General features: G+C 32.8%; 59 protein-coding genes (1 of these 59 running past the window's edge). 15 read left to right on the top strand and 44 right to left on the bottom strand.

The features are described 5' to 3' along the window. On the top strand, positions 1-114 hold the final stretch of the coding sequence (locus tag BTJ66_RS07955; RefSeq protein ID WP_099090437.1) for a YihY/virulence factor BrkB family protein. It extends 1,050 nt beyond the left edge of the window; 114 of the gene's 1,164 nt are visible here — the last part of the coding sequence; its start codon lies beyond the left edge, outside the window; its stop codon occupies positions 112-114. A gap of 138 nt (positions 115-252) precedes the next feature. Here the strand turns inward: BTJ66_RS07955 and vraR are convergent, their stop codons facing one another. The 5 genes from vraR to map all read right to left on the bottom strand — a co-directional run bounded on the left by vraR (position 253) and on the right by map (position 3,872). Further along, entirely contained in the window at positions 253-882 is a 630-nt protein-coding gene (gene vraR, locus BTJ66_RS07950) for a response regulator transcription factor VraR (protein ID WP_099090436.1), read from the bottom strand. After that, complete coding sequence (gene vraS / locus BTJ66_RS07945) at positions 872-1,915, bottom strand: sensor histidine kinase VraS (protein WP_099090435.1); 1,044 nt, start codon at positions 1,913-1,915, stop codon at positions 872-874. Before vraS ends, vraR begins: the two co-directional genes overlap by 11 nt. Then, the gene (vraT, locus tag BTJ66_RS07940) at positions 1,912-2,613 is read right to left on the bottom strand and encodes a cell wall-active antibiotics response protein VraT (protein WP_099090434.1); all 702 of its coding nucleotides are present in this window, start codon (positions 2,611-2,613) and stop codon (positions 1,912-1,914) included. The genes vraS and vraT overlap by 4 nt, the downstream gene beginning before the upstream one ends. A 16-nt stretch (positions 2,614-2,629) precedes the next feature. Continuing rightward, complete coding sequence (locus tag BTJ66_RS07935; protein ID WP_099090433.1) at positions 2,630-3,016, bottom strand: hypothetical protein; 387 nt, start codon at positions 3,014-3,016, stop codon at positions 2,630-2,632. Between the two features lie 103 nt (positions 3,017-3,119). Beyond that, entirely contained in the window at positions 3,120-3,872 is a 753-nt protein-coding gene (map, locus tag BTJ66_RS07930; protein WP_099090432.1) for a type I methionyl aminopeptidase, read from the bottom strand. 176 nt (positions 3,873-4,048) lie between these two features. On the opposite strand from map, the gene BTJ66_RS07925 reads away from it, so the two are divergent. Next, positions 4,049-5,035, top strand: a complete 987-nt coding sequence (locus tag BTJ66_RS07925; protein WP_099090431.1) for an FUSC family protein — start codon at positions 4,049-4,051, stop codon at positions 5,033-5,035. An 89-nt stretch (positions 5,036-5,124) separates the two neighbouring features. On the opposite strand, the gene gatD is transcribed toward BTJ66_RS07925, so the two are convergent. Together gatD and murT are read right to left on the bottom strand one after the other, a co-directional pair. Next, complete coding sequence (gene gatD, locus BTJ66_RS07920) at positions 5,125-5,844, bottom strand: lipid II isoglutaminyl synthase subunit GatD (RefSeq protein WP_099090430.1); 720 nt, start codon at positions 5,842-5,844, stop codon at positions 5,125-5,127. Next, positions 5,841-7,160: a lipid II isoglutaminyl synthase subunit MurT gene (gene murT, locus BTJ66_RS07915; RefSeq protein ID WP_099090429.1), complete on the bottom strand. Its 1,320-nt coding sequence runs from the start codon at positions 7,158-7,160 to the stop codon at positions 5,841-5,843. The genes gatD and murT overlap by 4 nt, the downstream gene beginning before the upstream one ends. A gap of 169 nt (positions 7,161-7,329) precedes the next feature. On the opposite strand from murT, the gene ftnA reads away from it, so the two are divergent. Beyond that, positions 7,330-7,833 (top strand): H-type ferritin FtnA, encoded by a 504-nt coding sequence (gene ftnA, locus BTJ66_RS07910; protein ID WP_099090428.1) that lies wholly within the window; start codon positions 7,330-7,332, stop codon positions 7,831-7,833. Positions 7,834-8,018: 185 nt separating this feature from the next. Then, entirely contained in the window at positions 8,019-8,573 is a 555-nt protein-coding gene (locus BTJ66_RS07905; RefSeq protein ID WP_099090427.1) for a 3'-5' exonuclease, read from the top strand. 67 nt (positions 8,574-8,640) lie between these two features. Here the strand turns inward: BTJ66_RS07905 and dinB are convergent, their stop codons facing one another. The 7 genes from dinB to gatC form a co-directional block, all read right to left on the bottom strand. Further along, on the bottom strand, positions 8,641-9,711 hold the full coding sequence (dinB, locus tag BTJ66_RS07900) for a DNA polymerase IV (RefSeq protein WP_099090426.1): 1,071 nt from the start codon (positions 9,709-9,711) through the stop codon (positions 8,641-8,643). A gap of 194 nt (positions 9,712-9,905) precedes the next feature. Then, complete coding sequence (locus tag BTJ66_RS07895) at positions 9,906-10,466, bottom strand: DUF3267 domain-containing protein (RefSeq protein WP_099090425.1); 561 nt, start codon at positions 10,464-10,466, stop codon at positions 9,906-9,908. Between the two features lie 223 nt (positions 10,467-10,689). Continuing rightward, positions 10,690-12,051, bottom strand: a complete 1,362-nt coding sequence (gene rlmD / locus BTJ66_RS07890; RefSeq protein ID WP_099090424.1) for a 23S rRNA (uracil(1939)-C(5))-methyltransferase RlmD — start codon at positions 12,049-12,051, stop codon at positions 10,690-10,692. Positions 12,052-12,138: 87 nt separating this feature from the next. Further along, positions 12,139-13,056: a diacylglycerol kinase gene (locus BTJ66_RS07885; RefSeq protein WP_099090423.1), complete on the bottom strand. Its 918-nt coding sequence runs from the start codon at positions 13,054-13,056 to the stop codon at positions 12,139-12,141. 159 nt (positions 13,057-13,215) lie between these two features. Then, positions 13,216-14,643: an Asp-tRNA(Asn)/Glu-tRNA(Gln) amidotransferase subunit GatB gene (gatB, locus tag BTJ66_RS07880; RefSeq protein ID WP_099090422.1), complete on the bottom strand. Its 1,428-nt coding sequence runs from the start codon at positions 14,641-14,643 to the stop codon at positions 13,216-13,218. Positions 14,644-14,655: 12 nt separating this feature from the next. Then, positions 14,656-16,113: an Asp-tRNA(Asn)/Glu-tRNA(Gln) amidotransferase subunit GatA gene (gene gatA, locus BTJ66_RS07875; protein ID WP_099090421.1), complete on the bottom strand. Its 1,458-nt coding sequence runs from the start codon at positions 16,111-16,113 to the stop codon at positions 14,656-14,658. A 1-nt stretch (position 16,114) separates the two neighbouring features. After that, positions 16,115-16,417, bottom strand: coding sequence for an Asp-tRNA(Asn)/Glu-tRNA(Gln) amidotransferase subunit GatC (gatC, locus tag BTJ66_RS07870; RefSeq protein WP_002482828.1), 303 nt, complete (start codon positions 16,415-16,417; stop codon positions 16,115-16,117). Between the two features lie 378 nt (positions 16,418-16,795). On the opposite strand from gatC, the gene putP reads away from it, so the two are divergent. After that, entirely contained in the window at positions 16,796-18,331 is a 1,536-nt protein-coding gene (putP, locus tag BTJ66_RS07865; protein ID WP_099090420.1) for a sodium/proline symporter PutP, read from the top strand. A 113-nt stretch (positions 18,332-18,444) separates the two neighbouring features. On the opposite strand, the gene BTJ66_RS07860 is transcribed toward putP, so the two are convergent. The 11 genes from BTJ66_RS07860 to BTJ66_RS07810 all read right to left on the bottom strand — a co-directional run bounded on the left by BTJ66_RS07860 (position 18,445) and on the right by BTJ66_RS07810 (position 30,751). Next, on the bottom strand, positions 18,445-19,653 hold the full coding sequence (locus BTJ66_RS07860) for a CamS family sex pheromone protein (protein ID WP_099090419.1): 1,209 nt from the start codon (positions 19,651-19,653) through the stop codon (positions 18,445-18,447). 12 nt (positions 19,654-19,665) lie between these two features. Further along, positions 19,666-21,669, bottom strand: a complete 2,004-nt coding sequence (ligA, locus tag BTJ66_RS07855) for an NAD-dependent DNA ligase LigA (protein ID WP_099090418.1) — start codon at positions 21,667-21,669, stop codon at positions 19,666-19,668. Positions 21,670-21,672: 3 nt separating this feature from the next. Then, entirely contained in the window at positions 21,673-23,889 is a 2,217-nt protein-coding gene (gene pcrA / locus BTJ66_RS07850; RefSeq protein WP_099090417.1) for a DNA helicase PcrA, read from the bottom strand. Continuing rightward, a complete protein-coding gene (gene pcrB / locus BTJ66_RS07845) occupies positions 23,889-24,578 on the bottom strand; it encodes a heptaprenylglyceryl phosphate synthase (RefSeq protein ID WP_099090416.1) in 690 nt (229 codons plus the stop codon). Before pcrB ends, pcrA begins: the two co-directional genes overlap by 1 nt. Positions 24,579-24,797: 219 nt before the next feature. Beyond that, positions 24,798-25,475 (bottom strand): M15 family metallopeptidase, encoded by a 678-nt coding sequence (locus tag BTJ66_RS07840; RefSeq protein ID WP_099090415.1) that lies wholly within the window; start codon positions 25,473-25,475, stop codon positions 24,798-24,800. A gap of 244 nt (positions 25,476-25,719) precedes the next feature. Further along, on the bottom strand, positions 25,720-26,022 hold the full coding sequence (locus BTJ66_RS07835; protein ID WP_099090414.1) for a YerC/YecD family TrpR-related protein: 303 nt from the start codon (positions 26,020-26,022) through the stop codon (positions 25,720-25,722). 87 nt (positions 26,023-26,109) lie between these two features. Then, entirely contained in the window at positions 26,110-27,405 is a 1,296-nt protein-coding gene (gene purB, locus BTJ66_RS07830) for an adenylosuccinate lyase (protein ID WP_099090413.1), read from the bottom strand. A 213-nt stretch (positions 27,406-27,618) separates the two neighbouring features. Beyond that, positions 27,619-27,807: an NETI motif-containing protein gene (locus BTJ66_RS07825; protein WP_099090412.1), complete on the bottom strand. Its 189-nt coding sequence runs from the start codon at positions 27,805-27,807 to the stop codon at positions 27,619-27,621. Then, positions 27,804-28,382, bottom strand: a complete 579-nt coding sequence (locus BTJ66_RS07820; protein WP_099090460.1) for a DUF2179 domain-containing protein — start codon at positions 28,380-28,382, stop codon at positions 27,804-27,806. The genes BTJ66_RS07825 and BTJ66_RS07820 overlap by 4 nt, the downstream gene beginning before the upstream one ends. Before the next feature lie 85 nt (positions 28,383-28,467). Next, the gene (nadE, locus tag BTJ66_RS07815; protein ID WP_099090411.1) at positions 28,468-29,289 is read right to left on the bottom strand and encodes an ammonia-dependent NAD(+) synthetase; all 822 of its coding nucleotides are present in this window, start codon (positions 29,287-29,289) and stop codon (positions 28,468-28,470) included. Then, a complete protein-coding gene (locus BTJ66_RS07810) occupies positions 29,282-30,751 on the bottom strand; it encodes a nicotinate phosphoribosyltransferase (protein WP_099090410.1) in 1,470 nt (489 codons plus the stop codon). The genes nadE and BTJ66_RS07810 overlap by 8 nt, the downstream gene beginning before the upstream one ends. 234 nt (positions 30,752-30,985) lie before the next feature. On the opposite strand from BTJ66_RS07810, the gene BTJ66_RS07805 reads away from it, so the two are divergent. Together BTJ66_RS07805 and BTJ66_RS07800 are read left to right on the top strand one after the other, a co-directional pair. Then, complete coding sequence (locus tag BTJ66_RS07805) at positions 30,986-32,050, top strand: nitric oxide synthase oxygenase (protein WP_099090409.1); 1,065 nt, start codon at positions 30,986-30,988, stop codon at positions 32,048-32,050. 40 nt (positions 32,051-32,090) lie between these two features. Further along, positions 32,091-32,894, top strand: coding sequence for a prephenate dehydratase (locus tag BTJ66_RS07800; protein WP_099090408.1), 804 nt, complete (start codon positions 32,091-32,093; stop codon positions 32,892-32,894). A gap of 127 nt (positions 32,895-33,021) precedes the next feature. Here the strand turns inward: BTJ66_RS07800 and BTJ66_RS07795 are convergent, their stop codons facing one another. Together BTJ66_RS07795 and BTJ66_RS07790 are read right to left on the bottom strand one after the other, a co-directional pair. Next, a complete protein-coding gene (locus tag BTJ66_RS07795) occupies positions 33,022-34,581 on the bottom strand; it encodes an SLC13 family permease (protein ID WP_099090407.1) in 1,560 nt (519 codons plus the stop codon). 96 nt (positions 34,582-34,677) lie between these two features. Then, on the bottom strand, positions 34,678-35,760 hold the full coding sequence (locus tag BTJ66_RS07790) for a glycosyl hydrolase family 28-related protein (protein WP_099090406.1): 1,083 nt from the start codon (positions 35,758-35,760) through the stop codon (positions 34,678-34,680). 136 nt (positions 35,761-35,896) lie between these two features. On the opposite strand from BTJ66_RS07790, the gene BTJ66_RS07785 reads away from it, so the two are divergent. The 3 genes from BTJ66_RS07785 to BTJ66_RS07775 all read left to right on the top strand — a co-directional run bounded on the left by BTJ66_RS07785 (position 35,897) and on the right by BTJ66_RS07775 (position 38,963). After that, positions 35,897-36,448, top strand: a complete 552-nt coding sequence (locus BTJ66_RS07785; protein ID WP_099090405.1) for a cysteine hydrolase family protein — start codon at positions 35,897-35,899, stop codon at positions 36,446-36,448. A 56-nt stretch (positions 36,449-36,504) separates the two neighbouring features. Beyond that, the gene (locus tag BTJ66_RS07780) at positions 36,505-37,434 is read left to right on the top strand and encodes a manganese-dependent inorganic pyrophosphatase (RefSeq protein WP_099090404.1); all 930 of its coding nucleotides are present in this window, start codon (positions 36,505-36,507) and stop codon (positions 37,432-37,434) included. Positions 37,435-37,583: 149 nt separating this feature from the next. Further along, positions 37,584-38,963, top strand: a complete 1,380-nt coding sequence (locus BTJ66_RS07775) for an aldehyde dehydrogenase (RefSeq protein WP_099090403.1) — start codon at positions 37,584-37,586, stop codon at positions 38,961-38,963. 363 nt (positions 38,964-39,326) lie between these two features. Here BTJ66_RS07775 and pglS read toward each other — a convergent pair whose 3' ends face one another. After that, positions 39,327-40,364, bottom strand: coding sequence for a 6-phosphogluconolactonase (gene pglS / locus BTJ66_RS07770; protein WP_099090402.1), 1,038 nt, complete (start codon positions 40,362-40,364; stop codon positions 39,327-39,329). Between the two features lie 132 nt (positions 40,365-40,496). Here pglS and BTJ66_RS07765 point away from each other — a divergent pair, with 132 nt between their 5' ends. Then, on the top strand, positions 40,497-40,901 hold the full coding sequence (locus BTJ66_RS07765; protein WP_099090401.1) for a YolD-like family protein: 405 nt from the start codon (positions 40,497-40,499) through the stop codon (positions 40,899-40,901). Between the two features lie 288 nt (positions 40,902-41,189). Here the strand turns inward: BTJ66_RS07765 and BTJ66_RS07760 are convergent, their stop codons facing one another. Then, positions 41,190-41,360, bottom strand: a complete 171-nt coding sequence (locus BTJ66_RS07760; protein WP_099090400.1) for a hypothetical protein — start codon at positions 41,358-41,360, stop codon at positions 41,190-41,192. Between the two features lie 620 nt (positions 41,361-41,980). Here BTJ66_RS07760 and BTJ66_RS07755 point away from each other — a divergent pair. Then, a complete protein-coding gene (locus BTJ66_RS07755; protein ID WP_099090399.1) occupies positions 41,981-43,021 on the top strand; it encodes a C45 family autoproteolytic acyltransferase/hydrolase in 1,041 nt (346 codons plus the stop codon). A 62-nt stretch (positions 43,022-43,083) separates the two neighbouring features. Here the strand turns inward: BTJ66_RS07755 and BTJ66_RS07750 are convergent, their stop codons facing one another. The 3 genes from BTJ66_RS07750 to BTJ66_RS07740 form a co-directional block, all read right to left on the bottom strand. After that, entirely contained in the window at positions 43,084-43,935 is an 852-nt protein-coding gene (locus BTJ66_RS07750; RefSeq protein WP_099090398.1) for a DUF4097 family beta strand repeat-containing protein, read from the bottom strand. Next, the gene (locus BTJ66_RS07745) at positions 43,932-44,507 is read right to left on the bottom strand and encodes an HAAS signaling domain-containing protein (RefSeq protein WP_238597611.1); all 576 of its coding nucleotides are present in this window, start codon (positions 44,505-44,507) and stop codon (positions 43,932-43,934) included. The genes BTJ66_RS07750 and BTJ66_RS07745 overlap by 4 nt, the downstream gene beginning before the upstream one ends. An 80-nt stretch (positions 44,508-44,587) precedes the next feature. Then, a complete protein-coding gene (locus tag BTJ66_RS07740) occupies positions 44,588-45,079 on the bottom strand; it encodes a hypothetical protein (protein ID WP_099090396.1) in 492 nt (163 codons plus the stop codon). Between the two features lie 162 nt (positions 45,080-45,241). Between BTJ66_RS07740 and BTJ66_RS07735 the strand changes: the two genes are divergently transcribed. Beyond that, positions 45,242-45,802 carry a thioredoxin family protein gene (locus tag BTJ66_RS07735; RefSeq protein WP_099090395.1) on the top strand — a complete coding sequence of 187 codons (561 nt, stop codon included), beginning with the start codon at positions 45,242-45,244 and terminating at the stop codon, positions 45,800-45,802. Positions 45,803-45,885: 83 nt separating this feature from the next. Here the strand turns inward: BTJ66_RS07735 and pmtD are convergent, their stop codons facing one another. The 7 genes from pmtD to BTJ66_RS13850 all read right to left on the bottom strand — a co-directional run bounded on the left by pmtD (position 45,886) and on the right by BTJ66_RS13850 (position 50,158). Next, entirely contained in the window at positions 45,886-46,614 is a 729-nt protein-coding gene (gene pmtD, locus BTJ66_RS07730; protein WP_099090394.1) for a phenol-soluble modulin export ABC transporter permease subunit PmtD, read from the bottom strand. Further along, positions 46,614-47,486 (bottom strand): phenol-soluble modulin export ABC transporter ATP-binding protein PmtC, encoded by an 873-nt coding sequence (pmtC, locus tag BTJ66_RS07725; RefSeq protein WP_099090393.1) that lies wholly within the window; start codon positions 47,484-47,486, stop codon positions 46,614-46,616. The genes pmtD and pmtC overlap by 1 nt, the downstream gene beginning before the upstream one ends. Positions 47,487-47,506: 20 nt before the next feature. Then, on the bottom strand, positions 47,507-48,169 hold the full coding sequence (pmtB, locus tag BTJ66_RS07720) for a phenol-soluble modulin export ABC transporter permease subunit PmtB (RefSeq protein WP_099090392.1): 663 nt from the start codon (positions 48,167-48,169) through the stop codon (positions 47,507-47,509). 14 nt (positions 48,170-48,183) lie between these two features. Beyond that, a complete protein-coding gene (gene pmtA, locus BTJ66_RS07715; protein WP_099090391.1) occupies positions 48,184-49,071 on the bottom strand; it encodes a phenol-soluble modulin export ABC transporter ATP-binding protein PmtA in 888 nt (295 codons plus the stop codon). Next, on the bottom strand, positions 49,068-49,448 hold the full coding sequence (pmtR, locus tag BTJ66_RS07710) for a PSM export ABC transporter transcriptional regulator PmtR (RefSeq protein WP_099090390.1): 381 nt from the start codon (positions 49,446-49,448) through the stop codon (positions 49,068-49,070). Before pmtR ends, pmtA begins: the two co-directional genes overlap by 4 nt. A 207-nt stretch (positions 49,449-49,655) precedes the next feature. Next, a complete protein-coding gene (locus tag BTJ66_RS07705) occupies positions 49,656-49,838 on the bottom strand; it encodes an SE1626 family protein (protein ID WP_099090389.1) in 183 nt (60 codons plus the stop codon). 224 nt (positions 49,839-50,062) lie between these two features. Then, the gene (locus BTJ66_RS13850; RefSeq protein ID WP_099090459.1) at positions 50,063-50,158 is read right to left on the bottom strand and encodes a Trp-rich small protein; all 96 of its coding nucleotides are present in this window, start codon (positions 50,156-50,158) and stop codon (positions 50,063-50,065) included. A 203-nt stretch (positions 50,159-50,361) separates the two neighbouring features. On the opposite strand from BTJ66_RS13850, the gene BTJ66_RS07695 reads away from it, so the two are divergent. Further along, a complete protein-coding gene (locus BTJ66_RS07695; RefSeq protein ID WP_099090388.1) occupies positions 50,362-51,651 on the top strand; it encodes an aminotransferase class I/II-fold pyridoxal phosphate-dependent enzyme in 1,290 nt (429 codons plus the stop codon). A 48-nt stretch (positions 51,652-51,699) separates the two neighbouring features. On the opposite strand, the gene BTJ66_RS07690 is transcribed toward BTJ66_RS07695, so the two are convergent. From BTJ66_RS07690 to groES, 4 genes are all read right to left on the bottom strand, one after another. Then, positions 51,700-52,167, bottom strand: coding sequence for a bacillithiol transferase BstA (locus tag BTJ66_RS07690; protein WP_099090387.1), 468 nt, complete (start codon positions 52,165-52,167; stop codon positions 51,700-51,702). Positions 52,168-52,416: 249 nt separating this feature from the next. Then, complete coding sequence (locus tag BTJ66_RS07685; RefSeq protein ID WP_099090386.1) at positions 52,417-53,160, bottom strand: HAD-IIB family hydrolase; 744 nt, start codon at positions 53,158-53,160, stop codon at positions 52,417-52,419. Between the two features lie 253 nt (positions 53,161-53,413). After that, positions 53,414-55,036: a chaperonin GroEL gene (gene groL / locus BTJ66_RS07680; protein ID WP_099090385.1), complete on the bottom strand. Its 1,623-nt coding sequence runs from the start codon at positions 55,034-55,036 to the stop codon at positions 53,414-53,416. A 66-nt stretch (positions 55,037-55,102) separates the two neighbouring features. Beyond that, on the bottom strand, positions 55,103-55,390 hold the full coding sequence (gene groES, locus BTJ66_RS07675; protein ID WP_099090384.1) for a co-chaperone GroES: 288 nt from the start codon (positions 55,388-55,390) through the stop codon (positions 55,103-55,105). Between the two features lie 178 nt (positions 55,391-55,568). Here groES and mroQ point away from each other — a divergent pair, with 178 nt between their 5' ends. Then, a complete protein-coding gene (mroQ, locus tag BTJ66_RS07670; RefSeq protein ID WP_099090383.1) occupies positions 55,569-56,321 on the top strand; it encodes an intramembrane glutamic endopeptidase MroQ in 753 nt (250 codons plus the stop codon). A gap of 51 nt (positions 56,322-56,372) precedes the next feature. On the opposite strand, the gene BTJ66_RS13565 is transcribed toward mroQ, so the two are convergent. Next, positions 56,373-57,671, bottom strand: a 1,299-nt coding sequence (locus tag BTJ66_RS13565; RefSeq protein WP_099090382.1) for an SdrH family protein, incomplete at its 5' end; no start/stop codon positions are given.

The following is a 57,671-nucleotide window of genomic DNA, read 5'->3' as shown; positions in this document are numbered from 1 at the left end:
GATATTGAACATAATAAAAATACATCTATTGCTGATAATGATTATTCTAAAGACGAAGATGATTCCTTAAACAATGCAAAGCAAACTCATGATACATCTATTAATAAAGGTTAATTGCATTCAAACATCCCATAAACAATTTGTTTATGGGATGTTTGTAATTTGATTCGTTTTATACAGTATGATAAAAAGCTAAAGCAACCACACGTATTAACTTACGTAATTGTTTTAGCTTTTTCTTATTGTTCAACTTTATTGAATTAAATTATGTTGGAATGCATATATAACGGCTTGGGTTCTGTCTTGAACTTCTAGTTTACTTAAGATGTTACTCACATGCGTTTTAACTGTCTTAATCGTTATATGAGAAGCACTTGCTATCTCTTGGTTTGAGTAACCTTTAGCAATCAACAGCAATATTTCCATTTCTCGCTCTGTTAACATTTCATAAAGTTCCGCACGTTGTTTCATTCTGTTTCTCATTTTAACTAATACTTCTGCTTCAAATACAGACTCATTATTATAGGTCTTACGAATCGCTTCTGCAATATCACTTGCACTTGTTGTTTTTAATATATAGCTATCTACACCCGAATCTAGTGCACGATACACTTCATTATCTTCAATGTAACTAGTCAGCATGACGACTTTAATATGTGGTAAGTCTTTTTTTACTTGTTCTGTAGCTTCGACACCATCCATATCATCCATAAGTAGGTCCATTAAGATTAAGTCTGGTTTTAGTTCATGTGCTTTTTCAATTGCATCTTTGCCGGACTTACCTTCCCCTACAACATCGATATCTGCTTGCGTAGATAAATAACTAGAAATACCTATTCGAACCATTTCATGATCATCAACAAATAATACTTTAATTGGCATATGAATCCTCCTTATTTAATGGTGCCTTAACTTCTATTCTTGTACCTGCATCAGGTAAAGAAACAATATGAAACGTTGCGCCTATTTCGAGTGCACGTTCACGCATATTTTTTAATCCATAACTTTGTTCTACCTTATCATCTACATTAAAACCTTTACCATTATCCTGTATCCGTAATAGCAAATACGCTTCTCTATTAAATAATTCAACAGTGACTTTCGTCCCTTTAGAATGTCGTAAAGTATTCGAAATCGCTTCTTGAGTAATACGAAATAAATGATCTTCTATACCCTTTGGCACTTTAAATTCTTCAATATCATGAACAACTTTCATTGGTACTTTTTTCTGTAAATCAACAACCAAGTCTTTAATACCCTCACCTAATGATTTATCTTTCAAGCCAATAGGTCTTAAGTGTAACAGCAACGCCCTCATCTCTAGTTGTGAATCCTGAATCATTTTTTCTAATACCGGTATTTGTTGGTCTAAGGGAGCTTTTAATTCAGTCTCTTTAATTGCAGATAACATCATACTAGCTGCGAATAGTTGTTGACTAACTGAGTCATGTAATTCACGTGCTAAACGTTGTCGTTCATCTTCTATGATTTTCTTAACTTTAACATCATTGATATTATATGATTCATTTGTTAAGTTTTGCGTCTTCATTCTCAACTTATGTACTTCTTGATTTAAAGGCACTAATGTTTGATATAATTCGATTGTTTCATTATACAATTCAATATTTTGATCATTGATACCTACCGTTTGACCTTCTATTGAACGCTCAATTTGATCTTTTAACCAATGATTTTGCTGATTAATTTTATAAGCTAATACAGAACCTACAATAATACAAAGCAATATCACCATTAAATTTAAAAATAGTAACACCGGTATGCCAAATATTTGAGTATAAAACATACCTTGAAAATACATTATATTTACAAACACTTTATCAATAAAGAATATGGCAAAAAATGTGCTATAAACTAATATCAACATAGACCCTATTGCTCTAAAATAGTGATTCATTTATAAATCACCTCAACATCACCTAAAAATGATGAAACATAAATATTTACAGCATAGTTTTCTTCTTTTGTTTCTTCAACAACTTTTATATTGTTATTTTCGACTTTATAAGATGTTTCATTTACATAAGCATTTCCATATAACGTTGCAAAATGTAATATGATATTGTAGTTCAGTGGGACGATGATCTGTACTTTACCAATGATATGACGGATAACTATGGTGTTGTTTTCTTTAATATTAGCTGCTTTAGACATATCAATATGGATGTCGCCGATTCCATGTTGTATTTGTAAATCTTCCCATTTATAAACATAGATCGGTGAACGTTGTTCGCCAAACCATTTCTGTTTAATAAAGTCTGGTGTTTCTACTACTTCTTCTGTGGCAGTAACTTTTAGTGGTTTGAATTTATAAATAATGTATCTAGCAATCAGTACAATTAAAAATATAAATAATATAATAATGGTGTATTTATTAGATAATAATGTAAAAGCAATTAATAGTGCTCCTATCCAAAACGCTAAGAGACCACGTACTTTATGAAAATAGATATAACCCACATACACTAAAATACAACCAAGTAAAAACACAAGTAAAAAGCCAATTTTTTCAAAGAAAATATAATAAAAATTGGCAATAATCATCAATGCTGTAAATACGATAAGCATCTCTGTGGATATATATTTATGAGTCATGTTTCGCCACCTTTCCTTAAGCGACTAAACTGATACGTTCGATTAAATCACATTCAGTTTCGACATTGGCACGTTCAACTGCTTGATGAGATAAATCGGATTCAATTCTCGCATAGTCTGCTTCCATTTCATTTAATTCACTTTTAATTTTTTCTATTTCAGAATCCTCTATTTCTTGAGCACAATAAATATATGCTTCATCTATCATATCAATATATTTATTTTCAAGTGCAATAGTTAAGTTGTCTATGAGCGTTTCAACATACATTTTTCTTTCAATCAAGTATTTTATATACATTTCAATGCTTCTTAATTTTTTATCTAAATACTGTCTATATTCTATCAAACTTGTATAAAAAGTATTTTTCGTCATTCTGTCTAAATAAGTCGTAATATAATTCATAGAATCACCTCATGATCGATTAGCTTCTATTATAAAAAATTTCCGGAACCATGGGTATAGGCTCCGGAACCATATTATATTAGGACTTTAGACCGAAACACGATTAATCTATTTTAGTCGTTAATACTGGCCCATCTTTAGTCACAATGACTGTATGTTCAATTTGAGCAACAAAACTCTTGTCTTTTGTTTCAAATGCCCATTCATTTTTACCTTCTGTTACAAAAGTAGCTTTTGTAGAAATAAATGGTTCAACCGCAATGACTGTACCTTCTTTTAAAAGTGTTTTATCCTTAGGTTCATAATAATTCATTACGTGGCTTGGTGCTTCATGTAATGATTGACCCACACCGTGTCCAGTTAAATTTTTAATAACTGTAAGGTTATTTTTACGGGCTGTAGCATGGACCGCCTTACCAATTTGGCTTAATTTAGCCCCTGGTTTCACACGTGTCATAGCAGCATCAAATGCTTCTAATGCTACATCACAAACTTTTTGTTTCAACGGATTGTCCGCTTCGCCAACTACAAATGAAATCCCTGTGTCTGCATAATAACCATTTTTCAGGGCAGATACATCAATGTTTACTAAATCACCGTCACGGATGATGCGTTTACCTGGAATACCATGTGCAACTTCTTCATTTACACTGATACATGTTTGACCAGGAAAGTTCTCATCATGAATCGGTGCTGATATCGCACCATGTGCTTCAAATAAATCCTTAGCGATATCATCTAATTCTTTTGTTGTAACACCTGGTTTAGTTGCTGCTTGCATCTTGTCTCTTACTAGCGCACATATATAACCAATGTCTTTTAATGCTGTTAATTCTTCTTCTGTTTTTACAATCATATTATCCCGTTCCTTTTTGTAATTTATATTCCTTCTTATTATAGCAGACTTTTTTTGATATAATAAATTAGAAAATTTTATCAACTATAGTTTAACATTTCAAAGAAATTAATAACACGGCTCTCTATTAATTTGCGCAGGTTATTTCACTATACATATCACTAGGAGTTTTTTAAATGAATGAACATTGGTACAAAAGAATTATCGGTGCACGTACAATCAAAACAGGATTAGCCACATTTCTGACAGCGTTGTTTTGCTTAGCTTTAAACTTGAATCCAATATTCGCAATATTAACAGCAATCGTGACCATTGAACCTACAGCTAAAGCTTCATTAAAAAAGGGCTATAGACGTCTTCCAGCTACAATTATCGGTGCGTTATTTGCAGTTATATTCACTTTCATCTTTGGAGATCAGTCTCCTTTTGCATATGCATTTAGTGCAACGTTTACAATTATTTTATGCACAAAACTTAATTTGCAAGTTGGTACAACAGTCGCAACGTTAACCGCTATGGCAATGATACCTGGTATCCATGAAGCTTATTTCTTTAATTTCTTTTCAAGATTATTGACTGCTATCATCGGTCTCGTAACAGCTGGTTTAGTCAACTTTATTATTTTGCCACCCAAATACTATGACCAAGTCGAGCATACAATCAATATGACTGAATCAAAAATGTATGAACTGTTTGAGTTACGTATGCGTCAACTATTACTTGGAAAATTTACAAAGGGTGCACCTTATCGTCAATTAAACCATTTAATCGATTTAAATCAAAAAGTTGAAACATTATTGTCATATCAAAAAGACGAACTAAGTTATCATAAACATCATGATTCAGAATGGATTCAACTTAAAGCACTCACAACACGCGCACACACGAACCGATTATTTATTACACATTTATCTAACCTAGTATATTTACCAAGGGATACGAATATTATATTTACAAATAATGAAAAACTGGCAATCTTAAGCATTGCACTAAGCATCAACCATATTTATTCTACGGGTCACTTTGAACGTAAACAACAACATGCATCATTATTGAAAATGTCTGTGAAAGGATTAGATGAATTTGATGAGAATCAATTAAAAAGTCATATCATTTATGAAATCCTCTTAATTTATCGTATATTGGATCATCGTTTTGCGTAAATCCAACTATTATTACAGATAAAAAAGCACTCTCGTAAAAGTAAGTTACTTAAGTGACTATTTACGAGAGTGCTTTTTTGTATCGTATTTTACTTTTTAGTTACTCGGTTAACGATGACTTGTTTTGCTGCTTCTTCTTCAGTATTATCCACTTGTTTAGGTTCAAATATAATTCCCTTACGTTCACATGCTTTTTCTAACAAATAATCAGTAATTTCATGATTTTTAGGTAGTATTGGACCATGTAAATACGTTCCAAGTAAGTTTTTATAATGAATACCTTCCTTTGCATCATCATCATTATTACCAAAACCGTGGGTAACATGTCCTAAAGTCCCGAAATTATGATACGTACGCCCACCATGATTTTCAAAACCTACAATAGTTCCAAACGTGTCACTTTCAATCACAATATCTCCAGTTAAACGATCTGTTTGTGATTTAGTATAAAAGTCTAAAATATTTAAACCTGCTAATTCCGTACCATCAGGTGTAATATATTGACTACCTAAGAATTGATATCCGCCACATATTGTTAATCCAGGCATACCATCCTCTATTGCCTCTTTCAAAGTTGTTTTTATCTTACTTAATTCTTTAGTGGCTAAAGCTTGTTCTCTATCACTACCACCACCAATAAAAAAGATATCACAATGATCTAACGTAACATTTTCAGTTTCGTTGACATCTATGACATTCAATTTAATATTTCTTAGTTTAGCGCGCTGCCTCAATGCAATGATATTACCAATATCGCTATAGAGATTTAATTTATCCGGCATAAAATGATAAACAGTTAATTCGTTCATTTCGCTTTGGCCTCCTCAAAAGAGTGGTTTAATTGTTCTAACATAGGAGCGAGCGAAGTATAATTTGGAATTGCTACAGTAAAGCTTTCTTTATACTCCATGGATTTAGCTGTTGCTTTATATATATCACGCTCTAACAAAACCGGCACGGTAATACCTGCCAATTTCAACCTTAACTGAAGTTCTTCTGCTCTTGTTCCTGTGACAATGATTGCCTCAATCTGCTGTCTAGTTAATTTTTCAAAATCCGCATCATATATCCATGACGTATCTCTACCATCTGCTGCATTATCATTTAAACTCATAAGATAAACTTTGCTGCCACTTAATTGTTCACCCACTGAGAGGCTTGCATTCATACCTGCAGGATTTTTTGCTAAATTTATCATGGCTTCCTTACTATCTTTTTTAAAGTATTGCATACGTCCATTATCAGATGTATAGGTTTCAAATCCTTTTCTAATTTTCTCATCATTCAAACCCAATTCTTTTAATACAGAATATGCAGCAATCGCATTATATGCATTAAAGTCACCAGCAATTTTCATATTAAAAGTAGTTGAGCCAATATCTAGATTAATAAATGGCGTTAACGTAAATGAAGTTACTTCATATCTTGTATTCTCACGTTTAAACCCACATTCACAATGATAATGACCTATTTGGTTATATTGAATATAATCATAATGGAGCAGACGACCACAATTTGGACAATAACGGCTTTCATTCATAGTACTTTGCTCAAACTCATGTGCATGTGCTTTCATCCCATAATAAACGACTGAATCGCTAGCAATTTTCAGTCTACTCACAAAAGGATCATCTGCATTCAATAATAACTTAATCCCCTTATTATTTATCGCATTAGCAATGTTATTAACCATAATATCTATCTCACCAAAACGGTCCATTTGGTCTCGGAAGAAATTCGTAACTACCATCATGGTTGGTGTTACTTCATTAAGTACTCTCGGAATAGATCCCTCATCGATTTCAATGACTGCGATTTTTGTATTGTTATTGTTTTGCAAAATGAAAGCAGATGTAATACCTGCAGCCATATTTGCACCTTCATTATTATGTATGATTTCTATATCATTTACTTTTAATGTATGACCAACTAGATTTGAAGTAGTTGTTTTCCCATTTGTACCACTTATAAATACAATCTCATCTACTTGCGATGCTAATTTTCTCAATATATTTTTATCCACTTTTCTAGCTACTTGGCCTGGTAAGTCTGTACCTTTCTTACCAGCAGCTTTACTTGCTTGTCTTGCCAATTTTGCTAAGTGGGTTGCAGTCCAATGTCTCATTTAGATCCTCCTCTACTATATCACTCAAATATTATAACATGATTATGTTGTATTCCAAACAATTCTCAATTCGAATTTAACAAGTCTTTTTCAATGTAAATAGCCTATAATTTACTACTAAGTTTAGTTTTGATATAATAAACAAAAAGATACAGGAGGCTATTTTCTTATGTTAAACAAAGAATTACTAAATGCTTTAAATGAACAAATGAATCATGAATATTATGCTGCTCACGCATACATGGCGATGGCTGCTTATTGTGATGACAATTCTTACGAAGGATTTGCTAACTTTTATATTCAACAAGCAAAAGAAGAAAGATTTCACGGCAAAAAAATATATGATTATATTAATGATCGCGGTGAGCATGCTTTATTCAAAACAATCCCTGCTCCTAAAACAGAATTCAATAGCATTTTAGAAACTTTTAAAGACGGTTTAGCACAAGAACAAGACGTTACACGTAGATTCTATAATCTATCAGATTTAGCTAATAAAGATAAAGATTACGCAACTATTTCATTTTTAAATTGGTTCTTAGATGAACAAGTTGAGGAAGAAGCTATGTTTGATACGCATATTGATTACTTAAATCGCATTGGTGACGATAGCAATACACTGTATCTGTACGAAAAAGAATTAGCTGCGCGTTCATTTGATGAAACTGAATAATTAATCTGTATCCTACTAGAATTTTATAGTTGAACAGCTTGTATGAAAAAACTCACACCATCAATGATGATGGTGTGAGTTTTTTGCTATATTTTATTACCTAAATTTAATTTTATAAACTTGACTCGTTTTGATTTATTCTATAAAGTCATTACATATTCAATTATAGAAAGGAACCTTGCTTCATGAATCACGATGCATTTATAGCTTTAGATTTTGAAACTGCAAATGGTAAACGGACAAGCATATGTTCTGTCGGTATGGTTAAAGTGGTGAATCATCAAATTACAGAATCTTTCTATACACTCGTTAATCCCAATGATTATTTCTCTCAACAAAATATCGCTGTCCACGGTATTCATCCTGATGAAGTAGCAGAAGCCCCTACATTTCAAACAGTTTTCCCTTACATGATGCAATTTATAGGTAACTTACCTGTTGTTGCACATAATGCAGCATTTGATATGAGCGTGTTGCACGAGAGTATCAAAGCCTTTGGTTTTGATACTCCAGATATGACTTATTTTTGCTCATTACAACTTGCAAAAAGGACAGTAAATCATCACCGATATGGTTTAAATTATATGATGCAATATTATAATTTAGATTTCCATGGACATCACGACGCACTAAATGATGCAAAAGCATGTGCTATGATAACATTCCGTCTTTTAAAGCATTATAATGATTTAACTAGTATGCTGAATATTTATGGCAAAGCTTTAAAAGATAAAGACTAAGTACAGTGAACTTAATTAAAATATAAATAAAATATGTTCAGGAATGATAAACAATCATTTATCAAAATTAAATATAATCATATATCGTCATATTTTCATACGTAGATTTTTCGAGGTTCCCCACTGTCACACCTACAAGTCGAATAGGTATTTCTGGATCTTTTAATTCTGTATATAAACTATAAGCATTATTGTATATATCAGTTTCTGAACGAATCGGGTCTCTTAAGCTGCGTTGCTTTGATAATGATTCAAATTTAAATGTCTTAATTTTAACCGTTACGGTTTTACCTGACTTTTGTAACTTTGCCAGCCTCTCTGCAGTTTTATTACTTAATTCCCAAATTTTTTGTAATATTGCTTCGTCATCATTCATATCTGTAGCAAATGTACGTTCTGTACCAACAGACTTTCTAATTCTAGTTGGCTTTACCGGATTATAATCTATTCCTCGTGCCTTATTGTATAGACCATGCCCACGTTTTCCAAACAATCTAATAAGTTCTCGTTCACTTTGATTATATAAATCCTGACCATTAAATATACCTTCTTGATGCATTTTTTGTTTTGATGCTTTACCTATGCCAGGAAAATCTCCAATATCTAATTCCATTAAAATATTGTGCACATTTTTATAATCAATGACAGTTAGGCCATTTGGCTTATTCATGCCACTTGCTAATTTAGCTAAAAATTTGTTATAAGAAACACCTGCTGATGAGGTTAGCATCGTTGCTTCATAAATGTCTCTTCTGATATATTGTGCAATTCGAGAGGCAGGTAAATCTGATCTAACAAGATGCGTAATATCCAAGTATGCTTCATCCAATGATAGTGGTTCTACCACATCTGTATAGCTCTTAAATATTTTCATTATCTTTTCTGATGCAGCTTTATAAGCTTCGAATCTTGGCGTAACGTAGTAACCGTTAGGACATAGTTTATGCGCTTGAGCTGTGGGCATCGCAGAATGCACACCATATTTTCTCGCCTCATACGATGCAGTGGATACAACACCTCTGCCACTTGCTTTTCCACCAACAATGACCGGCTTTCCTTTTAATTTAGGATTATCTCTCATTTCTACTTGTGCGAAAAAGTAGTCCATATCTATATGAACAATTCTTCTTTCTGACAATGCCCTCACCTCCTTTAAAAAACAACTTTTATTTTTAATTGCGTTGCTCTTATCTTACATTTTAGATAGTTATTTTTCTTATAATTTGCTCAATAAAAAAGACCAGTACCTATGCGCATAGAATAATTTGAATGTATTGTCCAAATTATCTCTTGCTCAAAAGTAGCTGATCCTTACCAAGGTTATAGTTGTACTTATGATTTAATTTCTGCTTGAAATTCGTGAACAGGGGCTGGCGCTTTCGTGTAATATTTGATACCTTCATCCGTATCTTCAATGAGTTGGACGTGCTTATTAAACACACCTGTAAGAAAATACATATCCATTACACAATATCCTAGGTGAAAACATGCAATAAAAATAATAGATGAATAAGCAAAAAATGAAAATACAATTAATAATACACTTGTGATGATCACTAACGGGGCTAACATAATGGTGATGTATTGCCATTTTTTAAAATAAACATTTGGCATATGAGTCGTAATTAAACCTCTTTTAATACGATACTCAGGCTTATTACCTTTCGCCATTACTCGGAACATAATATTATGAATAAATTCGTGTAAGAAATACACAACGGCAAAACCAATTAGACCAAATATCATATTAAAAACGATGTTCTGTTCTATAATATGAGTCAATGAATATGCTAATTTGTAAGCTATCAAGATGCTAATCATCACAATTGTAAATTGAAATAAAATAAATCCCTCAACTGCTTTCTTATGAGAAAACAAATCAATTTTAAACATTAGTCGCCCTCCACGTCAGTTGTTATTACCTAGAGTATACAACGATTATCTACACTATTAAAGGGGTTTAAACGAAAGTTAGTTGCTTGTAACTGAATTTTAACAAACTTACTCATTTTGCAATAATCTGCAATAATTAACAAACAAATTTTTAAATCATTTTACACAAGCTACATATTGTAAGACATATGCCTTTAAAAGTTGCAGTCACTCCTAAAATGAATTACAAGCGTTCAAATTGTGCTACTGTTTCAACATGTGTGGTATGTGGAAACATATCTACAGGTGTAATTTGAGTTAATTGATATTGTTGTGCTAATAACTGTGCATCACGCTGTTGCGTTGATGGATTACATGATATGTACACAATTCTCTGAGGATTCAATTCTAGTAACGTCTTCAAAAATGTTTCGTCACAGCCCTTTCTAGGCGGATCAACCATTACAACATCTGGTCTTATTCCTTCTGCTTTCCATTTTAAGATAACTTCTTCAGCCTTACCACAGACAAAAGTAGTATTTTTGAATTGGTTTATAGTCGCATTCTGTTGTGCATCAGTAATAGCTTCTGGCACAACTTCTACACCATAGACATGTTTTGCTTTGGGCGCCATATATAGGCCAATTGTGCCAATACCACAATACGTATCCAACACAGTTTCTTCTCCTTGTAATTCTGCATAGTCAATCGCACGTTGATATAATTTTTCAGTTTGAATCGAATTAATTTGGTAAAATGATTGATCATTAATTTTAAAAGTTACATCAGATAACATATCAATGATCTCGTCTTTACCATATAGTGTGTAAGATTTCTGCCCCATAATGACATTCGAATGTGTGTCATTGATATTCTGTTTAATACTTACAATATCAGGAAAATGTTGGCGTAATCGCTCTGTTAAGATATCAGCTTGTTTAAATTTCGTACCATTTGTTACAAGAATAACCATCAGCTCTCTAGAATGGTGACCTGTTCTTATGACGACGTGACGCATCATACCTTGTTTCTTACGTTCATTGTAAACACTAATATTTAATTCATTAAACCACGCTTTTAATTTATTTATTACTTCTTGATGTATCTGATCTTGTATCAAACATTCATCCATATCAATAATGTCATGGCTACGTTGACGATAGAAACCAGTTATAACTTTATTTTCATTATTTTTTCCAACTGGAATTTGAGATTTATTTCTGTAATACCAAGGATCATCCATGCCTATCGTGTCATGAATGAGTGTATCTTTAAATCCTGCTTTACGTTTAAATAAGTTAACAACTTGCTCTTTTTTCATATTTAGTTGCGCTTGGTATGTCATGTGCTGCAACTGACATCCCCCACATTTATAATAATATACACATGGCGGTTCGATACGGTCATTACTCTTTTCTTTTATTTCAATAAGTTTGCCAATAGCAAAATTCTTTTTAACCTTGATTACTTTAAATGTTATTAGTTCATCAATTAACGCATTGGGTACAAAAATTGGATATCGATCAAATTTCACCACACCATGACCTTCATGAGTTAAGTCTATAACTTTTCCTTCAATTAATTCGTTTTTTTGAATTGCATTCATTTTTTCACCCCATATTAAAAGAGGTTAGGATTTATGTTGACTGACCTAACCTCTCGTAGTTTAATCTGTTTCAAAAATTCTTCTCTATTATTGTTCTATAATTTCTTCATTTTTAACATCACTTGGTGTGAAAACTTCGATATGTTGTTTCAAGTTCAAGAAATTACCTGGTAGTTTACCACCGTATTCACCATCTACATTTAATTGCATGTCTGTAAACGATGAGATACTGATCGATTGAGCTTTTTTATAATGAACTTTCGGATGCTTTGTATGTTCACCTCTGGATGCTAAAGTCATAATGTGTCCTAATTCAGCTAGATTAGCTTTTTCAACGATAATTAAGGTGAAATAACCATCATCTAATTTAGCATCAGGCACTAACTTTTCAAAACCTGCCATCGAGTTCGTAAGTCCGAGTAGGAATAACATCGCTTCTCCCTGAAATACTTCATCATCGTATTCAATACGAATATCTACTGCTTTCATCTGAGGTAGCATTTCAAAGCCTTTGATATAATATGCAAATGGTCCAACGATGGACTTTAATTTACTCGGCGTTTCGTATGACACTTGCGTCAGCTGTCCACCCGCAGCTAAATTAATAAAATAACGACTGTTCATCTTGCCGATATCTACGCGAGTTAAATGACCTTCTACAATGACATCTATCGCACTCATAATATCTGAAGGTAAATGTAGTGCACGGCCAAAATCATTCACAGTGCCCATTGGTATAATACCTATACTCGGTCTATTGGGCTTTTCAGCAATACCATTAATGACTTCATTAAGTGTACCATCCCCACCAGCAGCAATGAGCACATCGTAATTTTGCTCTAAACTACGTGTGGCTTCGGTAGTTGCGTCTCCAACTTTTTCTGTGGCATATGCACTTGTTTCAAATCCAGCTTTTTCTAATTTTATTAAAACATCTGGTAATGTACGTTTAAATAATTCCTTACCAGATGTTGGATTATAAATGATTCTTGCTCTTTTTCTCATAATTTATCCCTCGACTTCTTATACTCATTACCTATATTATATGATTTGCATAGATGTTAAAAGTATTTTAGATTAAATTACAAAGAAAATATTTATTGTTCATAGCAATTAAAAGACCCCGTAGAATGATTTTATCTACAGGGTCTTTCGCATTTTAATTTATCGCTTATCTAGTTCTTGTTTCAATAGTTGATTGACTAATTGTGGATTAGCTTGACCTTTTGAAGCTTTCATAATTTGTCCAACTAAGAAGCCCATCGCTTTGCCTTTACCATTTTTATAATCTTCAATAGATTGTTCATTATTATCTAATGCTTCATTTACAAATTTAAGGAGCGTTGCTTCGTCAGATATCTGTACTAAGCCTTTATCTTCCATAATTTGTTTGGCATCCCCACCATTTTCAGCAAGTTCTGGGAATACCTTTTTAGCTATTTTACTACTCATTGTACCGTCTTCTATTAATTTAATCATACCCGCTAAATTTTCTGGTGTTAACTTAGTATCTAATAAATCAACTTGATTTTTATTTAAATATTCATTCACACCACCCATTAACCAGTTTGATGTCAACTTAACATCTGCACCTTCAGCAACAGCGCCTTCAAAGAAATCAGACATTTCTTTTGTAAGTGTCAATACATGTGCATCATAAGCAGGTAAACCATATTTATTCACATATTTTTCTTTTCTTTCATCAGGTAATTCTGGAATTGTTTGACGAACGCGTTCTTTCCATGCTTCGTCTACATATAAAGGAACGATATCTGGTTCTGGGAAATAACGGTAATCGTCAGATCCTTCTTTAATACGCATTAATAACGTCTTACCATTTGATTCGTCAAATCTACGCGTTTCTTGTAAGATTTCGCCACCATTTAATAACTCTTCTTCTTGGCGTTTTTCCTCATATTCAAGCCCTTTACGAACATACGTAAATGAGTTTAAGTTTTTAAGTTCTGCTTTAGTGCCAAATGCTTCTTGGCCATATGGGCGTAATGAAATATTGGCATCACAACGTAATGAACCCTCTTCCATCTTACAATCAGAAACACCTGTATATTGAATAATTGAACGTAGTTTTTCTAAATATGCATACGCTTCTTGAGGAGAACGAATATCTGGCTCAGACACAATTTCAATTAATGGTGTACCTTGTCTATTTAAATCAACTAAAGAATAACCATCTTTATGTGTAGATTTACCAGCATCTTCTTCCATGTGTAAACGCGTAATACCGATACGTTTTGTTTCACCATCAACTTCTATATCTATATAACCATTCTCACCAATAGGTTGATCAAATTGAGAGATTTGGTAAGCTTTCGGATTATCTGGATAAAAATAGTTTTTACGATCAAATTTAGATTCCGTAGCAATGTCCATATTTAATGCCATCGATGCTCTCATAGCCCAATCAACAGCACGTCTATTTACAACTGGCAATACACCTGGATATGCCAAATCAATAACGTTTGTGTTTGAGTTTGGTTTTGCTCCAAAATGTGCTGGTGCTGGAGAAAACATTTTAGAATCTGTTTTTAACTCAACGTGGACCTCTAGTCCGATAACTGTTTCAAAATGCATGATTTCCACTCCTTATAGTTTTTCGTATTCATTATGAAAATTAAATTTTGTTTCATATTGGTAAGCGACACGATACAACGTTTTTTCATCGAATGGTTTGCCTATAAATTGTAATCCAATTGGACGCCCATTTGATTGTCCACAAGGAACAGAAATACCTGGTAAACCAGCTAAGTTAACTGGCGTTGTTAATAAGTCATTCGCATACATAGTAAGTGGATCATCTATTTCTTCGCCTAAATTAAATGCTGTTGTAGGTGTTGTTGGACCAACCACAACATCATAATTTTCAAAAATTCGATTGAAATCATCTTTAATTAACGTTCTAACTTTTTGTGATTTTTTATAAAATGCGTCATAATACCCTGAACTTAATGCAAACGTTCCTAAGAAGATACGGCGTTTAACTTCTTCACCAAAGCCTTGACTTCTCGACATTTTATATAATTCTTCCAATGAATTGGCTTCTGGAGAATGATAACCATATCTTATGCCATCAAAACGAGACAAGTTAGATGATGCTTCAGAAGATGCGATGACATAATAAGACGGGATTCCGTACTTAGTATTCGGTAACGATACTTCTTCTACTGTCGCGCCAAGACTTCTCAACGTTTCAACTGCTTCTTTAACAGATGCTTTTACTTCGTCGGAAACACCTTCACCTAAGTATTCAGTTGGTAAGGCAATTTTTAATCCTTGAATATCTTTACCTATTTCTGAAGTATAGTCAGCTTCTTCAACTGGCGCACTAGTTGAATCATTTTCATCTAATCCAGTAATTGCCTCTAACACTAATGCATTATCCTTAACGGTACGTGTTAATGGTCCGATTTGATCCAATGACGACGCAAAGGCAACTAGACCGAAACGTGATACACGACCGTATGTTGGTTTCAGTCCAACGATACCGCAATATGCTGCTGGTTGACGAATTGAGCCACCAGTATCAGAACCTAAACTAAATGGTACCAATCCAGCTGCTACTGCAGCAGCGGAACCACCTGAAGAGCCACCTGGAACAGCAGTATGGTCAAAAGGATTTACTGTCTTTTTGAAATATGAAGTTTCAGTAGAACCACCCATTGCAAATTCATCCATATTTAATTTACCGATAAGTACCGCTTGTTCACTGTGTAATTTATTCATCACAGTAGATTCATAAATTGGCACAAAGCCTTCTAACATTTTACTAGCGCATGTTGTTTCAACGCCTTCAGTAATGATGTTATCTTTTATCCCCATTGGAATACCAAATAATTTCCCTTCCATTTGGTCCTTAGCTTGTAATTCATCTAATGCTTGTGCTTTTTTAATCGCATTTTCTTTATCTAATGCAAGAAATGATTTGATAGTTGGGTCAGTTTCTTCTATAGCATCATAAATATCACTTACAACCTTTGATGGTGTAATTTCCTTATTTTTTATTAAGTTGATCAAATTCTCAACAGATTCATAACGGATGGTCATCTTAAGCGTCCTCCTCATTCATGATAGATGGTACTTTAAATTGCCCATCTTCCGTTTCTTTAGCATTTTTTAATGCAAGCTCTTGAGGAATGCCCTCGATTGCTTTATCTTCACGTAATACATTTTGTAAATCTAATACATGATATGTTGGTTCAATTTCACTCGTATCCGCTGTATCTATTTGATTAGCAAAATTTAAAATACTTTCCAATGTGTTTTGCATTTCAGTCGTTTCATCTTCAGTAATTTGAAGTCTTGCTAAATTTGCTATATGTTCAACTTCTTCTCGTGTAACTTTAGCCATTAAATAAAAGCCTCCTTTTTACTCATTCATTACAAAATTGTACCAAAATTCCGTTGAAAAATCTAAGTTTTTCAACAATAACAGTAAATTAAAGCATTTATTTTTACTTATTATTATATTTAGTTAGTCATATGTCTATGTGGACGAATTTGTTTCTATATGTAAATCATGTGAGATATATTTCACCACTGTATAATAAATCATTATATCTTATATAAAGTGTAATAATAAACTTCGTTATTGTAAGCGTTTAATTAACTGTTACAAAAAGCTATTTTTACCATTTTACTAAAATAATACTATTCTATTTATAAATTTCATTGTATAATAATTCAAGTAGTACAATTTAATTGTTTGAAACAAAGGGAGATGATGACCATGCTGACATTAGGTACTTCGTTAGCCAATCAAGTTCATGCAAGTTGGCAAACATATATTATGATTGTAATATATTTTATTATATTACTAATTATTGGTTACTATGGATACAAGCAGTCCACAGGTAATTTAAGCGAGTTTATGCTTGGAGGCAGAAGTATCGGGCCTTATGTTACTGCGCTTTCAGCAGGCGCATCAGATATGAGTGGTTGGATGATTATGGGATTACCTGGTTCTGTTTACAGTACTGGATTATCTGCAATGTGGATTACAATTGGTTTGTCTTTAGGAGCCTATGTAAACTATTTTGTAGTAGCACCTCGTTTACGCGTGTATACAGAATTGGCAGGTGATGCAATTACATTACCTGACTTCTTTAAAAACAGATTAAATGATCGTAATAATTACATAAAAATTATTTCAGGATTAATTATTGTTGTCTTTTTCACACTATACACACATTCAGGTTTCGTATCTGGTGGTAAATTATTCGAAAGTGCCTTTGGTTTAAATTATCATTGGGGATTAATTATCGTTGCAGCAATTGTCATATTCTACACATTTTTCGGTGGTTATCTCGCGGTTTCTATTACCGACTTTTTCCAGGGTGTTATCATGTTAATTGCAATGGTAATGGTACCAATCGTCGCACTTATTGAATTAAATGGACTTGATACATTTAGACAAGTAGCAGAGATGAAACCTACAAATATGAATTTATTTAAGGGGACAACTGTTTTAGGTATTATCTCGCTATTTGCCTGGGGGTTAGGCTATTTTGGTCAACCACATATTATTGTTAGGTTTATGTCTATAAAGTCACACAAATTATTACCAAAAGCTCGTAGATTGGGTATTAGTTGGATGGTTATTGGTTTATTAGGTGCAGTTGCAGTTGGTTTAACAGGAATTGCATTTATTTCTGAACGCAACATTAAATTGGAAGACCCTGAAACTTTATTTATCGTCATGAGTCAAATTCTGTTTCACCCACTTGTTGGAGGATTTTTATTAGCAGCCATTTTAGCAGCCATCATGAGTACAATTTCTTCACAATTATTAGTAACATCAAGTTCACTAACTGAAGATTTCTATAAACTCGTTCGTGGTGAAGATAAAGCTAAAGAGCATGAAAAAGAATTTGTCATGGTTGGGCGTTTATCTGTATTATTAGTTGCCATTATCGCTATTTGGATTGCTTGGACTCCTAACGATACCATACTTAATTTAGTTGGTAATGCTTGGGCAGGATTCGGTGCAGCGTTTAGTCCATTAGTTATCTTTTCACTTTATTGGAAGGGGCTGTCACGTACTGGCGCATTAGCAGGAATGATGACCGGGGCATTCGTTGTTATTGTTTGGATTGTTTGGGTTAAACCCCTAGCTTCAATAAATGAAGTATTTGGAATGTACGAAATTATCCCTGGTTTCTTGGCTAGTGTGATAGTTACTTATGTTGTTAGTCTATACACTAAGAAACCTGGTTCGTTTGTAACACATGATCTTGAAAAAGTGAAACAGACCGTAAGAGAATAAACTTATTATATAGTAATTGTGATTTATATCCTATTACTTTCGAAATACAAAATAACGCCGTACAACTGTCACATATGATGACGTGGTTGTACGGCGTTATTTTATACTTAATACTAATTATTATTTTTATAGATATGAACTTGTGGTTCCTTATCATCTTTTGTCTTACTTATCAGTGCTTTGGGATTATTACCATCTTTAATGTGAATTTCGTATTCATCGATACCATCAAAATATTTCTCTGCTTGTTCTGTTACATATTGCGTGATACCGATTGTTTCAGCTTTACCATAGTAATCTATAGGTAAATCGACAGATAACTGTTGTGCTTTTTTATTATCAAATTTAACTGTACCTACTGCTTGTGTAAAATTATTAAAATAGGTTTGTAAGTTATCATTAAATTGTTTGAAATCGGAATTTAAGCTTTCATCAAGTTCTCCTGCTTCTTCAGATGGAAGCAATGCCGTTTGTTGATTGATATCTGTCCAATCATTTATACGTGTCTTTCCATCTTCGACTGTTGTACCAGCAATAAACTCACCAGGAACAATTGAATTTTCACCAGTTTGCTTATAAATTGCAAAATGTATCGGAATTTCTTTCAAGTCTTTATTTTCTCGAATTCTTGAAAGTAATTCTTCTGCCATTTGTTTCCCTTGCTTTTCAATTTCTTTATCATCTAAATCTTTACTGTACGTTTCACCATCTTTTTCTTTTTGATAATAATATGTACTATTCATAGCTAAGCCTAACGTCATGCCTTTTATCTTTTTACCTTTTGTATCTCCACTCGCATAAAAATCTTGTTCTAATATATTAGATAAGTATGCAGGTGATTGTTCAGCAATTTTTTCAGGATCTGTTTCTCCTTTATGAGATGGGTTTAGACCTAAATTTTCATTGGCTTTTTTCTCTTTCCGTTCGCTTTCATCCATTTTGTTAACTTCATCTTTTGTATATTTTGGATTTAAAAACGCATTAATTGTATCTTTATCTAAATATTGACCGTCTTGATATAAATAATCATCTGTTGGAAACACACTTTTGCTTAAATCTAATAAGCCATTTTCAAAATCTTCGCCATTGTAACTATTGGCCATATTGTCTTGCAATAGCCCTCGTGCTTGGCTTTCTTTAAATGGTAATATTGTTCTATAGTTATTCCCTTGAACATTTTTGTCCGTTGCAATTTCTTTTACAGAGCCTGATTCGTTTTGTTGTTCTTTTTCATTAGCTTGATCTTTTGATTTTTCATCATTATTTCCACAAGCTGATAATATTAAAATTGCTGAGATGAATAGTATAATCGTTCGTTTCATGCATTATCTCCTCTATCCCTCTATTTCATTTTGTTTCTGCACAAAGTCTTCTTCTGACCAAATGTCTGTTCCAAATTTTTCTGCTTTAGCTAATTTTGATCCAGCATCTTCACCTGCTATGACTAAATCAGTACTTTTAGTTACACTATTGGTTACTTTAGCACCTTGTAACGCTAACCAATTAGATGCTTCGTTTCTTGTCATTTGATTTAGCTTACCTGTTAGAACTATAGTCTTATCTTTAAACTCTGGGTGTCCTTCTAATTCTGATGTCTTCACACCTTTATAAGTCATATTAACATTTTTTTCTTTTAATTTATCAATTAATGCACGTATATCATCATTTTCTAAGTATGTGACTACAGATTGTGCTAATTTATGTCCAATATCATGAATACCCATTAACGTTTCTTCAGTTACATTAAACAATTCATCCATCGTACCATATTTTTCAGCGATAACCTGACTCGCTTTAACGCCGAGATGTCGAATACCTAAACCAAATAATAATTGTTCTAAGGAATTAGATTTTGCGTGTTCGATTGCATTTAATAAATTATCTACTTTTTTCTCACCCATGCGTTCAAGAGGTAAAAGGTCATCTTTAGTTAAATAGAAAATATCCGCAACATCTTTTATTTTATTATTTTCATATAATTGTTGTATTATTTTTGTACCTAAGCCATCAATATTCATCGCCTGTCTTGAAACAAAGTGAATTAATCCTTCTACTAATTGTGCCTGACATTTAGGATTAATACAACGTAGCGCCACTTCGCCTTCTATTCTCACTAATTCATGTTCGCAACTAGGACAATGCGTTGGCATATGATAAGTTGCTGCATCTTTTGATCTTCTATCTAATACGCTTTTAATCACTTCAGGAATAATGTCTCCTGCTTTTTTAATTACTACACTATCTCCAATTCTTATATCTTTATCGTGTATTAAATCTTCATTATGTAGTGAAGCACGTGAAACGGTTGTTCCTGCTACTTTAACTGGTTCTAAAATGGCAGTTGGCGTAACAACACCTGTTCTACCGATACTCAATTCAATATCTAATAACTCAGTAACAACTTCCTCTGCTGGAAATTTATAAGCTATTGCCCATCGAGGTGATTTCTGAGTGAAACCTAGTACTTCTTGTTGATCTAAAGCATTTACTTTAATCACAATACCATCTATATCATAAGCTAAATCTTCACGTTGATCCGTCCACTTTTTTATATAAGCCATTACTTCATCTATCGTTTGAACGCGTTGGCGTTCTTGATTCGTTTTAAATCCTAATTGGTCCAATTCATCCAATGCTTCACTTTGGGTATCGGCGTTAAATTGTGTAAAATCATTCACACTATACAAAAATACACTTAATTTACGCTTTGCTGCCAATTTTGAATCTAATTGTCGTAAGGACCCAGCTGCAGCATTTCTAGGATTAGCAAAAGGTTGTTCATCATTTGCAGCCTTTGCTTCATTTAAACTAAAAAATGACTTTCTAGGCATATACGCCTCTCCACGAACTTCAAATGTTCTACTTTCATTTATTTTTAATGGAATCGCGTGAATTGTTTTTAGATTTTCAGTAATATCCTCACCCGTCGTACCATCTCCACGTGTCAATCCTTGAACAAAGCGTCCATCTTCATATTTTAACGAAACTGCAAGCCCATCAATTTTTAATTCACACATGTATTCTACGTCACCAATACGATCACGTATGCGCTGATCAAATTTTCTTAAATCCTCTTCATTAAATGCATTTCCTAAACTTAACATGGGTGTATCATGATTTACTTTTTCAAATGTTGATTGTGCACTACCACCCACTCTAACAGTAGGTGAATCCTCTGCACGATATTCTGGATATTGCGTTTCTATATCTATTAATTCATGGAGTAATTTATCATACTCATTATCAGGTACAGATGGGTTATCTTTCACATAATATTCGTAGCTATATTGATTTAATAATCGATGTAACTCACCCACACGTGATTGTATATCAGTCACTTGTTACTCCCCCTTTTTTTCAATAGGTGCAAATTGTGCTAGAAGACGTTTTGGTCCTTCTGACTTGAAGATAATGTCTAATTCTACAGAACCATTTTTATCCTTCACATTACTTACCATACCCTCGCCCCAAGATTTATGCATCACTTTATCTCCAATATGCCAATCATTAGCAGTTGGTGCTTTCTTCGTTGCGGTAGCACGTTGGCTATGTGCGCGTTTTGCTGGTTGTTTTGTCGCATTTTGAAAACGATTGCTAGTTGATTGTGCCTGTGACTTAGCTTTACTTTTAGATTCATTTTCTAATAAATCTTCCGGAATTTCTCTTAAAAATCTTGAAGGCATATTAGATTGCGGACGACCGAATAGCATTCTCGAAGTTGCATGTGTTAAGTACAACGTTTCCTCTGCACGTGTTATTGCAACATAACAAATACGTCTCTCTTCTTGCATTTCATGTTCATCATCACTCTTAATCGCTCTGATGTGAGGGAATAAGGATTCTTCCATACCCATTATAAATACAATAGGAAACTCTAGGCCCTTAGCAGAATGCATCGTCATAAGTGTAATACCTTCTTCAATTTGCGCATCATCTATATCAGCTACAAGTGATAAATCCGTTAAAAAATTAATTAACGATTGCTCTTCCAATGGTGTGTTTTCTTCATAATCTTTAGGAACAGACATAAACTCATCAATATTTTCTAATCTACTTCTTGATTCAAGTGTTTGTTCTCGTTCTAACATGTCTCTATATCCAGTTTTAGTCAAAACTTCTTCAACAATTTCTGTAATTTCAAGGAATTCTTGTTGCTTAATTAAGTTTTGCATTACATCATAAAAAGTAATACATTCTTGTGTTACTTTTTTAGAAAGACCTATAAAATCTACTTCTGCTAATGCATCAAACATGCTTAAATCATTTTGAGCTGCATAGGCTTGAATCTTATCTACAGATGACGGACCGATTCCTCGTTTTGGAATATTAATTACGCGACGTAAACTAATGTCATCATTACTATTGGCAATAATACGTAAGTAACTTAGTAAATCTTTAATTTCTTTTCTGTCATAGAATTTCTGCCCACCAACCATCGTATATGGCAGGTTGGATTTCATAAATGTTTCTTCAAGAACACGTGATTGTGCGTTAGTACGATATAAAATCGCCATATCTTGATACTGTTTACCATTTCTCTGATGTTTCATAATTTCACGTACAACATATTCCGCTTCATCTCGCTCAGTTGTAGCTTCATAGTAATGAATCTTATCTCCACTTGTGTTCCCTGTCCACAACCCTTTTGGTTTGTGTTCAGAATTATTTTTTATTACTTCGTTTGCAGCATTTAATATATTTTTAGTAGAACGATAATTTTGTTCTAAGAAAATCGTTTTCGCTTCGGGATAATCTTCCTCAAAAGAAAGAATATTTTGGATGTCTGCACCGCGCCACCCATAAATAGATTGGTCAGAATCCCCAACAACACACAAATTTTTAAATTTCGCAGCAAGTAATTTAACTAGTGTATATTGTGCTTTGTTCGTATCTTGATACTCATCAACATGGATGTACTGAAATTTATTTTGATAATAATCTAATACTTCTGGCACACGTTCAAATAAGCGTATTGTGACCATGATTAAATCATCAAAATCGAGCGCCTCATTTCTCGATAATTGTCTCTGATAGCCTTTATAAACTGTTGCAACCATTTGTTCATGGTAATCGTTCGCTTCTTTTTGTGCATCTTCAGGCGTCTTTAATTCATTTTTAAGGTTACTGATTGCTCCAATAAACATTCTCGGTTCAAACTTTTTACTATCTATATTTTCGTTTTTCAGCACATCTTTAATAACAGATTTTTGGTCTGTCGGATCAATAATAGTAAAATTGCGTTCTATTCCTATACGATCTGCGTCTCTTCTCAAGATTCTCACACACATTGAGTGGAAAGTTGACATCCATAGTACTTGTGCCTGTTCACCTACTAATGATTCAACACGTGCTTTCATTTCTTTTGCAGCTTTATTTGTAAAAGTAATTGCTAAGACGTTATACGGAGACACGTCTTTTTCATCTAGCAAGTATGCGATACGATGTGTTAACACACGGGTCTTCCCTGACCCAGCACCTGCCATAATAAGTAACGGGCCCTCTGTCGTACGAACTGCCTGACTTTGTTCATCATTCATCTTGTTTACTAATGCATTCATTAATGTGTCTCCTTTACTTTAACTGTTTTTAGTGCGTTATTTATATTTTCATAAATGATGTTTCCAACGATAATTGTATCTGCTATAGCTGCCATTTCTTCTGCTTCTTCATAGCTACTAATACCGCCACCATAAAATAATTGCGTTTCTGTTAACATATCTGCTGCTGATTTTACTATATCAGTTTCACCATAAATCCCACTATATTCAATATACATGACTGGTAATTTATACATATCATTAATCATTTGTGCATAAGCTTCAATATCCACATCATCAATTTGCGTGTTTGCATCCGTTAATTCAGCTACTTTACACTCTGGATTTAGAATTACATACCCCTCAAACACCAATTCATTAAAATCTATCAATGCTCCAAATGATTTTAGCGCTTCAAGTAATAAACCGTTATGATATTTAACATCTCTACTATTTAGTACTGTTGGGATAAAATATAAATCAAATCCTGGAACTATACTATCGATGTTAGAAATTTCCAGTACGATCGGTAATGAATAACTTTGAACCTTACGCATTAAGTACAAAACATTTTCCTCAGAGACATTATCCGTTCCTCCAACCATAATTGCGTCTGTACCTGATGTGCAAACTTTCATTAAATCTTCGTCACTGATAGCCTTCGCGGGGTCCAATTTAAACATATGTTTCCAGCTATTCATGTCATTCATGATATGTTTCTCCTTCTTTTAGCATATTTTTGATTATATCATTTTTATGCTATGAGTTCTAAAATACTGAAGAAAAAATCACCTCGAATTTTCGAGGTGATTAAGAGTGTAAACCGTGCTTATCCGAAGAGCAGAGGTTAAACCAAAGGACATGGAATGCACACATTTAAAAAACAGCCAATAAAGTTAGTGTCTTCGTCGACAGTCAGAATAATCATACTATTTATTAAGATGGTAATAACTCTCTAAATTTGTATTTTTCTCTTTGATTACCTTTGCTAATTGTGGGCCAACGTAACGTAAATGCCACGGTTCATATGCATAACCTGTATCTTGTGATTGCCCTTTAGGATATCTAATAATAAATCCATAGTCAGCTGCATGATTTGCTAACCAATGCGCTTCCTTTGTTTTTTCAAAGTCATTATGAAAATCATTCAATGACTGCTTTGTACCAACATCAAATGCTAAACCAGTTTGATGTTCAGAGTGACCTGGTTTAGCTGCGTACTTAGCCGTCTTCTGCTCACCGTCATTTTCGACGAACGCATCCACTACTTTTGATTGACTCTCAAAATTTCTGTATCCACTCGTTATTTTCAAATCTAAATTTCTTTTTTCTGCTTGCTTTAGTAATTTATTCAATTGCTTTTTAGCAATTTTATTTTCTCCCGGCTTATATTTTGCTGGAAGCGCAAGTGTTTTATTTACAATTACATGACCATTTACGTACGTCACACTATTTTTTTCATATTTAATTGGTAACGCATTCTTAGGTTTAACAATATTGTCATTTGTAGGTTGGGATTTAGTATTCGATAGCATTACAATACATATAAAGCTGAATCCTACACATACTAATAATATGACCATGGAAAGCATCACTTTTTTTGACATAGTTATCTCCCTTCGCTCATAACAAATTTCTACCATATTTAATTTAATATGCTTTAGTAATTAATTCACTAATACCTACTAAATTACCATGGTCACATTTTATAAACATTATTTAAGTTACTACTCTATTCAACATCTTTTGTTGGTTTGTTAGCATATATTTAAAACAAAATTGTAATTATAAAAAATGACGACTTGGTATCAATACCTAGTCGCCATTCAATAAAAATTATCATTCAAATTATTAATCGGTCGTTTCTATATTCATACGATCAAGAATCATCGTGTACGCATCATTACCCCATTGTAATGATCTCTTCACTCGTGAGATTGTCGCAGTTGATGCCCCTGATTCTTGTTCGATTGTAGCGTATGTGTAACCTTGTTTAATCATCTTTGCAACTTGTAAGCGTTGAGATAATGATTGTATTTCATTTACGGTACATAAATCATCAAAGAACTCATAACACTCTTCTCTGTTTTCAAGTGTTAAGATTGCATCAAACAATTCATCTAATGCTTTTCCTCTAAGTTTTTCTATTTGCATTTAAAACAACCCCTGTATTTTTCAATATAATCTTATTTTAACGTACTAATGCATTAAAGTGTAACGATTTCACTTGAAAAATTTTTATTATTCTAAACCAGCTCTTTGGAAAATTGTATCTACTTGATTTAAATGGTGTTTTGGATTGAAACATTCATCTAAATCTGTCTTTGAAAGTAATTCTGTTATCGTTTCATCTTGTTCAATTAAAGTTCTAAATGGTGTTTTTGTTTCCCAAGATTCCATAGCCTTTGGTTGTACTTTATCATATGCAGCTTCACGTGCCAAACCTTTGTCGATTAATGCCAATAATACACGTTGAGAGAATATCAAACCAAAAGTTTTGTCAATATTTGTAAGCATATTATTTTCAAATACAGTTAATCTTTCAACAATATTAGTAAATCTATTTAATCCATAATCTAAAGCGATTGTTACATCAGGTAGCATAATACGCTCAGCGGATGAATGTGAAATATCTCTTTCGTGCCATAATGGTACGTTCTCATATGCTGTCGTAATGTAACCTCTGATTACTCGTGCGATACCAGTTATATTTTCAGAACCAATAGGATTGCGTTTGTGTGGCATCGCTGAAGATCCTTTTTGTCCTTTTGCAAACGCTTCTTCTACCTCACGTGTTTCTGTTTTTTGTAAATTTCGTATTTCAACAGCAAATTTTTCCATTGAGGTACTAATTAAAGCTAATGTTGCAATATAATAAGCATGACGGTCTCTTTGTAAAGTTTGTGTAGATACCGGTGCTGCATCTAATCCTAAATGCTCACAAACATATGCTTCAATTTCTGGAGGAATGTTAGCAAATGTACCCACTGCTCCACTCATTTTACCAACTTCTATTTCTTCTCTCACTCGTTTGAAGCGCTCTAAATTACGTTTCATTTCTGTATACCATAATGCCATTTTCACACCAAAAGTCGTCGGTTCAGCATGAACGCCATGTGTACGACCCATCATCAATGTATACTTATAATCTTTGGCTTTTTGAGCTAACACTTCGATAAAGCGTTCCAAGTCTTTTTCAATAATTTCATTTGCTTGTTTAATCACATAACTTAAAGCGGTATCCACGACATCTGTTGACGTTAAACCATAATGCACCCACTTACGTTCCTCACCTAAAGTTTCTGAAATTTGTCGAGTAAATGCAACCACATCATGACGTGTTTCTTGCTCGATTTCTTGAGCGCGAGCGACATCTACCTTAGCATTGTCACGTATTTTCCTAACATCCTCAGCAGGAATATCTCCTAATTTGCTCCATGCTTCACAAGCAAGAATTTCTACTTCTAGCCATGCTTCATAGCGATTTTGATCCGTCCAAATATTAGACATTTCTTCTCTAGAATAACGTTCAATCATTGAAATAAGCTCCTATCCTATGTAAATTTAATTTAAAATCATTAAAACATGTACATTGAAATACAATTTAGTATAAAAGTTCGTGTTTATGTTTTCAATAATAGTTTAACAGAATTATATTAAAAAGTATAAACCTTTTAGGCCTTCTTTATAAATTAATTACACAACTCAAAAATAACCGCTATAGATACGATAATCCATAACGGTTCCTATTTATTGTTCAACTAATTGACCTGTAAACTCAATCTCTTGTTTCAAGACTTCTAATTCACCATTTTTATTTTCCTTATAAACGGGTTTTTCAAATCTTTTAACAGGTGTGTAACCCGCTTCACGCATACGTTGTAAACAATCTTGAATTGTCTCATTGTCTGCGACTTTAAATTTTTGCTGTTTCTTCATATACTTTCAACTTCATCCGTATCATATTGTTTAAGTTTTTTACTTCTAACACCTTTTGCCCAAAAACCACCGTGTATCGTACGTGGTTCATATGCTACGATAAATGCTTTTTCATCAATTTGTTTAATTGTATCAATTAGTTTGAATTCAAAACGTCTTGGCGTTAAAATTTGTAGAATCAAACGATTACCATCTCGACCATATGCAGTGTTATGCGTAACCCCATAACCTAAATCTCTTAATTGTCTTGGTAAATCTAATTCATATTCGGAGGACGTAACATTCACCACGGTATATCCAAGCGCAAGTTTTTCTTCTATCTTCATGCCTACAATAATACCTATAGAAAAACCAAATGCGTATGCAAATACATTTTGAATTTGATCTAAACTAGACATAACCATACCCAGACCAACAACATAAACAAGGACTTCTAAGAAACTAACAACTGCTGCTACATAGCGATATCCTTTAAGTGTTAAGATCGTTCTCATTGTAAGACACGTCACATAAGCAACGTTAATTATAAAAATCGCTAAAACCATTAACCATGGATTAGATGTTATTACTGACATGACCATTTTCCTTTCCCTTACATTAAATTCAAGTAATTTTATCAACTACTATTTCATTTGTCACTAAAAAGTTATTGAAAATAAATTAATTTTTAGGCCATGTATATCTTGTATAAGCTAATTCTCGTTTATGTGCATTTTTTATATAGTGTTTTTCAATGATTTCCTTAGATTCGCTTGAAACTGATCGACCCTCTAAATAATCATCAATGTCCTCATAGCTTACACCAAGTGCTTCTTCATCAGGTAGTTGCGGCTTATCATCTTCTAAGTCTGCTGTGGGTACTTTTTCATAAAGATGCTTAGGTGCTTCTAAATACATTAAGAGCTGTTTTCCTTGTCGCTTATTCAAACCGAATAACGGTGCGATATCAGCTGCACCATCACCATATTTCGTGAAAAATCCTGTGATATTTTCAGCAGAGTGATCCGTGCCAATGACAATACCTTGATTATTAGACGCGATAGCATATTGTACCTTCATTCGTTCACGTGCTTTTTCATTCCCCTTTTGAAAATCAGTTAAATTCACACCCGCTTCTTTCAATGATTGAATACTTTGATCCACCGCTGGCTTAATATTTACAGTTATAATTTCATCGGGTTGAATATAGGCTAATGCATCTTCTACTTCAGAAGCATCTTTTTGTTCTCCATATGGTAATTTTACCGCTATAAATTGACATTCATTACCCTCTTCTTTCAGTTCATCAACTGCCATTTGACACAATTTACCTGCTAATGTCGAATCTTGCCCCCCTGAAATGCCTAATGTTAAAGATTTAATAAATGAATGTGACTGAACATAATTTTTTATAAAATGAATAATGTTTCGCGTCTCTATCTTACTTTCAATCGTTGGATTTACTTTCATTTCTCTTACAACAATGTCTTGTAAATTACTCATGTTCTTCCTCCATCTCTTTAACGTGTTCTGCAACTTCAAAGATACGTTTATGTTTATTTTCCCAACATAACGTACTTAAATCAACAGGATACTCTTGTGGGTTTAAATGGCGTTTATTCTCATCCCATAAATATGCTAAACTGTCTTTCAAATAAGTTTGTGCATCTGTTTCATTTGGTAAATCATATACGAGTTCACCATTGATAAAAATATCATGATGCAAGTCTTTGGCAATAAATGATTTTATGAATTTCATTTTATACGTGTGAACTGGGTGGAATAATTTTAAAGGGGACTCATCATATGGATTTTCATGTTCCAATGTGATGTAATCTCCTTCTGCTTTATTCGTTTTTTTATTGATAATGCGATAAACCTTTTTTTTACCAGGTGTAGTTACTTTTTCTGCATTATTTGAAAGTTTTATACGGTCAACATATGATCCTTCACTATTTTCTACTGCGACTAATTTATAAACAGCACCCAAAGCAGGTTGGTCGTAACCCGTAATTAATTTAGTTCCAACACCCCAAGAATCAACTCTGGCACCTTGTGATTTTAAACTTGTAATTGTCTGTTCGTCTAAATCATTCGATGCAATGATTTTTGCATCAGTGAATCCTGCTTCATCTAACATTCGACGTGCCTCTTTTGATAGATAGGCAATGTCACCTGAATCAAGTCTAATACCAACAAAATTAATCTTATCTCCTAATTCTTTAGCAACTTTAATAGCAGTCGGCACACCAGATTTCAGTGTATGGAATGTATCTACTAAAAACACACAATCTTTGTGTCTTTCTGCATACTTTTTAAATGCAATATATTCATCGCCATATGTTTGTACCATCGCATGGGCATGTGTTCCTGAAACAGGTATACCAAATAATTTACCAGCTCGTACATTACTTGTAGCATTAAAGCCTCCGATAAAAGCTGCTCTTGCTCCCCATAACGCAGCATCTGCTTCTTGTGCACGACGTGTACCAAATTCCATTAACATGTCATCATGGGCAACTTGTCTAATTCTACTTGCCTTCGTTGTGATAAGTGTGTGGAAATTAACAATATTCAATAGCATAGTTTCTATCAATTGTGCTTGAATGAGTGGTGCTTCTACTCTAAGCAATGGCTCATTACCGAAACAGAGTTCTCCCTCTTGCATCGAACGAATATTACCTGTAAATCTCAGATTTTTTAAATAATCCAAAAAATCTTCTTGATAACCTATTGATTTTAAATATTCAATATCCGATTTTGCAAAATGGAATCGATTAATGTATTCGATAACGCGTTTTAATCCATTAAACACTGCATAACCACTATTAAATGGCATACTTCTAAAATATAAATCAAACACTGCCATGCGTTCGTGGATACCATCGTTCCAATAACTTTCTGCCATATTTATTTGATATAAATCATTATGCAACACTAATGTATCATCTTCATATTGGTACACATCTATCTCTCCAATCAACTTTTCCATTAGTTTAGCATAAAATTAACCTTGTTAGCACTTTTAATAAGGTCAAATCTTGAATTCAAATTTAATATTTCTAATTTTTATAATCATACTTTATTTATTTAAAATTTGGTTAAAATGTGACATGGTTAACGACAAAGTAGTGACAGTTATATGTTTTATCATTATATAACTATAAAAATGATATATAATGTTTGTGAGGTGCATTAAATGTTAAATGAAGCTAAGTCTTTTATAGAAACTATGTATAAAGAATTAAATTATGATGACAATAAAATAACAAAGCGTATTGCAGAAATTGAAGCATCCATCCTTTCCTCTGGTACGTATGAACATACCTTTGAGGAACTAAATTATGGCGCTAAGATGGCATGGCGAAATTCAAATCGTTGTATTGGACGGTTTTTTTGGGATTCATTAACTGTGTCTGATGCAAGAAGCATACAAAGTGAAAATGAATTTATAGAAGCAATTGAAAGTCACATTGAGACGGCAACAAATAATGGAAGAATCAAGCCTTATATCACCATTTTCTCTCAAGATAATCCACCCCAAATTTACAACAATCAACTAATTAGATACGCAGGATATGAAACGTGTGGTGATCCTGCTGAGAAGCGTGTTACTCAGCTTGCACAACACCTTGGATGGCAAGGTAGACATACACACTTTGATATTTTACCGTTAATCTATAAGATGCCAAATAGTGAACTAAAATACCATGAGTATCCCTCAAATTTAATAAAAGAAGTATCTATCGTTCATGATAAATTTCCTAAATTACAACATCTCGGTTTAAAATGGTATGCCGTTCCCATTATTTCTAACATGGATTTAAAGATTGGTGGCATTACCTATCCCACCGCTCCATTCAATGGGTGGTATATGGTAAACGAAATTGCAGTTCGTAATTTTACGGACGTCTATCGTTATAATTTATTGGAAAATGTTGCAGAAGCATTTGAATTTGATACACTAAAGAATAATTCTTTCAATAAAGATCGTGCGCTCGTCGAATTAAACGATGCCGTGTATCACTCGTTTAAAAATGCAGGCGTGTCAATTGTTGACCATTTAACTGTATCTAAACAATTTGAAAGATTTGAAATGAATGAAACAAAACACGGTAGAGAAGTTACTGGTAAATGGTCTTGGTTAGCACCTTCTTTGTCACCGACCCTAGTTCCCAATTATCATCACGGTTACAAAAATGTGATGAAAGAACCTAATTTCTTTTATAAAAAAGCAGAGCAATCAGGTTGTCCATTCCACTAACACTATTACCACATACAGATAAACAAGGGGTTACGTCATTATGAAACTTTATTATTTAGGACCTAAGGGCACATTTTCCTATTTAGCTGCAACACAATATAAATCTGAATCAGATATTGACTTTGTTCCAAAATCAAATCTATACGAAGTGGTCGCATCTGTATCAGAAGATAGTCAAAGTATTGCAGTTGTACCTATAGAAAACTCGATAGAAGGTACAATTAACATTGTAGCCGATTCACTGACACAACAAAATATCTATGCGCAAGGTGAACTTCATTTAGATATACAGTTTGCTTTATACGGCACTGAAAATACCACAGTTAATGATATTTCAACAGTTTATTCCATTGGCCCTGCGATTAGTCAGACAAGTCAATATATACAAGCCCGTGGATTTGATATTGCCTATGTAGATAGTACCATTAAAAGTTTAGATAAAATTTCTGAACATGTTGGTGCAATTGCGCCTTTGGGTAGTGGTGAAGCCTATGGATATACATCAATCGAACAAAACATTGAAGACTTCCCACATAATATTACGCGTTTCTTAGTTGTCAGCAATCAGCCCAAGCATATCGAACAAGCAACCGACACGATGTTATTGATTACCCCCAAATTCGATAAACCTGGTTTACTAGCCAGCATTTTGAATACATTTGTACTATTTAACATTAACTTATCTTGGATTGAATCTCGTCCGTTAAAAACACAGTTAGGTATGTATCACTTTTTCGTTCAAGCAGATACATCTATTTCTGAAGATCTTTCAAAAGTGATTAAGATACTCAACACTTTAGATTTCCAAGTAACAATTATAGGTTCTTTTAATAAACTAAATTGATTAAATCATTACATCACCAATAGCATAATCATATAGTTTTAATGCTTCTATCAAGTTTTTTATTTAATATTTTAACAAAGATGAAGAAAGCGTCTGAGACCTATCTAGGTTCCAGACGCTTTTCCCTTTATTTCAATGGTAATGGTTGTGTAACATCTATACCTAAAACTGGCGGTACTAAAAAGTACACTACTAATACAATAACTACAATACTTAATAAGTTCACCCAAAAACCGACAGATGCCATTTTTTTAATACTAATTTTGCCTGTACCAAACATAATAGCATTTGGTGGCGTTCCAACCGGTAGCATATAAGCACAATTTGCTGCCATAGCTGCTGGAACCATAAGCAGTAGAGGATGAACATTCACTGCCACTGATAATGTCGCTAAAATAGGTAATATCATTGTTGCTGTCGCAGTATTAGATGTGATTTCAGTTAAGAATAATACAAAAATAGTAATGACTAGTACGATAATCAAAGGACTAACGCCTTCAATTAATCTTAACTGTTCACCTAACCAATTTGCCAAACCACTTTCTGAGATGCCTTTTGCTAGTGCTAAACCACCACCAAATAAAATTAATACACCCCATGGTAAATCTTTAGCTACATCCCAATCTATAATACGTTTGTGCTTGCTTTTATTTTTAGCTGGAATTAAAAATAATAAGACTGATATAAACATTGCGATTGTGCCATCAGCAACCTCTGATGTAAAAGACCAATGCTTCAATAAAAATTCTCTACTTATCCATAAAAAACTAGCCAGCAAGAAAACAATGAGCACAATTATTTCTTCATATTTCATTTTACCAAGCTCATTTAATTTATTCCTAATTAAATTTTGACCACCCGGCAACGCTTTCATATCGTGTTTAAATGCCACATAGCGGATATACGCCCATACTAAGAATAGTAATACAACCACTGTCGGCACACCAATAATCATCCATTTAGCAAAGCTTATCTCCTCACCAAAAGCAGATTGGTATTGCCCTTTTAATATAATTAGTGGTGGTGTTCCAATTAATGTACCTAAGCCTCCAATTGTACCTGCATAACCTATTGCTAGGACTAAAGATTGCTCGAATTTAGCAATACTTTCTGGTTTCGTATTTTCACTTTTCAATTCATTTGCTTCTTTAATAATTGCTAATCCAATAGGAATCATAATCATAACTGCTGCTGTATTAGAAACAAACATGGATAAAAAACCAGTAGCTATCATAAAACCTAATAATATTTTTCCTGTACTAGTACCTAGTGTACTAATAATACTAAGCGCTACTCGAGTATGTAAATTCCATCTTTCCATTGCAATGGCTAAAATAAAACCACCCAAGAATAAGAAAATAATATCATTCCCATATTGTGCAGATACTTCTTCTGGGTTGAGTACATGCCCAACTGGTAGCAATATCAATGGCAATAGACTCGTAGCGGCTATCGGAATCGCTTCTGTAATCCACCAAGTTGCAATCCACAACGTTATAGCTAAGACAAAAACACCTTTTCCAGATAAATTTTCAGGATGAAATAATAACAACGTCAATACAAAAAGTATTGGCCCTAATAACAATCCAATAAATTGTCCGGAATTATAAGCCTTTTTCTCTTTTTTATTTGAGAAGAACATCAAATATTGTGCCCTTCTCATCCCCCCTTGATTTAAATCGTTCATCTAGCTCCCCCTTTAATCATTATCTGAATATTCATAATAATTAATCAGAGTATAACATAATATATTTCAAAGTGTTTTGTGATTTTAAATTAATAATCAATCTATATTTACTTTTTTGAATTTTATACCTATATTGTTAGCCAAAAATAAATTTTCGATATCTTTTAAATATACAAATTGTGATTGATTCTCAAATTCGTTATGAGCTATAACTACATCTTCATGTTTGATGTGATTATAACTTTGAATACGTATTGCATCCTTACTCATTTCCCCTATAAAGCGATTTTGAAATATATTTAAATTTTGTCCTGCTTGTGTTGTTCTTTCCTTTCCTTTCAAATCTCTTGCGTTTTTTCCATCTTTAACTGCTAAGAAACGTATACCGCCTTTACAATTTTCAAAAACATTATGATGAATATAAGTATTTTTAGCTTTCAATGGTGTGAGCGCATATTGTTTTAAACCTTCAAAAATATTATGTCGAATATGAATATTTTCATAATATTGATCAAAACGACTGGCATGAGAACCAATAGCCCGATTCCATGCTTGCATAGTTGGGGTATCTGAATTCCCAAAATAGCAATGTTCTATAATTACATTTTTAGTAATTGTGCCATCGGTTGCTCCAAATTTTGGAAATGCACCTGGAACTTGTATATCTAATTGTACCGCTTCTGAAAAAAATCTTGTGCCATAAGGATCATTAAATCCTAAGAATTGACAACGATTCATGTACAAACCATTTACACCACATGCATCCAAACAATGTCCTCCAACAACGTCTTTAAATGTGACATCGACTATTTGTATATCACGTGCGTGTCCCATACACATAGTTGTATTGTTATAAGGATAATTGAATCCATTCATATCAAACGTTCCGCCTGTTATATGGATATGACTATTACCATTGTAGCCATAATATGATTTAAATCGACGCCCATTTTTCAATAATGTATCTTTGCCACATCGTTTTAAAATCGCTTTATCATCTAATAACAATGTTGTGTTGTCGTATATAACAAGTGGCTTTCGAATATGATATTCACCTTGTGGTATATAGATAGTCGTTCCTTTATGCTTCTTCGCGTAATTTAATGCTTTTTGTATTCCTTTTGTGTCTGCACGCTTATTTTTTCCTTTTAACCCAAATTGTTTTGCATTAATTATCATAAAGCCATTCCTTTCCTCGTTATTACTTTATATTTACATAAACCGGATTGTTCAAACGCGTTTCCTATATCTTTAATGATTTATCGACTTAGTATATACTTACTATTATATTTAAATTTGGGAGTGTTACAATAGTATGAAAAAAAGTGCGTTAATCGTCGTAGACTATTCAAATGATTTTGTAGCAGAAAATGGGAAATTAACTTGCGGACTACCAGGTCGACAGATTGAAAATTATATCGTCGACAGAATTGAAACCTATAATAAAAAACAATGTGATATCTTTTTTATGATGGATTTACATTATGAAGAAAATCAAAATCATCCTGAAAGTAAATTATTCCCACCACATAATATCATTGGTACATTTGGCCGTGAATTATATGGGAAAGTAAACGATATTTACCAAAACATTTTATTTAATGATCATATTCACTTTTTAGATAAAACGCGTTATGATTCATTTTGCGGAACACCTTTAGACCTGATGTTACGTGAGAGAAATATTAATCACATAGAAATCGTTGGTGTTTGTACAGATATTTGTGTACTCCACACTGCAATTAGTGCTTACAATTTAGGATATAGCATTTCAATTTCACATAGAGGTGTTGCATCCTTTAATCCTTCCGGCCATGAGTGGGCCTTGGATCATTTTAAAAATTCGCTAGGTGCTGAAGTAGAATAACAAAGTAAAATCATGCTAAAATAAAACTAACTACATAAAATAAGGAGAATTTAAATATGGTAAAAACTTATATTTTCGGACATAAAAACCCAGATACAGACGCAGTCTCATCTGCTATTATCATGGCAGATTTTGAACAACTTACAGGTAATACCGAAGCGACTGCATATCGTTTAGGCGAAGTAGGACCTGAAACACAATATGTATTAGATTATTTTAATGTAACCGCTCCACCGTTACTTAATGACGATTTAACTGACCAACATGTCATCCTAGTCGACCATAATGAATTCCAACAAAGTGCTGATTCAATTGCTGATGCATCCATCCAACACGTTGTAGATCACCATAGAATTGCTAACTTTGAAACTGCAGCACCATTATATTATCGTGCTGAACCAGTTGGTTGTACTGCAACAATTTTATACAAAATGTATAAAGAACGTGGTTTTGAAATCAAGCCTGAAATTGCCGGTTTAATGATTTCTGCAATTATTTCAGATAGTCTGTTATTCAAATCACCTACTTGTACAGAACAAGATGTACAAGCTGCCGAATCGCTAAAAGCAATTGCAAATGTTGATTTAGAGTCATATGGTTTAGAAATGTTAAAAGCAGGTGCCTCTACAAAAGAGAAATCAGTTTCTGATATTTTAACAATGGATGCGAAATCGTTTAACATGGGTGATTTTGTTACTCGTATTGGCCAAGTTAATACAGTAGACATTGATGAAGTGTTTGAGCGTCAAGAAGAATTAGAAAAAGCAATGCTTGAAGTTAGTGCTGATGAAAAATATGATTTATTTGTATTAGTTGTCACTGATATTATTAATAGCGATTCTAAAATTCTTGTGGTTGGTGCTGAAAGAGATAAAGTCGGCGTTGCTTTCAATGTTACGTTGGACCATAACACTGCATTCTTACCAGGTGTCGTTTCACGAAAAAAACAAGTTGTACCTCAAATTACAGAAGCCTTAACAAAATAATGAATCCAATTTGAACAGTACGTACCGTACATTCAAATTTAAAATTCTAAGATTTTTTACAATTTACCATACTGGGACATAGTTGATATGTTCCAGTTTTTTATCAATTTATGTTAAGTTGACACCCATTCGTACTAGGAGGAATATATTTGAATTCAATAGAACAAACGTTCCACAATAGTAAACAATATTTTAAGACACATGCCACTAAGGATCTTAAATTTAGAAAAAAACAATTAAAACTCTTGAGCAAAAGTATAAAAAATCATGAAGAAGCATTATTGGATGCTTTCCAAAAAGATTTAGGTAAAAATAAAGTAGAAGCTTACGCAACGGAAATTGGTTTCACTTTAAAAAATATCAAAACGGCTCGTAAAGAGCTAAAAAACTGGGCGAAAAAGAAACAAGTCAACACGCCGCTTTATATGTTCCCTACTAAAAGTTATATTGTTAAAGAGCCGTATGGTACCGTATTAATTATCGGCCCATTTAACTATCCATTCCAATTACTTATTGAACCACTTATTGGTGCTATAGCTGCAGGTAACACAGTGATGATCAAACCTTCTGAGTTTACACCACATGTGTCAGATGTTGTAAAAAATATTATTGAAGATGTTTTCAACCCTGAATATATTAGTATTTGTCAAGGTGACGCAGATACTACGCAGTCACTGATACATTTACCTTTTGATTATATCTTTTTCACTGGTAGCGAACGTGTTGGAAGAATTGTTTATCAAGCAGCTAGTAAAAATTTAATACCAGTTACATTAGAGTTAGGTGGTAAATCGCCTGTTATTGTAGATGAAACTGCAAATATCAAAGTGGCTAGTGAACGTATTAGTTTTGGCAAATTCACTAATGCTGGTCAAACGTGTGTCGCTCCAGATTATGTACTAGTTAACCGTAAAGTGAAAGCGGATTTAATTAAAGCCCTAAAAAATACAATGACAGAGTTTTATGGTAAAGATATACAAGCAAGCCCTGATTTTGGCCGTATAGTAAACCAGACACACTTTGACCGTTTAAATCATTTATTAGCCGTTCATCAATCTGAAATTGCTTTTGGTGGTCATTCTGATTCTACTGAAAACTATATTGCGCCAACTTTATTAGATGGCATTACATTCAATGATAAAATAATGGAAGATGAAATTTTTGGCCCTATTCTACCAATTATCACTTATGACGACTTTGATGAAGCAATTGATTTAATTCATACAAAACTTAAACCTCTCAGTCTTTACTTATTTAGCGAAGACGAAAACGCAACAGAACGCATCTTAAATGAGGTATCTTTCGGTGGTGGTGCGATCAATGATACCTTGATGCAATTAGCAAATCCAAACTTACCATTTGGTGGTGTTGGCGCATCTGGTATCGGTCAATATCATGGCAAATATACTTTCGACACATTTAGTCATGATAAATCGTATATATTTAAATCAACACGATTAGAGTCAAGTCTGCTCTTCCCACCTTACAAAGGAAAATTTAAATACATTAAAACATTTTTCAACAAATAATTTAACATTAATTTTGCATAAATACGGCTGGGACATATAAATGTCTCAGCGTTTAAATGATATATTCTTTTAGTTAAATAACGTTATGCAAACTTTTTTAGTATGCCAACTTGTTTTTGGCTTATTTGCCATATTATAATTACTTTATGAATTTCAACAAGCTAGACATTTTTATCTTCTACGGTAAAGCATTCACAAATGATATATTTGTAAAGTCGTCGCTCTACTTGACGACGGCATTGCCAATACACTTAAAAGAGCCCACTATCTTTTCGTAGTAGCTAGCGGGCTCGGTGTTTACCATGTTAGTTCACTAATGGTAAAGTTCATTGTAACAACATTCATATTAAAGATGTAAATATATTATTTTAAAAACTGTACACAAACACCTTCTGGTGCAGTCTCATGATGATCAACAATTTCTAACTTGCCAGTGACTTTATCACGTTTAAAAACAGTCAGTGTATAATCACCTTCTTGATGCGCACAAACTAAATAATCATCAGATTCAGTAATATTGAAATCACGTGGAAATGCACCACCGCTTTTAATGATATCAACTAGTGAAATCGTTGCACCTTCATCCCCCACCTTGAATATTGCAAGACTATCATGACCACGATTACTTATATATAAGAAATTTTGATCTTTTGATATTCTTACTGCTGCTAATTTAGTATCACCATCAAAGTTTTCTGGAATTGTTAGATGTCTTTCGATTTCTGTAAACTGACCGTCCTCATATTTTAAAGTACTTACAACATTTGATAATTCATGTACAAGATAAGCATATCTTCCATTTTCATGAAATACAATGTGTCTTGGGCCATCTCCAGGCTCAAAATCTATAGTAGCATGCACTTTCAATCCTTCGTCTCCATATTCGTACGTAACCACTTTATCTGTCCCTAAATCCATTGCAACAACATAATTTTCATCTGGTGTTGTATTGATATAGTGAACGTGTGGTTGCTCTTGTCTCTCAGAAGGGCCTGTCGGATAGTCATGCGCTAATTCTTGTATTAAACGAACAATTTCTCCAGTTTCTGGATTTGCCTCATACATTCTCGCCAAGCCAGCACCATAAATTGCTTCGAAAATATATTTACCGTCTGGCGATGCAGATACATAGCATCCATTACCAGCCGTTGACGCTAAACATTTATTTATCAGGCTCAATGTACCATCTGCTTCTATTTTCAAACTGGCAATACCACAATCATCGCCTTCTTTTGTTACAGCATATAAAAAGTGATTATGTTGATTTACATATGTGGATGCTTCGAGTTCATAACCAGTTTTAACTTCAACTATTTTACCAGTCTCTTCATCTAGTTGGAAACGGTAAATGCCTTTACCTTCTTTTTTAGTGTATGTTCCAATATAACCTGTTGTCGTCATGTAAACCCCTCCATATCATTATACTATTATTTTAATAGAGATTTATGTTAAAAGACAATATAATGATTTATTCACTTGAAAATAAGAACGTACGTTCGTATAATGGTTATATAATGATTGGAGTGATAACAAATGACTGACTTTAACAATACCGAAACAGACTATAGAAAAATACCTAGAGAACAATTAAACCCAAATATCCCCCAAGGCCGTGGCATGGTCAAATGGGCACCTTTTGCTACTTTACCTGAACAATTTGAGAATATTCAACAATATTTAATAGACCAAAATAAAATTGACCGTCCTATACTGTCAGATGACCAATTAAATGATCTTAATTTACATCTCCATCAGGCGTTCCATTCAGATGCTTTTGTAAATATTGAATATTATCAAAATGGCTGGTTAGAGAATATAAATATAAAGATTAAAAATATCGATATGATACAAATGTTTTTAGAAGGCTATTCTTTAAATAACAGCGCCACTATAAAGCTCTCCCTCTTTGATATTACCAGAATAACAAAGGTTGATTAGTCCTATAATAAGCATCATTTCACCCCAAGACTTCAAACTATAGCAAGTCTGCAATATACAGAAATAAAATATTTAAAACACAAAAAGAGAGTGGGACAGAAATCTAATTTTTATTAAAAAGATTTCGTTGCCTCACTCCCGACATAAATGACTGGAATTGAAATAAGTATAAAGGGACTACCCTGAACACTATTGCTCATGCATAAGTCACCTAACCATATGAAATAAGACTGGGACAAATCAATGACGTCCCAGTCTCTAAAAAACACTATTCATGTTTTTAATCAATTAATTATTAGATTCGATATCTGAAATAATTTCTTTTGTTTTGCTTTCGATATCTTCAAAGTCTTTTTTGAAAATATAAGCGAATACAACCGCACCGATTCCTGCTACTAAAGATAAAGTAAGGATAGTACCGAATACAAATTTAAATAAACCTTTAATAAAATTCCACATTCTATTTCACCTCAATATATTATTAACATCACTATTATTAATGATAGCATATTTAATTACATCAATAAATATATACCTGTTTTTTCATTATTTTATTTAACATATCAGCGATGTGATTTTATGATATTATTGTACTAACGTTTATATATATCACTACAAATGACATGCCAATAATAGTAGTTCAATAACTTAATAATAACAGAACACCACTATAAATTGCATTTATATGGTTTTCAAAACAATAATGGGCATGTATTAAATACATTAACAGTTTTAAAATTCATATAAATTGCGTATAATGGCCGGATAATTAAACTAACTCGTGTATATATCGATATCACTAGAACCTAAGATATTGCAACACAAAAAAGAGTGAGCTGAATACAGCAACTCACTCAAGCATTGCGATTTTATTTATTTCCACCAAGTGCCTACTACATCTTTAATAACATCGTAATAACTTTCCATTAGCAATCACCTCATTAAAAATAAAAATACCTTAATCAGTCGTCGTTGTTATTTTTAATGATAAAGTTTAATCCAATGTAATGCAATTAACACTGAGTTACATTAAAGTTACAATTTTGTAAGATTACACAAATAAAATAGGAGTTTTTATAATGCAAAGCGTAAAATCAGATATTTTAACGCATCGTGGTTCACACTTTGACCTAGGTATACAAACCGCACAATGGATGCAACATACACCACTGTTAAAAAATAGAGAAAAAGAATGGAAAAAACGCATGCCACGCTTTGATATTCATATCAAAGCAACATATGATATTTTTCAAATATACGCACCTCAAATATGGGAAGAAATACGAGGCATGCAAGAAGTACTTAATCTACCTACAAGCCAAATGATTTTAAATTTTGCTCATTACCGCTTCACACCGTTGAAGCATAGTGGCTGTACAGTCTATTTGGGCCAAGACTATATGGTACGTAATTATGACTACCATCCCGCTACATATGATGGTCGTTATTTATTATTTCAACCAAATGATGGTGGTTTAGCACAAATTGGCCCAACCTCACGTGTCACCGGTAGAATGGATGGAATGAATGAAACAGGTTTAGCAATGGGATATAACTTTATGCATCGTAAACATCCCGGTGATGGCTTCGTTTGCTACATGATTGGCAGACTCATATTGCAATATTGCAAAGATGTTCCTGAGGCCATTAAATTGTTAAAAGAAATACCTCATAGAAGTTCATTTAGTTATATTGTGATGGATAAACATTTAAATCATGCAATTATTGAAGTGTCACCACGAGCAATTGATGTGCGTTATGATAATACATGTACAAACCACTTTAAATTGCTCACTCATGAAAATAGAAATTATACAAAGGAATCCACAGAACGGTTGGATAGATTAATTAAACAAGTACCTACACAATTAGAAAAAACAGACGCCTTTACATTATTTAATAATCCTGAATTTGAAATTTACAGCAAATTATTTAAAAGTTGGTCTGGCACCATACACACAAGTATGTATGAACCACAGTCCTTAACCACCCATATCGCTTTAGGTGAAAATCAAATACCTACTAAAATTGACTTTCAACAATGGTTGAATGGTGAACCTCTAAAAATTAACGAACTCACAGGACAAATTGATACCGATTTGACATTTGCCACATACTAAAATAAAAAGAGAGCGGGAAAAGAAATCTTGAGCAAACCTCGATTTCTATCCCACTCTCTACTTTAATTGATATGAATATCACCGTCTAAAGTATAGAATTCCAGTACGTTATTACCTGAACCTACTCTATCATTTTCAAAGCTTTGATTATTAACCTTAGCTTTGCCTTTTTCAGGATTTAATTTAAGCAACGTATCTTCCGGCTTTTTATTATATGACATCTTAATATCACCATGCTGGGTTGATGCTTTAAAAGCAGAATCAATATCCATCTTACTTAGGTTGATAACACCATCCTTAGCAGATAGCACACCACCTTTGATTAATGATTGTTGTCCTGTAATGTTTGCATCATTTGTTTTTATATTAGCGTCTAAAATCTCGCTGTGGTTAAAATGAACAGGTGATTTCAAACCTCTATGAACTAACTTTCCAATTGATGAATTATTAATGTTAACACGTGATATATTGGACTCTGTCATTGATAAATCCGCATTTTTGATATTTATATTTTGTATATTAACCTCTCTAACAGTATTGGAAACTTTTATATCATCAATTTGTTCACTTGGCATTGTTATAGTAACCTCACCATATATTTGCCTGAATGGATTGAAATTCAAGCCATAATTATCTACTTTTTCATTTATTTCATGAACCCTTAATTCATTATCTTCTTTACTTATATTAACTTTGCACTGTCCTCTGTAATTTACCGTGAACTTATCGCCTTTTACAATATTAACTTTAGTGGTTATTCCTCTGTAATTTAAAGAATCAATCGATTTATCGGTAAAGGTTTTATCTATAGTATTTATTTTATTATTTTGTTTTTCAAAGCCAAACCACATTATACATCCTAAAAGAAAACAGACGACGAACAAACTTAAACCACTCAAAAATAATTTCTTCATTCTTCTGCACTTCCTTTGATCGTTCTGATATTCCAGCGTAAATATTTTAATATCAAGCGGTACACCAGTTCTGCCAACTTCGCAATAATTACAAACAACACAATGCCTAAGCCACTAAATGAAAATGCAAACAAATAATTACTAATCGCTTGGCTGAACATGCTATTTAGCAACCCATGAATGATAAGCAACAATGGACTGATTACTAAGACCATTGCAGCCAATAACAATAGCAACATAAAACCAGCAACAAATATCATCGGTATTAGGATAATTACTAGTGATAAAATCCCCATACCTAAAGAAGCCATGATAGCTCTTAAAATTGTCCTAGCATTCGTTCGATATTCTGCCGATACAATTGCACTTCTTGCATTTATTTCTTTACCTATTTTTTTAGGTGGTTCAAGTGCTCCAATGATTTGATATTCATTTTTTCCTTCACGTTCTTGCTCAAAAAAATATTGCTCGTATTCATACATTACATTATCGCGCTCAGCCCTTGGTAAATTATCCAGTTCTTGTTCAAGTTCATTCAAAAAAGTAATTTTATCCAAATTATCTACCGCCATTCAATTTCTAGAGTCGACTTCTTATATTATGTAAAATTAAAGAATGGCAATTATCTGAAAAAATCACCATTCTTTAATTATTATTTTGTGTAAATTTCAATCTTTTTTATTTTATCATGTTTGTGCATAATAGATAACTTTGTATGACTATTTTTATCATAATATGTCATCAAATAATACGAATTACGTAATTTTTTTTGTTTATAGTTATTGCCTAATTCACGAACAACATCTTGAACATGACCTTCAATTTCCCCACCAAAATTTGTCTTAACTTTAGTGTTTTTGAGAAGTGACATACCTTTTAGTTTGTTATTAGCTTTATTAACTTTAAATACTAAGTCCGGTTGATTATATTTTTCATAAAATTTATATTTTTTCAAAACAATATCATCAAATTCTATCAATTGATTCTTGTCAACTGTTGAATTTAAGTGCATATCGTCAATAGTAATATGTGATAAATCAGTGGATTGTTCACTTTTTAAATAATTTACAAGCAGCAAAGTGCCAACACCCATCAACAAAAAAATACTCAATATAACCAATCTATTTATCTTATACCTATTCACAGACTTTCAACTCCATTTACTTAATCAATATAGCATATGCAATTGTCACTTTCATCTTATAAGAATGCTGCTAAATACATAACTTTTCAAAGTATTTAAAATTTTCTTTCATATAAAATAATTGATATAATAATATCTAATAAGCTAAAGGGGGAAATACTTATGACAAGTTTAGAAACTTATTTCGAAAACAGTCAACCACTTGATCAATATATCGAGGTGATGACTAAAAACAAAGAGAACGTTCTATCAATATATAACTCTTTCTCTTTACCTTCATCTGATGACCGTATTGAAAAAATTAAATCATTAAATTATTCAAAAGTGTTAGTTATCACGGAAGATTGGTGTGGCGATGCGATGATGAATCTACCCATCTTAAAACATATTAGCGAAGCTTTAAATTTAGAAGTTCGTGTATTCCATCGTGATGAAAACACTAATTTAATAGATCAATATTTAACAAATGGTACGGCTCGATCAATACCTATTTTTGTTTTTCTTAATGACGACTTTGAACAAGAAACGGTTTGGGGCCCTCGCGCTAGACAAGTTCAACACTTTGTTGAAGAGACACGTTCGAATGTACCTTCGAAAGATGATCCTACATTTGAAGACAAATCTGCGGAAGCACATGCTGTCATGACAAACCGTTACAAAACAGATTCTCAACTTTGGAACTATGTATATGACTCAATATTAGATAAATTAATCATTAAATAATTAAAAGACGTATGAATTATGCTGATTTAACCGCAAATTCATACGTCTTTTTTATTTTGACTTATATATCGGTTATCATTATTTTAAATATCTTTCTTAGAAGAATAGAAAATATTTACAATAAATAATATTACTATTGACGCTGAAGTAATAAACCATTGCCAATTTGTGAATGTGTAGTCACCAGATGTTGTCTTAGAAGTTAAATAGCTAAACGGTATATATTTTAATGAATCTTGGATATTGTCACCAATTTTCGGAATCATTGGTAGAAACGGCTCTGCGAACGGAACGATTAACACCAAGAAAATACCGAGTGTAAAAATCAATGCTGTTTTCGGTACAATAAGTGAAAATAGATATAGCAATAATCCAAAGAATAAATGGAACATTAAAAAGAACCAAAGTAATTCGAATGCTTTATTAGTTGTAATATTTTTCCCATCAACGATACCTTGGACAATCAATACAAATGCTACAAGCACTGCTGTAATAAGAATTGCAATTAATATGATAGAAATAACTTTTGCCACAACATAACCGATACGGCTTGATGTTTTATTCATGTAGAGCTGTATCGTTCCCTGTGAAATATCACGTGTAATTGTTTTTATTACAAATAGTAAGCCCATAATTGAAAAGAACCAACTACCAATTGAGAGTAATGTATTACCATTTATTTCATCTGACTGTTGAACAAATAATATTGTGAAACCGACTAATGGTAAAATAGTCAAAAGTAATGCTAAGTATGTTAATGGACTTTTAAAAATACTATACATATCATATTTTACGAGTTGTAAACTATTCATTATTGGCCACCTTTCTGATTAATATTGAAGTAAGTATCACGTAATGAACTCTTACGTGTTTCAATAAATTTAGGGAAAATTTCTTTGCTTGCTAAACCTTTTAATACTTCTTTGTAGCTACTTTGTGCATTGATAATCACTTCACCGCTAGCTTCTTGTGTTTGTATTACATTAAATTTCTCTTTTAAGAACGCTAATCCAGATTCAAAATCATCTTTTTCAAATATGATTACTGTAGAATCAGACGGTGTACCTTCCTTCATATTTACATCTTGAACGAATTTACCATCACGTAAAAATACCGCTCTATCACAAATTAATTCAATATCTTCAAGTTTATGACTAGAAATTAAAATTTTCATTTCTAACTCTTTTACAAGTGATTGAATTGTTTTGAGTACATCTATAGAACCATCTGGGTCCATACCATTTGTTGGTTCATCTAGAATTAAATACTTGGGCTTATTCATTAACGAGACAGCAATCGCTAATTTTTGTTTCATCCCCATTGAGTATTTTTTCACTTTCTTTTTAACATAAGGTCTCATACCAAACGCATCAATAATTTGATCCGCATATTTTTTATCAAAACCATCGCCAAGTACGTTAGCGAAGAGTTTTAAATTATATAAACCTGTTTTATTATCATACAATTTAGGGTGTTCAATTAAATAGCCAACATTTTGTTTATTACCTAGCTTAACATCCCCTTTAAAATTGATAATATTTCCGTTCATTACTTTCATTAGTGTCGTTTTTCCGACACCATTTTTACCAATTAAACCAACTATTTGACTTTGACCAAAATCAAAATCAATATGATCCAGAACATTATTATTACCATAGGTTTTTGTTATATTCTTTAATTGCATAAATGCGCCTCCTTTTAAAGTTAATTCACTTTTTTATACTGAATAATATAATTTGTTATTAAAAATATAATACTTAATGCTAAAAAGCCATAATTAAAAACTGGTTCAAAGTAATCAAGCATTGTTAGCTTTATGTTGAATAGCATAAGTACTGCTAATGTTACAAGTACGGCAATGATTGGAATTATGAGTAACATCACAAGTAAATACATTAAATAAGAAATATTTTCCGATTTTTGTTCACTATATTTTTTAAATGCGATTGGTATCGCAAAGAAGTTAATAGCGATATAAGAATACGGTAAAGTGATGTCAATATTGATATCACTTGCAGCTACATTTGAATTCGGCACATTGAATAACGATAATATGCCAGCTCCAATTAATGTGAATAAAATGAGCGTGATATAGTTTGCATTTAACATCTCTTTTTTCGATACTGGTAGACTACCAAAAAAATCATACGCCTTTGCATGACCTAATTTACTATTCAATCGGAATGTATGACCAGAATCAAGAACAGAAACAAATAATAAAATCATGGCAACTAAAGAATACATAACTTTTGTAATGATTGAATTGTTCTCAATTACTAATTGTAAAGGGGAAATCAATAACAATATGGCATAAATGACGATTGTCCATTTACGTAACTTTACATTTCTAATTAGTAAATTTTTCATCTAATGGCCTCCCACTATATCATTTCATCATTACTATGCTTATTCTTAATTTTTCCTTTTTCGAGGTAAACCATTAGCTCTTCAATCGTCGGATTTGTTATTGCGACTTCACTACCAAATAACTCTTTGAACACATTAGCATGTGTCGTTAGTGCTGTAAAACCAGTATGGTTATATTCAATATAATGCGTTAAATCAATTAACTCATTATCTAGTTGCTTTGGATCGCCTTTAACAATTTGGAATTGGTTTAGTATATCATCTAAAAATTGATTTAAAATGACTTCTCCATCTTTGATATATACTAAATAGTCAGCAATTTTTTCCAAATCTGAGATGATATGCGTTGAAATAAAGACTGATTTATTTTCATCTATCAACTCTTCTTGAATAACATCCAATACTTCATTTCTAACAATAGGATCAAGACCAGAAGTCGGCTCGTCTAGAATAAATAGTTCTGCATGATGACTAAACGCAATCGCGATTGATAGTTTCATTTTCATACCTGTAGAAAATGATTTGATTTTCTTATCTTTCGGTAAATCGAATTTTTCAAGAAAAAAATCAAAACGCGTATCATCCCAATGACTATAAAAAGGTGCAATATATGATTCGATTTTTTTTACAGTCCATTTATCATTTAAATATAATTCAGAATAAATGAAACCAATTTTATTTTTTAGTTCTACTGCATGATGACTCATACTTTTATTAAATAAAAGTATTTGACCGTTATTTGGTTCAATCAAATTCATTATTAATCTAATTATCGTGGTTTTACCCACACCATTGGCTCCAATGAATCCAGTCACAAATCCTTGAGGAACTCGAAAAGAAACGTCATTTAACTTGAATTCTTTATGCTGATAGCTAACAGCATTTAATTCGATTGCGTTCATTCTTCGCCCTCCTCAAAAATCAGCTCTATGATTTCTTGCAATTCAGAGAGGGACATCCCAATCGTCTTTGCTTCGTTACTCATTGATTTAGCTAATGACTCAATAACGATAAATTGTTTTTCTTTTAAAATTGAACTATCTTGCTCTTTAACATAAGTACCTTTTCCTCTAACAGTATAAACAAAACCATCTTTTTCCAAATCTTCATACGCACGTTTCGTAGTTATAACGCTAACACTTAAATCATGTGCTAATTCTCTCATAGACGGTAAATGTTCTCCTGGAGCAACATAGCCTTTTAAAATATTCTCCTTAATTTGTTGCTTAATTTGTTCATAAATAGGCCGTTCACTATTATTTTTTAAGAGTATTTTCATGGACGTCCTCCCCTACAACTGTATATACACAATATATACAATATATACACACTTGTAAAGAACAAATTACTAATTAATTGCATACATTTTATTATTTTTTATTTTAATACCTTTACGCGCATTGTTATCAAGTATTTCAAAAAAAACTATAATTAAGGATTCGCTTCATGTGAACTTAGCATCATCCTAATTATAGTTTTTGTATTTTTATTTTTGATTTTTCTTCTTACGTCTATTATTATTTCTATTAATAAACGCACAAACCATAAACATAATTGCCGCAATTAGCAATTTAATTCCTGAATCTTCTTGTCCAGTTGCCTGTAAATAATAGCCAACAATGAATAAGACGATAGCAATAATTACAAAGATTTTTGTTAAATGTTTCATCTCTTCACCTCAAATAACATCATTGTATCAAATTTTGTGAGTGAATACTAAGCCTCTCTACTTGAAACCTAATAACTGTTTTATTTACGTGAGTTATATCCGTAATAAAATAAATTGATTGCAGTATTTTATTACGGATGATAAAATTGTAATTGTATCCACGGATTATATTACACAACCCCAAGTCTGGGCCAACAGACTTGGGGTTTTTTGTGTAAGGCCACCTATTTGTCTTTCCATTTACTTTCTAGCCAAACACGGAAAACAACAAGTAAGCTACCTGTTAATAAAGTTGTAATCATTTCTTGCCACCACGTGATCATATTACACCTCCCACAGAAAAAAGTACCATGTAGGAATTCGATGGCCTATTCATATTCTAACATAAAACAGAACATATGTTCGTATAAAAGTGTAGATTTTATAAATTTTCATTTATTATAGTCACTTAACTTTAATTTTAAGCTATTTCAAGATAATATAAAGATATCATTGAAATAGTAAAAGAGAGGTTGACCTACATATGAATCCTTTAGCTTTAGATTTAAATGAACAATTATCTAAATCAAACCCCGAAATTGCAGATATGCTATCTGACCTAGGAAAATTAATGTATTATCCAAAAGGTATTTTATCTCAATCTGCAGAAGCAAAATCCACGAAATATAATGCGACAATCGGTATGGCAACTTATAAAAACAGTAAAATGTATGCTGATACTTTAAATGGTGTATTTTCAAATTTAGATCCAGATGAAATCTTTCCGTATGCCCCACCACAAGGTATAGAACCCTTACGTGATTTATGGCAACAAAAAATGCTTAAAGAAAATCCTGATTTAAATGTAGCTGATATGACAAGACCAATAGTTACAAATGCATTGACACACGGGTTATCAATAGTAGCAGATATGTTCATAGATAGTGGCGATACAATTTTATTACCTACACATAATTGGGGAAACTATAAATTAGTTTATAGCACTAGACATAGTGCCGATATCGAAACTTATGATATTTTTGATGATGCCGGTCACTTCACTACCGAGAACTTAGTTGCAACATTGGAAAATTACACGAAAGATAAAGTAGTACTGATTTTAAATTATCCCAACAACCCGACAGGTTATACACCTACCACAGATGAAGTGAAAACAATTGTTAGCGCTATTAAATCTTTAGCTGAACGAGGTACTAATGTAATTGCTTTAATAGACGATGCTTATTACGGATTATTCTACGAAGATGTCTATACGCAATCATTATTTACTGCCTTGACTAACTTACATTTAGATAATTTATTGCCTATTAGATTGGATGGTGCAACAAAAGAATTCTTCGCTTGGGGTTTACGCGTAGGTTTCATAAGTTTTGGTGTATCAAATGAAACAACCAAACAAGTTCTAGAGGCAAAAGTAAAAGGACTCATCAGAAGTAATATCTCAAGTGGCCCAATGCCATCACAAAGCGCAGTCAAGTATGTATTAGAACACGCTGACACATTCGAAAAAGAAATTCAGAAAAATATTGATACTTTACAAGCAAGATATGAAGTTACTAAAGCAGTCGTTTATGACACGAGATACGCGCCATATTGGAAAGCTTACGACTTTAATTCAGGTTACTTCATGGCTTTAAAAGTTCATGGTGTAGACCCTGAACAATTACGCTTACATCTCATCAATGAATATTCTATCGGCATCATCGCACTTAATGATACAGATATTAGAATCGCATTTAGTTGTGTTGAAAAAGATGATATTCCACATGTGTTTGATTCTATTGCAAAAGCAATTGCAGATTTACAAAAATAATTATTCTATTTAAAAGGGAGCATGTCTCAAATGACATGCTCCCTTTTTCTATTGCTGTTGTTTAAGTACACGCGACATTTCTTCAATTTTTCCAGCATGTAACGGAATATGAATAGCATTAAGTACTAATAATTCATTTAAAGTACTACAACCCGCTATTGTCTCTGTAAGTTCTTGTTCTAATTGCTCATCCGTAAGTTTTCGAGCACAATCAGGCAATGTCTTTATATGTTTAAATATTTCATCAATCGAAGGTACATCGCTATCTCCCCATTTATCAGGTGAAGAACCGTACCCAAATAAACTAGTGTATTTAGTAATATCAATTTCATTTTGTTCGCATAATGACAACGCACTTTCAAAAATAGTTAGCACATGTCCATACTGCCAATGAATTGTATTGGGAAAGGCAGCAATTTTATCATCTAATACTTGTTCATTGCTCCAATTGTCATAGCCAGACAAAAGATAATTAACACCTGTATCGATAATCTCATAAACTGTTGGTTTTGTCATATTTTGACTTCCCTTCTTAATTAAAAAATTAGAAACATAACCTAACTGTATAAAAACCGTTACTAATTATACTCACATACTTTACCCTAATCGATTAAAAATTATTCATTTCATTGTTATAATTTCAAATATTATAAGTTAAAACTTCATTTCATTTTGACATACTAAATTTCTAAATGAAAATACTAAATATCTATTTTGAATTTCCATCACCATTTGTTTATCCTAAATTAATTCTATAACTGTAAGTTAAAAACAATGTAATGATTTTGCTACAGAAGTAGCGTTGTTATTTACTAATTCTATATTATCAAAATCTATTTCTTCTAATCCTTTTCCTACATAAAAAGACTTTTTAGCATTTTTAAGTAATTCATAATCATTTATGTCGTTCCCATATGCTATATAAGTTTGATTTCCTATTACCTTTTTTAACGTAGAAAACTTATTAACATCTTTAGCAGTTATATCTATGTTTTTATCTTTCTTATGATAATTAATAGATAAGCAATCATTATACTTTTGAAAAATTTTTTCTAATTTCGTATATAATTGTTCAGGTACATCAATTAATATAATCTTTATAGGTTTCTTAATTTGATCCATACTAACATTATTAGCCAATTTATCTGGATCCAATTGCCTGTAAATTTTGTTCTTCGGATTTACATGTGCTGAATAATTGAATTTTCCATCAATAATATAGTTTATACAATTCTCTTTAATAATTTTCTTAATCTCTGTGAATTCATTTTGCGGAATTTGTTCTATTATTGAAATATCATTCTTTTTAGATATAATCGATCCATTACCACCAATTAAAAGATGATTCTTAAAATCTTTAACTACTGGAACTAAATCTCTTATTGGACGAGCAGATGCAAATATGATTTGGTGTTCTGTTTCTAACCTATTAATTTCTCTATGTAATTCTGGTTCTATAAACTTTCCATTAAAACAAATAGTTCCATCTACATCTAGCACAAATAACATATATACCTCCTTTAACTACAATATTATTATGTATTGAATTGCAGTTTATTACAATTAAAACACAATATTTACAAGACTATTCAATCATTGTTATAGCCCTTTACATATCAAATGGTTGAATTAATAAAAAAGACGCTTCCAAAGATTAGTAACCTCATGAAAACGCCTCAAAAGAATTATTTTAAAATTTCTATACCCAAATTATGACCGTTGGATAATTGATTTGCTTTTAAATCAACGTTCATTGGTCTTTTTACATCATGCCTGGCATGCCGCCCATACCAGCTTGTGCATCGTTATTGTTTTCTTCTGGAATATTAGCAACTACTGCTTCTGTAGTTAGGAACATTGCAGCGACACTTGCAGCATGTTGAAGTGATGAACGTGTTACTTTTGTTGGATCAACGATACCCGCTTCTAACATATTCACCCATTCGTTTGTAGCGGCATTAAATCCAACACCAACTTCGGCATTTTTAAGTCTTTCGACAATAATTGAACCTTCTAAACCAGCATTTTCAGCAATTTGACGAACTGGTGATTCTAATGCTTTCAATACAATATTAATACCTGTTGCAACATCGCCTTCTGCTTCAATTGAAGCGACTTTATCGTAAATATTCATGAATGCTGTGCCACCACCAGCTACAATACCTTCTTCAACTGCAGCTCTTGTAGAGTTTAATGCATCTTCAATACGTAATTTACGTTCTTTTAATTCTGTTTCACTCGCTGCACCAACTTTAATTACAGCAACACCACCTGCTAACTTAGCTAAGCGTTCTTGTAATTTTTCTTTATCAAATTCAGAATCAGTTTCTTCAATTTGAGCTTTAATTTGGCTTACACGTGCATCGATACTATTTTGATCTCCATCACCATCTACGACTGTTGTGTTATCTTTTGTAATTTCAGCTTTATTGGCAGTACCTAACATGTCCATTGTAGCTTCTTTTAATTCTAAACCTAAGTCATCAGTAATCACTTGCGCACCTGTTAAGATAGCTAAATCTTCTAGCATAGCTTTACGACGATCTCCGAAACCTGGTGCTTTCACGGCAACAGCAGTAAATGTACCACGCATACGGTTAAGTACGATGTTTGTTAATGCATCACCTTCTACATCATCGGCTACAATTAGAATAGGACGATTTGATTGTACAACTTGTTCCAATAACGGCAAGATGTCTTGGAAAGATGAAATCTTTTTATCAGTGATTAAAATATATGGTTTTTCAAGGTCAGCCACCATTTTATCCGAATCTGTTACCATATATGGTGATTGATAACCACGGTCGAATTGCATACCTTCTACTACTTCTAATTCCGTATTGAAACCGCTAGATTCTTCAATAGTAATAACGCCATCGTTACCTACTTTTTCCATAGCTTCAGAAATATATTTACCTATTTCTTCATCAGCTGCTGAAATCGAACCAACTTGTGCAATTTCATTTTTATTGTCTACATTTTGAGAAATTTCGTGTAACGCATTTATAGCAACATCGACAGCTTTATCGATGCCTTGTCTTAGACCAACGGGATTTGCACCACTTGTTACGTTTTTCAAACCTTCTTGAATCATTGCTTGCGCTAATACAGTAGCTGTTGTAGTACCATCACCAGCAATTTCATTTGTTTTATTTGCTACTTCTTGAACCAATTTAGCTCCCATATTTTCATATGGATCTTCTAGTTCAATTTCTTTCGCAATCGTTACACCATCATTAGTGATAAGTGGTGATGTATATTCTTTATCCAATACGACATTACGTCCTTTAGGACCAATTGTAACCTTAACGGCATTTGCTAATTTGTCTACGCCTTTGAGCATTGATTGACGTGCGTCTTCAGAAAATTTTAAATCTTTCGCCATAATTCTTATACCTCCATGATGTTTCTGTAATAATTATTATTTATTTAAAATTTGTTTATATATTAATTACGATTCAATAATTGCTAATATGTCTTCTTCGTTAACGATTAAATATGTTTCGTCTCCACGCTTTACTTCTGTTCCAGCAAATTGTTGGAATACTACATTATCGCCTTCGTTTACTTCAGGAGCAACACGAGAACCATCTTTTAAAATACGTCCTGCACCTACTGCAATTATCGTACCTTCGTTGGATTTCTCTTTAGCACTATCGGTTAATACGATACCGCTCTTAGTTGTTTGCTCTTGCTCTGTTTTTTGAATAATTACTCGGTTACCTAATGGCTTTAACATTTTTCGTTCCTCCTCAAAAGTTTAAAATGTTAGCACTTTAAGTTAGTGAGTGCTAATGTACTTCTATAATAATCAAATTTGGTCAACATTTCAAGTTAAAACTATTATCGGCTTAATTTTGTATAAACAGTGATTTTGCGATAAAATAGAATATAATTAAATTTTTTGGAGGTTCATTATGTCTCGTTTATGGGTGTCCATATTGACATTAGTTATTTATGGGTTAGCACAATTCGGAGTTGTTATTTTACATGCGGCTGACCTATTTAACAATTTAAGTAGTAAAGAACTGCTCTATGCTAATATTTATACACAAGTTAGCTTATTTATTGTAGCTGCTTTTTTAATTATTCTTATCAACAACTTTATTTCTAATCCTACCCGATTAGAGCAACAAACGAAAAAAAAGAAACGCTACGTTATTGTTTGGGCAATTGTTGGCTATTTCGTAGTCATGATTTATCAAGTCATAGCAGGTATGATTAATATGTATGTGTTTGGCGCCCCTCAATCAAGCCCAAATACTGAGAGATTGATGAAAGTGGCACAAGAAATCCCATTATTCATCATCTTAATTTCAATCGTGGGTCCAATACTTGAAGAATTTGTTTTCAGAAAAGTTATCTTTGGTGAAATTTACAATTTAATAAATGCAAATAAAACAATAAGGTTTTTAATTGCAGCCATTGTAAGTTCCGTCATTTTTAGTGCAGCACATGCTGACCCTTCCTTTTTTATAATCTACTTTGGTATGGGATTTATTTTCTCAGCATTGTATGTATATACTAAACGAATATGGGTACCTATTTTAGTGCATATGATGCAGAATGGTTTTGTTGTCATCATACAAGTATTGATTGGTCCAGAAAAAATTAAAGAACTTCAAGAATCAACATCTTTTATATTTCATTTATTAATTTTTATAATGTAGATACATAAAGGGAAGTACGTCGTAGTCATCTATGACGCACTTCCCTTTTTATTATGCTTTACTTTTAATGTATTTATTATTTTTACGGCGAACAAAATAACCGACAACAACACCAATAAAAATGATTATCATCGCTGTAATTAACGCAAATAATGTTCGTTCGAATTTCACGTCGATAGTGTTTCTCGTATCTTCATCTTTTGTGTGTGTCATTTCTTCATCACTACTTGCATGATATTCATACTTACCTGAAGCATTTTTATTCTTTGGTTTCTTCAAATCTGGCATTGACCCTATATCACCAGTAATCAAAGCCAATACTTGTTTATCTAAATTCTTATAATATTCTCTGGATTTCAATAGATTAAAATATTGAAATTTAAAATAATTTGTATCTTTTTGTAATTCATTTAAAAATGCATTATCTTCAAAATTTTGTTTTCTTAATACCGCTGTTATCTCACTATCAGAAACTTTTTCTTTATTACTACTTAATTGCTTAACTTGATTTAGTACGAATGGATTATATTTAAAAGAGCCAGTTGTCATTTGATTAAATCTAGACATTAATTGGTGATTATTTGCGCCCAGATGCTGGTTAGGTGGTTTCTCTTGTTGTACATTAGGCTGGTCAGCACGATTTGAATCAGAAACGTACGAACTGTTATTTGTACTATAGCTTGAATGATTATTCGAAGTATTGTCTGAATTCGTATGGTTTGTGCCTATATTACTATTGGCGATTTGATTTGAATTGCCATGGTTATTTGTTACTGGTCCTGACGGTTCGTTACTACTACTGGGTCTCTCTGAATTATTTGATGGTTTAAGGCCACCACCTTGGTTATTAGGTTTATCCTGAGTTCCGGATCCATCACCTTGGCCATTTGGTTTATCTGGATTTTCGGTTTCTCCACCAGTTCCACCTGAGTGTCCTGGATTCTCACTACCCCCGCCTTGGCCATTTGGTTTATCTGGATTTTCGGTTCCTCCACCACTTCCACCTGAGTGTCCTGGGTTCTCACTACTTCCGCCATGATCATTTGGCTTATCTGGATTTTCGGTTCCTCCACCACTTCCACCTGAGTGTCCTGGATTCTCACTACTTCCACCATGCTCATTTGGCTTATCTGGATTTTCGGTTCCTCCACCACTTCCACCTGAGTGTCCTGGATTCTCACTACTTCCACCATGATCATTTGGCTTATCTGGATTTTCGGTTCCTCCACCACTTCCACCTGAGTGTCCTGGATCTTCACTGCCTCCGCCTTGTCCATTCGAGTTATCCTGGTCTTCTGATCCTTCTTCATTACCACCTGGTTGTTCGGGGTCTTCATTACCGCTATCTTG

Source organism: Staphylococcus edaphicus, assembly GCF_002614725.1.
GTDB lineage: Bacteria > Bacillota > Bacilli > Staphylococcales > Staphylococcaceae > Staphylococcus > Staphylococcus edaphicus.
The sequence above is the reverse complement of the archived record's forward strand: the minus strand, read 5'-3'. Positions and strand labels throughout refer to the sequence as shown.

Bases quoted from the DNA above. Each gene is read 5' to 3' on its own strand.
- vraR (WP_099090436.1), bottom strand. From the start codon at position 882: ATGCCAATTAAAGTATTATTTGTTGATGATCATGAAATGGTTCGAATA.
- vraS (WP_099090435.1), bottom strand. From the start codon at position 1,915: ATGAATCACTATTTTAGAGCAATAGGGTCTATGTTGATATTAGTTTAT.
- vraT (WP_099090434.1), bottom strand. From the start codon at position 2,613: ATGACTCATAAATATATATCCACAGAGATGCTTATCGTATTTACAGCA.
- BTJ66_RS07935 (WP_099090433.1), bottom strand. From the start codon at position 3,016: ATGAATTATATTACGACTTATTTAGACAGAATGACGAAAAATACTTTT.
- map (WP_099090432.1), bottom strand. From the start codon at position 3,872: ATGATTGTAAAAACAGAAGAAGAATTAACAGCATTAAAAGACATTGGT.
- BTJ66_RS07925 (WP_099090431.1), top strand. From the start codon at position 4,049: ATGAATGAACATTGGTACAAAAGAATTATCGGTGCACGTACAATCAAA.
- gatD (WP_099090430.1), bottom strand. From the start codon at position 5,844: ATGAACGAATTAACTGTTTATCATTTTATGCCGGATAAATTAAATCTC.
- murT (WP_099090429.1), bottom strand. From the start codon at position 7,160: ATGAGACATTGGACTGCAACCCACTTAGCAAAATTGGCAAGACAAGCA.
- ftnA (WP_099090428.1), top strand. From the start codon at position 7,330: ATGTTAAACAAAGAATTACTAAATGCTTTAAATGAACAAATGAATCAT.
- BTJ66_RS07905 (WP_099090427.1), top strand. From the start codon at position 8,019: ATGAATCACGATGCATTTATAGCTTTAGATTTTGAAACTGCAAATGGT.
- BTJ66_RS07895 (WP_099090425.1), bottom strand. From the start codon at position 10,466: ATGTTTAAAATTGATTTGTTTTCTCATAAGAAAGCAGTTGAGGGATTT.
- rlmD (WP_099090424.1), bottom strand. From the start codon at position 12,051: ATGAATGCAATTCAAAAAAACGAATTAATTGAAGGAAAAGTTATAGAC.
- BTJ66_RS07885 (WP_099090423.1), bottom strand. From the start codon at position 13,056: ATGAGAAAAAGAGCAAGAATCATTTATAATCCAACATCTGGTAAGGAA.
- gatB (WP_099090422.1), bottom strand. From the start codon at position 14,643: ATGCATTTTGAAACAGTTATCGGACTAGAGGTCCACGTTGAGTTAAAA.
- gatA (WP_099090421.1), bottom strand. From the start codon at position 16,113: ATGACCATCCGTTATGAATCTGTTGAGAATTTGATCAACTTAATAAAA.
- gatC (WP_002482828.1), bottom strand. From the start codon at position 16,417: ATGGCTAAAGTTACACGAGAAGAAGTTGAACATATAGCAAATTTAGCA.
- putP (WP_099090420.1), top strand. From the start codon at position 16,796: ATGCTGACATTAGGTACTTCGTTAGCCAATCAAGTTCATGCAAGTTGG.
- BTJ66_RS07860 (WP_099090419.1), bottom strand. From the start codon at position 19,653: ATGAAACGAACGATTATACTATTCATCTCAGCAATTTTAATATTATCA.
- pcrA (WP_099090417.1), bottom strand. From the start codon at position 23,889: ATGAATGCATTAGTAAACAAGATGAATGATGAACAAAGTCAGGCAGTT.
- pcrB (WP_099090416.1), bottom strand. From the start codon at position 24,578: ATGAATGACATGAATAGCTGGAAACATATGTTTAAATTGGACCCCGCG.
- BTJ66_RS07840 (WP_099090415.1), bottom strand. From the start codon at position 25,475: ATGTCAAAAAAAGTGATGCTTTCCATGGTCATATTATTAGTATGTGTA.
- BTJ66_RS07835 (WP_099090414.1), bottom strand. From the start codon at position 26,022: ATGCAAATAGAAAAACTTAGAGGAAAAGCATTAGATGAATTGTTTGAT.
- purB (WP_099090413.1), bottom strand. From the start codon at position 27,405: ATGATTGAACGTTATTCTAGAGAAGAAATGTCTAATATTTGGACGGAT.
- BTJ66_RS07825 (WP_099090412.1), bottom strand. From the start codon at position 27,807: ATGAAGAAACAGCAAAAATTTAAAGTCGCAGACAATGAGACAATTCAA.
- BTJ66_RS07820 (WP_099090460.1), bottom strand. From the start codon at position 28,382: ATGTCAGTAATAACATCTAATCCATGGTTAATGGTTTTAGCGATTTTT.
- nadE (WP_099090411.1), bottom strand. From the start codon at position 29,289: ATGAGTAATTTACAAGACATTGTTGTAAGAGAAATGAAAGTAAATCCA.
- BTJ66_RS07805 (WP_099090409.1), top strand. From the start codon at position 30,986: ATGTTAAATGAAGCTAAGTCTTTTATAGAAACTATGTATAAAGAATTA.
- BTJ66_RS07800 (WP_099090408.1), top strand. From the start codon at position 32,091: ATGAAACTTTATTATTTAGGACCTAAGGGCACATTTTCCTATTTAGCT.
- BTJ66_RS07795 (WP_099090407.1), bottom strand. From the start codon at position 34,581: ATGAACGATTTAAATCAAGGGGGGATGAGAAGGGCACAATATTTGATG.
- BTJ66_RS07790 (WP_099090406.1), bottom strand. From the start codon at position 35,760: ATGATAATTAATGCAAAACAATTTGGGTTAAAAGGAAAAAATAAGCGT.
- BTJ66_RS07785 (WP_099090405.1), top strand. From the start codon at position 35,897: ATGAAAAAAAGTGCGTTAATCGTCGTAGACTATTCAAATGATTTTGTA.
- BTJ66_RS07780 (WP_099090404.1), top strand. From the start codon at position 36,505: ATGGTAAAAACTTATATTTTCGGACATAAAAACCCAGATACAGACGCA.
- pglS (WP_099090402.1), bottom strand. From the start codon at position 40,364: ATGACGACAACAGGTTATATTGGAACATACACTAAAAAAGAAGGTAAA.
- BTJ66_RS07765 (WP_099090401.1), top strand. From the start codon at position 40,497: ATGACTGACTTTAACAATACCGAAACAGACTATAGAAAAATACCTAGA.
- BTJ66_RS07760 (WP_099090400.1), bottom strand. From the start codon at position 41,360: ATGTGGAATTTTATTAAAGGTTTATTTAAATTTGTATTCGGTACTATC.
- BTJ66_RS07755 (WP_099090399.1), top strand. From the start codon at position 41,981: ATGCAAAGCGTAAAATCAGATATTTTAACGCATCGTGGTTCACACTTT.
- BTJ66_RS07750 (WP_099090398.1), bottom strand. From the start codon at position 43,935: ATGAAGAAATTATTTTTGAGTGGTTTAAGTTTGTTCGTCGTCTGTTTT.
- BTJ66_RS07745 (WP_238597611.1), bottom strand. From the start codon at position 44,507: ATGGCGGTAGATAATTTGGATAAAATTACTTTTTTGAATGAACTTGAA.
- BTJ66_RS07735 (WP_099090395.1), top strand. From the start codon at position 45,242: ATGACAAGTTTAGAAACTTATTTCGAAAACAGTCAACCACTTGATCAA.
- pmtD (WP_099090394.1), bottom strand. From the start codon at position 46,614: ATGAATAGTTTACAACTCGTAAAATATGATATGTATAGTATTTTTAAA.
- pmtC (WP_099090393.1), bottom strand. From the start codon at position 47,486: ATGCAATTAAAGAATATAACAAAAACCTATGGTAATAATAATGTTCTG.
- pmtB (WP_099090392.1), bottom strand. From the start codon at position 48,169: ATGAAAAATTTACTAATTAGAAATGTAAAGTTACGTAAATGGACAATC.
- pmtA (WP_099090391.1), bottom strand. From the start codon at position 49,071: ATGAACGCAATCGAATTAAATGCTGTTAGCTATCAGCATAAAGAATTC.
- pmtR (WP_099090390.1), bottom strand. From the start codon at position 49,448: ATGAAAATACTCTTAAAAAATAATAGTGAACGGCCTATTTATGAACAA.
- BTJ66_RS07705 (WP_099090389.1), bottom strand. From the start codon at position 49,838: ATGAAACATTTAACAAAAATCTTTGTAATTATTGCTATCGTCTTATTC.
- BTJ66_RS07695 (WP_099090388.1), top strand. From the start codon at position 50,362: ATGAATCCTTTAGCTTTAGATTTAAATGAACAATTATCTAAATCAAAC.
- BTJ66_RS07690 (WP_099090387.1), bottom strand. From the start codon at position 52,167: ATGACAAAACCAACAGTTTATGAGATTATCGATACAGGTGTTAATTAT.
- BTJ66_RS07685 (WP_099090386.1), bottom strand. From the start codon at position 53,160: ATGTTATTTGTGCTAGATGTAGATGGAACTATTTGTTTTAATGGAAAG.
- groL (WP_099090385.1), bottom strand. From the start codon at position 55,036: ATGGCGAAAGATTTAAAATTTTCTGAAGACGCACGTCAATCAATGCTC.
- groES (WP_099090384.1), bottom strand. From the start codon at position 55,390: ATGTTAAAGCCATTAGGTAACCGAGTAATTATTCAAAAAACAGAGCAA.
- mroQ (WP_099090383.1), top strand. From the start codon at position 55,569: ATGTCTCGTTTATGGGTGTCCATATTGACATTAGTTATTTATGGGTTA.